This window comes from Methylococcus sp. S1M (assembly GCF_051295855.1).
GTDB classification, from domain to species: domain Bacteria; phylum Pseudomonadota; class Gammaproteobacteria; order Methylococcales; family Methylococcaceae; genus Methylococcus; species Methylococcus capsulatus.
In genome coordinates this window covers 171,623-227,649 of the sequence record NZ_JBPDXO010000004.1, presented here as the reverse complement: position 1 = coordinate 227,649, position 56,027 = coordinate 171,623, and the positions used below count along the sequence as shown (strand labels likewise).

Sequence of the window (56,027 nt, the reverse complement as noted above, 5' to 3'; positions counted from 1 at the left end):
CGGGACCAATACCTTCCTATATGGCTATGGCAAGCATGCGCACCCCTATGACTTCTACAGCATCCGCTACGTGTTCGCCGGGGCCGAAAAGGTACAGCCCGAAACCCGCAGACTCTGGGCCGACAAATTCGGCATCCGCATCATGGAAGGCTACGGAGTCACCGAAACCAGCCCGGTTCTGGCGGCCAACACGGCGATGCATTACCGGGAAGGCACGGTCGGCCGCCTCATGCCAGGCATCGAATATGCGCTGGAACCGGTGGAAGGTATCGCCGACGGTGGACGGTTGCATGTGAAAGGCCCCAATGTCATGCTCGGCTATCTCCATGCACATGCGCCGGGCCGGATCGAACCGCCGGCCTCGTGCTTCGGCCCCGGCTGGTACGACACCGGCGACATCGTCAGCGTGGACGAGCATGGTTATGTCACCATCAAGGGGCGGGCCAAACGCTTCGCCAAAATCGGCGGCGAAATGATATCGCTGGCAGTCATCGAGGAACTGGCGTCCAGGGTGTGGCCGGACGCCCGGCATGCCGCCGTCAGCCTCCCCGACCCCCGCAAAGGCGAGCAGATCGTACTGGCCACCGACCAGCCGCTGGCCGACCGAACCCTGCTTTTCGAGCGGGCACGGGCCGAAGGGCTGGGCGAACTGTACCTGCCCAAACGGATCCGGATGCTGCCCGCCCTGCCGCTGCTCGGCTCCGGCAAGATCGACTACCCGGCGCTCACCGCCCTGCTGGCGGCGGAGACCGGGGCATGATCAATGGACTCGCACCGCTGGTCATCGCCCAGTTTCTCTCCGCCTTCGCCGACAACGCGATCCTGTTCACCGTCATCGCCATCGTGCTGCAGAGCGGTACCCATGGAGACTGGTACGTCCCGGCCCTGCAGAGCGTGTTTCTGATCGCCTACGTGACGCTTGCCCCCTGGGTCGGCGTCTGGGCCGACCGGCTGCCCAAACCCCGGGTCCTGATCGTCGCCAATCTGATCAAAACGGCAGGGGGATGCCTGCTGCTGGCCGGGATCGAGCCACTGATCGCCTACTCGCTGGTCGGCGCCGGTGCAGCCCTGTACAGCCCCGCCAAATACGGCATCCTACCCGAAATCGCCGACGCGGATCATCTGGTCAAGGCCAACGGCTGGGTGGAGGGAGCCACCATCGCCGCCATCCTCCTCGGAACCGTCGGTGGCGCCAAGATAGCCGACCAGTCGATCCCGGCAGCCCTGGCAGTCATTTGCGGCTGCTTCCTGCTCTCGGTCCTGGCAGGGCTGCTGCTGCCCAGGCTGCCGGCGCGTCACACGGCCGAAGCGTCCGCCGTCCGCCAACTCATCCTCCAGAGCCGGTCCTTGCTGAAATCCCGGCGCGCACGGATGGTACTGTTGGGACTCGCCATGTTCTGGGCCGCCGCCGCGACGTTGCGGGTAGTCCTGGTCGCCTGGGCGCCCGCAGTACTGCACACCCGGACCGCCACGGACATCGCCGAGCTGACACTGTTCACCGCCATCGGCATCATCATCGGTGCCGCCCTCGCCCCGCGCTGGATTCCATTGGCGGAACTCCACCGCAGCCGCTATGCGGGCTATGCTTTGGCGCTCATGCTCGGCCTGCTCGCAGCCTCATCCGAACCCTGGCCGGCCCGTGGCGCCCTGCTCGGCATCGGCGTCGCCGGCGGCTTCTTCGTAGTGCCGCTCAACGCCGCCATCCAGGACATCGGCCACCGCGGCGTCGGCGCCGGCATCGCCGTGGCCATCCAGAATTTTTTCCTGAATGGCGCCATGCTCGTCGCCGTCGGCCTTTATACCGCGGCGGCCGCACGAGGCGCCGATCCCGTCCTGGTGCTGCTGACCATGGGCGTCATGGTGCTTTGCAGCGTCGTCCGGATAGCGGTCCGACTCCCTTCCCAGGCAGCGGACGACGGAAACCCCGGCGGCAAAGCAGCGACGGGACCGAATCTATACTATGATTAACACTCTGAAGACATCAGACCTTCAATCATCCATGCCCTTCCCGACCCGCCGACTGCCTGTACTGCTCCTGCTGCTTGCGCCGCTTGCGTGGGGTATCGATTCGCCCGAGGGCGGGGATCTCCAGCCGGTACCCGATCCGCCCGACATCCCGAGTCCGGTTCAAAGCGGAGAGGAGCTGGAACCGGACGTGACCATCATGCGCAAGGGCGAAGACCTCTACGAGGAATACCGGATCAATGGCAGACTCTACATGATCAAGGTCAAGCCCAAGATCGGTCCGCCCTATGTCATGATGGACAAGGACGGCGATGGCAACATGGATGTCCGGACGACCGACATGGCCCGCAGCATGGACATCCCGCAATGGGTCCTGTTCAGTTGGTGAACCGCCGCTGACGATCACTGCAACACGCCTTTTTTAGGATTTCCGCGCGTGAGAAAACTCATCGACTCGCGGCTCGAGCAGCTTGCCCGCGCCGGGCAGGTGCATTTGCTGCGAAAAGGATTGAAAGGGCTGGAGAAGGAAAGCCTGCGGATCACTACCGCCGGCGAAATCGCACGCACGCCCCACCCGAAGGCACTGGGCTCGGCTCTGACCCATCCCGCCATCACCACCGACTATTCCGAGGCACTGATCGAACTGATCACCCCGCCTTTCGAGGACAGCGCCGACACTCTGGCGGCAATGGAGGATCTCCATCGCTTCGTTCACGCCAATATCGGCGACGAACTGCTGCTGGCGACCTCGATGCCCTGCCGGATCGAAGGCGACGAGAGCATCCCGATCGCATGCTACGGCAACTCCAACATCGGCCGGATGAAACACGTCTACCGGCGCGGCTTGGGCTACCGCTACGGCCGGGCCATGCAGGCCATCGCCGGCGTCCACTTCAATTACTCGGTGAGTGAAGAACTCTGGCCGGTTCTACAGGCCATGGCCGCCGACCGCCGTTCCCTGGCCGAATTCGTCGCCGACCGCTATTTCGGCATGGTGCGCAACATCCAGCGCTTCGGCTGGCTGATCCTGTACCTGTTCGGTTCATCACCCGCCTTGTCCAAGTCCTTCCTCGCGGGGCGGGAGACGCCGCTCGCGTCGAGTTTCACTGAATTCGATCCCACGACCTGGCACCGTCCCTACGCCACTTCGCTGCGTATGAGCGACATCGGGTACCGCAATGACAACCAGGCAAGCCTCGACATTTCCTTCAACCGGCTCGAAGACTACGTCCGCGATCTCAGCCACGCCATATCGACGCCCTATGCGCCCTACCAAGCCATCGGTGTCGAGGTGGACGGCGAATACCGTCAGCTCAACGCCAACATTCTGCAAATAGAAAATGAGTATTACAGTACAGTACGACCGAAGCAGATCACCCGCTCCGGCGAAATGCCCACCCTGGCACTGAAGAAACGTGGCGTCCGTTATCTCGAACTGCGCTCCGTGGACCTGAACTGCTACCATCCGGCCGGCATCAGTCTCGAGCAGTTGCGGTTCCTGGAGATCTTCATGCTGCTGTCCCTGCTCGCCGCCAGCCCCCCGATGAGCACCGAGGAGAAGAAGACCTCGGCCAACAACATGCTGGCCACCGCTTGTTGCGGGCGCACCCCGGGCATGACGCTGATCCGGGACAATACCGCGGTGGATCTTCGAGCCTGGGCCAAGGAACTGTGCGAATCCATGGCACCGATCGCAGCGGCGCTGGATGGCGATTCGACCGGGGGGGTGTTTTCCGCCGCCCTGGAGCACCAGTACGTGGCGATCGCCAATCCCGAACAGTGTCTGCCTTCGGCCCGCATGCTGCGGGAGATGCGGGGCAATCACGAATCCTTCGCCGAATTCGCGCAGCGCCTGTCGCTGCAACACGCCGAAAGCTTGCGCAGCCCTCCTTCGCTGCCCGCCGAAAAGGCCGAGGCCATGCGACGCATGGCCGAAACGTCGCTGGCGGAACAGGAATCCGTCGAGGCGGGCGACTCGCTGGCCTTCGCCGACTATCTGAAGCACTATTTCGCCCAAACCTGACAAGCTCACAAGCGCCTCCGCGACCCTCATGACGCAGACCGAGATCGACACGCTCCAGGCCAAACTGGCCGGCCGCTCCCCCCGCACCATTCTGGAAACGGCATTGAGCCGCTTCCAGCGGATCGCGGTATCGTTCAGCGGAGCGGAAGACGTCGTTTTGGTGGAAATGGCAGCGCGGTTGCGACCGGGCATCGAGGTCTTCACCCTGGACACGGGACGCCTGCATCCGGAGACCTACCGCTTCATCGAAGAAGTACGCGAGCGCTTTGCCGTCCGCCTCGACGTGCTGTCACCGGACGCCGCGGAACTGGAAGCAATGGTGCGGGAAAAAGGACTGTTCAGCTTCTACCGCGACGGTCATCAGGAATGCTGCGGAATCCGCAAGGTCCGGCCCTTGCGCCGCAAGCTGGCGACGCTCGATGCATGGATCACCGGTCAGCGCCGGGACCAGAACCCGACCCGGCAGGCGGTCCCTGAAGTGGAAGCCGATCCAGCTTTTGCGACTGGACATCACCCCCTCGTGAAATTCAATCCGCTGGCCGCCTGGACTTCCGCCCAGGTATGGGATTACATCACGGCCTGCGAAATACCGTTCAACGCCCTGCATCTCAAAGGGTATGTGAGCATCGGCTGCGAACCCTGCACCCGCCCGGTCCGCCCGGGCCAACACGAACGCGAGGGCCGCTGGTGGTGGGAGGATGCACTCAAGAAGGAATGCGGCCTGCACATTGGCGACGCTTCCAGGGTTTGACCCCCCTACTACCGCACGGGCAGCGTCAGCCCGGCAAACAAAGCCTCCAGTTCCTTGGGTTCGCGCGTGCTCAGCGCCCGGTCCACCACCTCGCGGGTCAGATGCGGCGCGAACAGCTCGATAAAGTCGTAGAGGAAGCCGCGGACGAAAATGTCCCTCCGCAGGCCGATGTTGGTCACGCTGCTTTCGAACAGATGCGAAGCATCGAGCGCCACCAGATCCGCATCGGTCTCGGGGTTGTAGGCCATTCTGGCGATGATGCCGACCCCCAGTCCCAGCCGTACATAGGTCTTGATGACGTCGGCATCGACGGCGGTCAGGGCCAGCCGCGGCTTGATACCCGCCCTGTTGAACGCTTGATCCAGATGCGACCGACCGGTGAAGCCGAAGACATAAGTGACCAAAGGATGCTCGCCGAGGTCCTCCAGGGTCAGGCCCGGCTTTTCGGTCAGGGGGTGTCCCTTTGGAACCAGAGCGATCCGGTTCCATCGGTAGCAGGGCAGCATGACCAAGTTGCCGAACAGTTCGATCGCCTCGGTCGCGATGGCGATATCCACCAGACCGCGTGATGCCTCCTCGGCGATCTGCACAGGCGTGCCCTGATGCATGTTGAGCTTGATACCCGGATAACGCTGCATGAATTCACGCACCACCGGCGGCAAGGCATAGCGAGCCTGGGTATGGGTGGTGGCAATGGATAGCGAACCGACCCGGTTGTCACGGAATTCCTGGGCGACGCTGCGGATGTCCTGAACCTTGCTGAGAATCTGTCCAGCGAGTTCCACGACGTATTTGCCGGCTGGCGTGATCTCGGTCAAATGTTTGCCGCTGCGGGCGAAGATGGAGATTCCCAGCTCCTCCTCCAGCAGCTTGATCTGCTTGCTGATACCCGGCTGGGACGTAAACAAGGCGTCCGCCGTCGAGGAAACGTTGAGATCGTGCTGAGAGACCTCCCAGATGTAACGCAGTTGCTGTAGCTTCACCGCCGAACCCCGGAAATCAGGTCCGCCCGCGCCTCACGCCGGTTGAGCGAAGACGCGCGCGGGTGAGGCGAAGCTTGTACGGAAAGGTCAGCGCTCAAGATACTGCAGTTTGTCCGGCTTGCCATTCCACTCGTCGGCATCCGGCAGTGCCTCCTTCACCTCGGAAATGCTGGGCCAGATCTTGGAAAGCTCGGCGTTCAACTGGATGAACTGCTCCTGTCCTTCCGGCAGTTCGTCTTCCGAATAGATCGCATGGGCGGGACATTCGGGCTCGCACAGCGTGCAATCGATACATTCGTCGGGATCGATGACGAGAAAATTGGGGCCCTCGTGAAAACAATCCACCGGGCAGACATCAACGCAATCGGTGTATTTGCATTTGATGCAGTTTTCGGTCACAACAAAGGTCATGTGAGCAATCCTAAAGGTGAGGGTCGTTCGCTTGAGTGAAGCGTTGTCATTCCGGGAGCGGCCACATCCGGTCCCGCATCGTGGGCACGCATTTTACATGCCCGCCCCCTTTTTCCCAAAACCCGGGCTCACTCCTCCCCCGGCATTGCACCGAGCCACGCCACCCACTGGCCGAACAGATCGGGATCCAGAGCGGCCACGGCGGACCGCACCCCCATGTCCGCCGCGACGGACACCTCCCGGGCGAGACGTGTCGCCCGGCCGCCGGCCTCGGCCAGAATCAGCATGCCAGCCGCATAGTCCCACAGTTTCTGGCCACCGTGCAGGTAAAGATGGTAACGGCCCGCCGCCAGCCAACACCATTCGAGGGCCGTGGAACCGAAGTTGCGTTGCGAGCTGAATGGCGGCTCGTCCACCAGCCGGCGTCTCAAGGCACGATCAAGGCGCTTGAAATCGACCACGGCGATGCAGCGCCGCAGGGACAGGCCGACACGCCGCGGCAACAGGCGCTCGCCGTTCACCCAGGCCCCCTCGCCAGCGCTGGCGACGAAGCATTCGCCGCGCACCGGATCGTACACCAGACCGAGCACCGAACCCCCTTCCCGGATCAAGGCCAGTGATATGGAGAAGAACGGAATTCCAGCGGCGAAATTGCTGGTCCCGTCCAGGGGATCCAGACACCACAGGCCGGCGCCGGCACGCGCCACGAGGCTCTCTTGCTCATCCCGGCTCATTTCTTCCCCGAGCACCTCGACGTCGGGTGTCAGTTTGCGAAGCTCTCCGGCCAACCGCTCCTGTACCGCCAGATCGGCCTCCGTCACGATGCTGCCGTCGGGCTTGACCGACCGCTGGGCGCGGGCGAAACGGGGGAGCAGTTCCTCGCGGGCGACATCTCTCAGCAAGGTCTCCAGGGTTGCGATTTCGGGAAACATTTTCCGCTCAGTCCTCTCTAACGTTCAGGCAAGTTTATGCGAAAAATCGGGGGATAAAACGGCCGGTGGTGGATAACCACCCCTCATCGTGGGTGCTGCCAACCACTCGCGCCGGTGTAAACCGCCAAGCGCCCGTCATCAGTCCACCTTCCGCCGACTCAGAACATGGCGTGGTCTTTGCTTCACATGAAACCACAAACTCCGTACCTCAGACGAGACCGCCATGAACACATCGACGATCGCCGATAGCATGCCGCTGGGCGGTATCGCCGGCTTGCAAGCCCACTGGAGAAACGATCTGGTCTCCGGCTTTCTGGTCTTCCTGATCGCTCTGCCGCTGTGCCTCGGCATCGCCATGGCTTCCGGCTTTCCCCCGATGGCCGGGATCATTACCGCGGTGGTGGGCGGTCTGCTGGTATCCCGTATCAACGGTTCCCATGTGACCATCAACGGCCCCGCAGCCGGGCTCATCGTGGTGATCCTCGCCGCGACGCAGACGCTGGGCCAAGGGGATGCGATGCAGGGCTATCGCTGTACCCTGGCTGCCATCGTGGTGGCTTCGGTGCTACAGATCGTGCTGGGCCTGTTCAAAGCGGGACGCCTCAACGCCTATTTCCCCGCCTCGGTGGTCCACGGCATGCTCGCCGCCATCGGCATCATCATCATGGCCAAGCAGATCCACGTCATGGTTGGCGTCAAACCGGAAGCCGCCAGCGACGATCTCCTGGCGACGATCGCCGAGATCCCCCACAGCCTGCTCAATCCCAACCCGGAAATCACGCTGATCGGCTCTGTGGGTCTTTTGATCCTCATCGCCTGGTCGCTGATACGGAGCCGCCATCTGAAGATGGTGCCGGCGCCGCTGCTGGTCGTGATCGCCGGGATGGCCCTCGGCAAGTATTTCGACCTGGATCATGAACATATTTATATGTTCCATCCCGACAACCCCATTTTGCCGCACCATGAATATACCGTCGGCCCCAAGTTCCTGGTGACCATTCCGGAAGATTTCACTGCAGGCTTCTATTTCCCGGACTTTTCCAAAGTCTGGACGGCGGAGTTCTGGGGAGCCGTGATCAGCATCTGTCTGGTGGGCAGCCTGGAAACACTGCTCAGCGCGGTGGCGGTAGACAAGCTCGATCCCTATAAACGCTATTCCGACCTGAATCGTGATCTCACGGCCGTCGGGGTCGGGAATCTGCTTTGCGGCATGATCGGGGGACTGCCAATGATCGCGGAAATCGTCCGCAGTTCGGCCAACATCACCAATGAAGCCAAGACCGGCTGGGCCAATTTCTTCCACGGCGCTTTCCTGCTGCTGTTCGTCGCGCTGTTTCCGCACGTGATCCACGAGATTCCTCTGGCTTCGCTGGCGGCGCTGCTGGTTTACACCGGCTTCCGGCTGGCATCACCCCGGGAATTCGCCAAAACCATGGACATCGGCTGGGAGCAGCTGACACTGTTCGTGGTGACCATCTTCGGGGTGCTTGCCACGGATCTCCTGGTCGGCGTCGGCATCGGCATCTTCACCAAACTGGTCATCCACATGCTGCGGGGCGTTCACCCCAAGCATCTCCTCAAGATTTCCTACCGCGTCGAAGAGCATCCGGCCGGCACCTTCGTGATCCATATCGACGGCTCTGCGATCTTCTCCAATTTCATCGCGCTCAAGAGCGAAGTCGCGGATCTGCCCGTGGGGAAAACGGTCATCTTCGACCTGTCGAAGGCCGATTTCATCGACCACACCGTCATGGAGTTCATCGACCATTTCCGGCACGACTATGTGCAGCGACACGGCCGCTGCGAGATAAGGGGCCTCGAGTCCCACGTGCCGTATTCGAATCATCCGCTGGCCGCGAGAAAACGCAAACCGCAGGCCAAGGCCGCCGACAAAGTCAAACTCGGCGGGCAAACCGGCTGAACACGCGGGCTCCCGGAACCGACGCCGGCGGCCGTTGCAGGCGCTGGAGCGATAAAGGGTCTGGGCTATAATCCTCCCCAGCCCTCATTCCCCATGTCCGTCGTGAAACCTCTGGTTTACCGTGCAGCCCAGCTTCGCGGCTGGGCTCTCCTCGGCCTGCTCGTGCTGATCCTCGCCGTGCTGGTCGGCATGATCTGGCGCAACCTCGACCGGTTCGAGACCATCCGCGCCCATGTCAGTTACGCTCACCGCATCATGCAGACCGGCCTGGACCTCCAAAAGGCCCTGACCGATTCCCTGCAGGACAACGAAAGGGCAATCCAGCCTGGACGCTTCGACACCCTTGCCCGCGACCTCAATCAGCTCCGCCAGTCCGATCAGCATTTCGATCCCGACACACCGCGCAAGCTCCAAACCGTCGAAACCTATCTCGCCGATCCCCTGCTCGCCCAGTTGGGCCCGCGGCCCCGCCGAACCCGCTTGTTGCTCGCGCTCCAGGCGATCAGTGAGATGCTGGATGCGGAAACCGCCCGCCGGGAAGAATTGCTGGAAGACATCAGCGCGAATACCCGCAGCGAAGTCACCTTGGCCAGCCTGACGCTGGCCGCCATCCTGCTGGTGACCGTATTGTTCCTGACCCGCCGCATCCTCACCCCCTTGCGGAACTTGCGGGAACTGCTGTCTCGAATCGCATTGGAAGACTTCTCGCCGATCGCCACTCGCAATCTGGACCCGGTGCTTTTGCCGGTTTTCACCAGTTACAACGAAATGGTGAGCCAGCTCGCCGAACTTCAGGACACCAAGCGGCGCTATGCCGAATCCCTCGAAGCGGACGTACGCGCCGCCACCCAGGCCCTCCTTGAACAGCAGTACAGTCTCGCAAGGGCGGAACGCTTCGCCGCGCTGGGTGAACTCGCCGCCGGCATCGCACATGAACTGCGCAACCCTCTGGCAGGCATCCAGATGAGTTGCAGCAACCTCAAGAATGAAATGGGCAACCCGGAACATGTCGAGAGGCTGGAACTCATCATCGACGAACTCAAACGGATGGGCCGGCTGCTCAACGACCTGCTCGCTCAGGGCAAGCATACGCCGGCTCCAGCGCGGGATTTCAACTTGGCCCCAATGCTTCACGATCTGGTGGCTTTGACGCGCTACCAGGTTCCTTCCCATATCGCACTGAATTACGAAGTTCCGGACGGGCTGACCTGCCATCTGCCGGACAGCAGCTTGCGGCAGGCTCTGCTGAATCTGATCCTGAACGCTGCCTCGGCCATCGGGCCGGCACCCGGCGAGATCGGCATCAAAGTGCACACCGAAGGCGAACAACTGATCATCCAGGTCTGCGACAACGGTCCTGGCTTTTCGGAAGAAATCTTGAAACATGGCGTCCGCCCGTTCGGAACCGGCCGCCCCGGCGGCACCGGTCTGGGCCTTGCCATGGTGCAGCGCTTCATCCGCGAGGTGAACGGCCGGATGGATCTGGCCAACCGGCCCGAGGGAGGTGCCCGCTGCACACTCATCATCCCCCGCCACATCGTTTCCGCCGGAGAAAAACCCGCCCATGGCCTATAGCTTGTTGATCATCGAAGACGAGAAACTGCTCGGCTCGGAACTGGTCCGGCACTACGAAAGGGCCGGCTGGGACGTCGATTGGGCCAAGACGCTGGCCGAAGCGCGCAACCTGTTCACCAAGAAAGCGGTCGACCCGCTGCTGGTACTGTCCGACCGTAGCCTGCCGGACGGCAACGCACTGGACCTCATGGAGGAAATGCGCGGCCAGGGCAACACGTCGGAATGGCTGCTGCTGACCGGCTACGGCAGCGTGCCGGATTCGGTGCGCGCCCTCCGTCTGGGAGCCTACGACTTCCTGGAAAAGCCCTGCGAACTCGAACGTCTCGACCTGGTGGTCGCCAGCGCGACGCGCTCCGCCCAGGCGCAGCGCCGTCTGCTCGAACAGGCGCAGGAACGGCACCGCCGCTATTCGCCGGAAGCCTACGTGGGCCGCAGCGAAGCCGCGCAGCGGGTACGCGACATGCTGGAGCGTCTCACCCGGGTGCCGTTCAGCGCCCTGATCATCGGAGGCGAAAGCGGCACCGGCAAGGGACTGGTCGCCCGCATCCTGCATTATTCGGGCAAACGCGCCCAGCAACCGCTGATCGAACTCAACTGTGCCGCCCTCCCCCACGACCTGCTCGAATCCGAGCTTTTCGGTCACGAGGCCGGTGCTTTCACCGGCGCCATCGGCCGTCACCGCGGCCTCATCGAGCAGGCCGACGGCGGCACCCTGTTCTTGGACGAGATCGGGGAAATGCACCTCGACCTGCAGGCCAAGCTGCTCAAAGCCATCGAAGACCGCAAGATCCGCCGGCTGGGCTCGGAAAAGGAAATCAGCGTCGACGTCCAGATCCTGGCTGCCAGCAACCGCGATCTGGAAGAGATGGTGCGCAACGGGAGCTTCCGCAGCGATCTTTTTCACCGGCTGAGCGTCTTCCGGCTGCAACTGCCGCCCCTGCGTCAGGTCAAGCAGGATCTGGAAGAACTGGTGCCGCTGCTGATCGCTGAATTCAACGCCAAGGCTGGAAAGCAGGTGAAAGTCGTTTCCGACGAAGCATGGAACCTGCTCCGGAACTACGACTGGCCCGGCAACGTCCGCGAACTGCGCAACGTCATCGAGCGCTGCGTGCTGTTCGCCGACGGCCCCGTGTTCCCGGCGCAATGGCTGCAACTGCCGGGACACGGCAACGCGCCGCACCCTTCGCCGGTGGCGCCGGGAACCGAATGCATCGTGCTGCCCCTGGACGGCAGCATGGCACTGGACGACATGGACTGCTACATCATCCGCACCACGCTCGAACGCTATGGCGGCAACGTTACCGCCGCGGCGCGGGCGCTGGGTGCCACCCGCGAAACCCTGCGCTACCGCATCCGCAAGTACGGCCTCAAGGAAACCGCCTGAACCGCCCGCGGCCTTGTCGGACTCCCGACAACCGGCTGCACGGTTAAGGTGCACGAAACACGGAGAACCCCTCACAAAAGCTCGTCATCTTCGGATTCTCAAGGCTCGGTCCCGACGGCACGGGATATGCTTGATGTCGGACAAGGACCGCCGCGCCAGGGAACGGCCTCGCCTTCACCGACGACCGGAGGACATGCCGATGACCACGCCCACCGCAAGCCGCCTGCACAAGGCCATGACCTTCCTGATACTGTGGGGCAGCGGCTGGAAACGCCGCAAGCTGAGGTCCGCGACTTCGTACCGGATCGAATGGCAGGATCCTGCCTCCGGTACCTGGTACGGCGACCGGACGGCTTTGCGCCTGCTCAAGGTCCAGGCACTGGCACTCTATGATCGGCCGGAATCAGTCCGAGGGGAGTACGGCCGGCGTTTCTGACCGCTCGGAACGCAGGGAGCCGTAGACGACCAGATCACGCCCCAGCGTCTGGCAGCCGGAAGCGGCGATCCGGGAGGCACCGCGTCCAATGCCACCGCTCCCGCTGCCGCTGCCGCCTTGGAACTCGGGTACCACGGTGATGACGCAGTAATCCGCCAGCGCCTGGTCGAGGAAACGGCCAGACAAGCCGGCATCACCCTCGACCAGCAGCGTACGCACCCCGAGGCCGAGTATGGTCGCCAGCACCGCGGCAAGGTCGATGTCACCCCGGGCGTCCGCGGGTATCGCGACGACATCACCGACGGCAGACGGCGTGCCGGCCATGGCGAAATTTACGGGGGCTTTCCGACCGCCGCGCACGGTGAGCCGCAGTGCCGGACCGGACGCCGTCAGCGTTCCCTCGTGAACGGCCCGCAGAGCGCCGGCCAGCTCGCACGCCTCGGCCCCTGCCGTCGGCGCATCCCCGCCATCCAGACTCTGGACCCGGCTCAGCGTCACGAACGGCCGCCCTGGCGAAACCGGACCTTCGCTCTGGTGTTCGCACAGGGCATCGAGGAACGGAAAACGCGGCCGCTTCCGCTCGAACGACAGCATGTGCGACATTTTCTCGACTTTGGCCCGGAGATAGCGGACGTTCTCCGGATGGCTGGGCGCTTCGATCGGCACCCGGGCAGCGATGGGGATACCGTAGCGACGCAGTTCGTCGATCTTCTTGGGATTGTTGGTCATCAGCCGCACGCTCTTCACACCGAGGTCTTCCAGCATACGGGCCGCGACATGGTAGTCGCGCTCATCGGCCTGATGGCCCAGGCGCAGATTGGCCTCCACTGTATCCAGACCTTCGTCCTGCAGATTGTAGGCCCGTAGTTTCTGCACCAGGCCGATGCCCCTGCCTTCCTGGCGCAGATACAGCAGCACCCCACATTCCGCCTCGCCGATCGCACGGAGCGCCAGTTCGAGCTGCTCACCGCAGTCACAGCGGCGCGAACCGAACACATCGCCGGTCAGACATTCGGAGTGGACTCGGGCCAGCACGCCTTCTCGCCCCCGAACCTCGCCCTTCACTAGGGCCAGATGCTGCTTGCCATCCTGCGCCCCGCCGTAGCAATGGATGACGAAGTCACCGAATCGGTTGGGAAGGCGGGTGCTGACGAGTTCGTGAACGACGGGGAAAGTCCGGGTTTTCATGCAGGCGGTGGGTTACGGGTGCGGCCGAGCGGCACCGGAACCAGGATCCGGCAAGCGCGCTCAGGGTAGAAATCTACGCTTATACACAAGTTCGGCAATGCATGCCAAGGGCAGGACGGCGGGTCAGCCCGCCGAGAGGATCTCGTTCAACGTACCGAGCGAATCCGTCGGCGCCGCGCAGACTCGCCCGCGGCAGACATAGGCCACGGGCCCGCCCGGACCCGGCATCCGCGCCGCCAGTGCCGATGGCAACCCGACCGCATCGGAGGGGATGGCATAGACCAGCGCTTCGGGAGCCGCTTCCCGCGCCTTGGCGCACCATTGCTTCAGCGCTTCACGTCCGCCCCTCAGGATGACCAGCGGCGGCGGAGTGAGCCATTCCCGGACGGCGTTCATCAAGGCACAGTGGGCATGCGGATAACGGGCCATCGCGCCATGCGCCGCCCGCAGTCCCCGTTCGGCCGCATCGGCATACCTCGACTCGCCGGTCAGCCCGGCGAGCCGGATCAGCGCACGGATCGCGACGCCGTTGCCAGAAGGCATGGACTCATCCATCCAGGGTTTGGGCCGCTGGATGAGCGTTTCATGGTCGGCGGCAGTAAAGAAGAAGCCGCCGTGTTCGGCATCCTCGAAACGCTCCAACAAGCGGTCGGCCAGGCTGACCGCCCACTCCAGGTCGTCCGTAGACCAGCGCGTCTGCAAAATCTCCAGCACTGCATCCAGCAAGAAGGCGTGGTCGTCGAGATAGGCGTCAAACCGCGCCCGCCCGTCCCTGTAAACCGACATGAGCCTGCCACCGGCGTCCATGGTCCGGCGCACGAAGCCGAGAGCCCGGTCCGCAGACTCCATGAAATCCGCCCGTCCCAGCAGGCGCCCGGCCACGGTCATGCCCCGGACCATGAGGCCGTTCCACGCGGCGATGACCTTGTCGTCCCTGCCCGGCCGGACCCGTTGCTCCCTCACCCGGCGAAGGCGAGTCCTGGCCGATTCGAGCAGCCGCATCACCTCATCGCCGCCCTTCCCGGTTGCTGCCGCGACGGCTTCCAGGGACCGGGCGACGCGGAGATGCCAATGGCCCTCGAAATTCGGCGGCCCATCCAGCCCGTAACGAAGGGAAAACACGAGGTACTCATCCGCAGACAGCAGCCCCTGGACTTCCTGGCGATCCCAAAGGTAGAACCGGCCCTCCCCGCCCTCCGAATCCGCATCGAGCGCCGCGTAGTACCCCCCCTCCGGGGACTGCATCTCCCGGATCACCCATTCGGCGGTTCCGGTCGCAACGACGGCATAGGCCGGATCGCCGGTCTGCGCCGCCATTCGGGCGTACAGTTCGAGCAGGGGACCGTTGTCGTAGAGCATCTTCTCGAAATGGGGAATCTCCCAGCGTTCGTCGACCGAATAGCGGGCGAAGCCGCCGCCGAGGTGATCGTAGATGCCGCCCCGCGCCATTCCGTCGAGCGTCGTGCGAAGCATCTCGACACCCTCGCCATCCGAACGCAAAAGCAATTCGAGGTCTGCCGTGCGGGGGAACTTGGGCGCCCCGCCGAATCCGCCGTGGCTGGCATCGAAACTCGTCCGCAGTGCCTGCGTTGCACGCGCCAGCAGCCCCGCATCCGGCATCAGAGTACCATCGCCTTCACGACCCATGGCCTCCAGTGCCTCGCGCAACACCTGGCCGTTCCGGGCAAGATCGCCCCGGTGCTCGGCATAGAAGGCGGCCAGATGGTGCAGCACGGACACGAAGGCCGGCATGCCGTAGCGCGGTTCCTTGGGGAAATAGGTGCCGGTGAAGAACGGCACCAGATCGTGCGGATTCAGGCATACCGTCAGCGGCCAGCCCCCGCCCCGCCGTGAGAGCAGCTGGTGGACGGTCTGGTAGATACGGTCGAGATCGGGCCGCTCCTCCCGGTCCACCTTGATGTTGACGAACAGCCGGTTCATGACTTCCGCCGTCGCCTCGTCCTCGAACGATTCATGCGCCATGACGTGACACCAGTGGCAAGCGGAGTAACCGATGGACAGGAGGATCGGCCGGTCGGAACGGCGGGCTTCTTCCAGAGCCTCCGGTCCCCACGGATACCAATCCACCGGATTGTGAGCATGCTGCAGCAGGTAGGGACTGGTCTCTCCTGCCAGGCGGTTGGAACGCTGTGGGTCGGGCATGCTGAGGTGGCCTCTTCGGCGGGGGAAGTCCCAGTGTATCAGTTCCTCCGTATTCCTGAGTATCCTACTGGGATTCAAAGCTCTGTTTCCGGCCCTCGGCCCTGCAGCCGGGTGATACGAGCCCCGGCATCCGAAGATGCGCTTGCGGCAGGCCTCGTCCGGTTCGTCGCTTTTCGAAGCCGGACCGTCGATCCGGGTCACGCCGGCGGACTCCAGGTTGCCCTGGGGATTTCCCCTGCAATCCCCGCGGCGTGTCGTAAGCCGAGGGAGGCGAGTTCAACCAGCCCGGAACGCCCGTTCCCGCACCTGCTCCCAGCCCGGCAGAGATTCGCGCCTGAGCACGAAGTCACCGGCCGGCGCCACGGCGCCGCCATCCGGCGGATCCGTCCACGATCCCACCGGCGCGATGGGGCGGGATCGCCATTTCAGCAGCGAAAAACACGGAGTGGTAGAAGCTCGCGTAACCGCCATCGAAGGTCGGCACGACGGCTTCATCCGGCAATCCCGCCTTCTTGCCCGCTTTCGCGTCCGGCAACTCCCGGATGCCGCCTCCATGGGTGCCGTCGTCCTTCAGCCAATGGAAACAGGCATCGAAATGGACCGGCGTGACGACGGTGGAACTATTCGAGAACCGAGGCGCCACGAACGGCGCGCTGCATCAACGGCCTCCCGAAAGAGCGCAATTCGCGAGGATCACTGAACCAGCGCCAGCAGCACGCCCGCCGCCACGGCGGAGCCGATCACGCCGGCCACGTTCGGGCCCATGGCGTGCATCAGGAGGAAGTTGTGGGGATTGCTCTCCTGGCCCACCTTATTGGCCACCCGCGCCGACATCGGCACGGCGGAAACGCCTGCGGCGCCGATCAGGGGATTGATCTTGTGGAGAGTAAAGCGGTTCATCAGCTTCGCCATCAACACCCCGGAAGCCGTGCCGAAGCCGAAGGCAATCGCGCCGAGCACGAGAATCCCCAAGGTCTCCGGGCGGAGGAAGGCATTGGCACTCAGCTTGGAACCAACCGACAGCCCCAGGAAGATCGTAACGATGTTGATTAGTTCGTTCTGGGACGTTTTGCTCAGGCGTTCGACCACACCGCATTCGCGCATCAGGTTGCCCAGGCAGAACATGCCGATCAGAGGCGCGGCGGAGGGCAGCAGCAAAGCGGTCAGGATCAACAATACCACCGGGAAAATGATCTTCTCGGTTTTGCCCACCACGCGCAGCTGCGACATTTCGATCAGGCGCTCCTCCGGCGTGGTCAGGGCGCGCATGATGGGTGGCTGGATCAACGGCACGAGGGCCATGTAGGAATAGGCCGCGACGGCGATGGCGCCGAGCAGGTCCGGCGCGAGCCTGGAGGCGACGTAAATGGCAGTCGGGCCGTCGGCCCCGCCGATGATGGCTATGGCGGCCGCATCCCTGAAGCCGAACTGGAGGCCGGGCACCAGGTTCAGCGCCAGCGCACCGAACAATGTGCCGAAGATGCCGAACTGAGCGGCCGCTCCCAGCAGCAGGGTCTTGGGGTTGGCCAGCATGGGACCGAAGTCGGTCATGGCCCCCACTCCCATGAAGATCAGCAGCGGGAATATGCCGGACTTGATGCCGAAATACAGATACGAGAGCAGCCCGCCTTCTTCGGCGATGCCGGCCACCGGAATATTGCTGAGCACCGCACCGAAGCCGATGGGGAGCAGCAGCAAAGGCTCGAAGCCTTTGCGGATGGCGAGATAGATGAGCAGGAACCCCACCGTCATCATGATGACCTGCCCCCACTGGAAATTGGACAGGCCGGTGCTGCTCCACAATTCGACGAATCCGCTCATGGATCGGCCCGCCTCAGCCCAGCGTGACCAGCACGTCGCCGGTATTGACGGTATCGCCCGGCTTGACGGCGATGCCGACCACGATGCCGCCGCTGCGCGCCCTCACTTCGGTCTCCATTTTCATGGCCTCCATGACGACGACCACCTGGCCTTCGGCCACTTTTTGCCCTTCGGTGACGTTGATACGCAGCACGTGCCCCGCCACCGGCGCGCTGACCGACTCGCTGACGGCCCGCGCGGCGAGGATCTGCGCAGCTGCGGACGGCGACGCCGTACCAGAGGCCGAATGGATCGCCCCGATGGCGCCGCCCGGCGCCACCTCGACCTGATAACTGCGGCCGTTGACCGTGACGGTGTAGAGACGGGCGCCATCCGGCGCCACGGCCTCGCTGGTGACCTCGGCTGCCGGGACGGCGGGCTCGGCACCTGGCGGCGGCTCGAAAGCCGCCGGGTTGTCCCGGTTCTGGAGGAACCGCCAGCCGACCTGGGGGAACAGCGCATAGGTCAGCACATCCTCGACCTGCGGGGAGGACAGCTTTACCCCATGCTCCTTGGCCAGGCGCTTCAATTCGTCCGTCAGCTTCTTCATCTCGGGTGCCAGGAGATCGGCGGGACGGCAGGTGATCGGCTCGTCGCCTTTCAACACGCGGGACTGCAGCTCGGCATTGACCGGCGCCGGGGTGGCGCCGTACTCGCCCCGCAGGACACCCGCGGTCTCCTTGGTGATGGTCTTGTAACGTTCGCCGGCGAGCACGTTGAAGACCGCCTGGGTACCGACGATCTGCGAGGTCGGCGTGACCAGCGGGATGAAGCCCAGATCTTCGCGGACCCTGGGTATCTCCTGCATTACCTCGTCGAAACGGTCCAGCGCCCCCTGTTCCTTGAGCTGGCTCTCCATGTTGGTGAGCATGCCGCCCGGTACCTGGGCCACCAGAATGCGGCTGTCGACGCCTTTCAGGCTGCCCTCGAACCTGGCGTACTTTTTCCGTACCTCGCGGAAATAGGCCGCGATTTCCTCCAGCAGATGGATGTCCAGCCCAGTATCGCGTTCGTGTCCCTGGAAGATCGCCACGACCGCCTCGGTGGGACTGTGGCCGTAGGTCATACTCATGGACGATATCGCCGTGTCGACGTTGTCGATACCGGCCTCGACCGCTTTCACGATGGCGGCCGTGCTCAGACCCGTGGTCGCATGGCATTGCATGTGGATCGGCACGCCAACCTCCTGCTTGAGGCGGCCGACCAGTTCCTCGGCGACATACGGTTTGAGCAGGCCTGCCATGTCCTTGATGCAGATCGAATGAGCGCCCATGTCCTCCAGACGCTTGGACAGATCGACCCACATATCGATCGTATGCACGGGGCTCACCGTATACGAAATGGCGCCCTGGGCATGTTTGCCCATGGCGATGGCCGCGCGGATGGCCTTTTCGAAGTTACGGAGGTCGTTGAGGGCGTCGAAGATGCGGAACACATCGACGCCATTTTCGGCCGAGCGTTCCACGAATTTCTCCACCACATCGTCCGCGTAGTGGCGATAGCCCAGCAGATTCTGCCCCCGCAGCAGCATCTGCAGCCGGGTGTTTGGCAAGGCCTTCTTCAGTGCTCTCAGGCGCACCCACGGATCTTCGCCCAGATAGCGGATGCATGCATCGAAGGTCGCGCCGCCCCATGCCTCCAGGGACCAGAATCCGACCTTGTCCAGCTTGGGACAAATCGGCAGCATGTCCTCGAGACGAAGCCGGGTGGCCAACAGGGACTGATGCGCATCGCGCAGGACCACGTCGGTGATGCCCAAAGGGGTTGCCATGCAAAAACTCCTCAGATTGTGCCTTACTTGTTCTGGTAACGGTGGACCGCCGCCGTGATCGCGGCGACGATCTCCGCTTCATCCTCCCCGCCGGTACTCCTGGCGACCACGGCACTCACGGGCTTGAGTGCGACCGGCTCCTCCGGCGAATACCGGCCGATCAGGCGCGAAGTCACGTGGATGACCCCTACCAGCAGCGCCAGAAACAGGAATACGATGGTCATACCTATGAGCATGAGCCTGCCACCGGCCAGCAAGAGCTCTGGGATCGACGATTCCATGCGGGAAGTTTCAGGTTAGCGACAAAACGCCGGAATGATAAAGCGCTCCGGCGGGAAAGTCGATCTGCGCCGCCCGGGGTGGGCTTGCGGCGGCAGACGTCTTCGAGCGCTATCGGTTGAGCTGGAGCATGTTCTGCTCATCCCTGGAACGGCGATCCTCTTCGTGACGCTGCTGCGGCTCCTTCGGCTTGAGCGTCAGCTTGGCGATACCGGTCCAGCCGGCCATGAACAGCAGCATCGCGATCGCCGACACCACCATGGCCGCCGTCAGCCGATCCGGATTTTTCGCCCAGAACAGCACCCACTTGGGTTTGATCAAACCGACGATCACGCCGATCAGGAAAAGAGCCGCGGCGAACACCACCACAATTCTCAGAATCATCACCTTGGTCGCCAGGTCCATACGTTCGTCCTCGAAACGGGGAAAAGCGCGATTAAACCGGATTCGACGAATCCACGCCACTCGCCCACGGTGACGAGCCGGTCGGGCGCTCGGCCGTGAAACACGACACGCCCGCCTGCTTCGCCGCGCCGCACCGGCCATGGTCTTTTCGACACCCGCAGGCGACGACGAGCGGGGATTGACACCCGAGTATGGAACTAGGAAATTAGCCGTAAACGCGTCAACTGGTAGAATTGCCCGGTTGACTTCCCTTCTCGCAGGTAACGCATGATGAATCGCAAACAGACTGTCGGCGTGCGCGTCGGTTCGGTACAGATCGGGGGCGGCGCGCCCATCGTGGTCCAGTCCATGACCAACACCGACACCGCCGACGTGGCGGGAACCGTCCGCCAGGTCATCGACCTGGCCCGGGCCGGTTCGGAACTGGTGCGCATCACCGTCAACAATGAAGAAGCCGCGGAAGCCGTCCCGCGCATCCGGGAAGAACTCGACCGTCAGGGTTGCAACGTGCCGCTGGTGGGCGACTTCCACTTCAACGGCCACAAGCTGCTCGACAAATACCCCGCCTGCGCCGAGGCACTGGGCAAATTCCGCATCAATCCGGGCAACGTCGGCCGCGGCTCCAAGCGCGATCCGCAGTTCGCCCAGATGATCGAGTTCGCCTGCCGCTACGACAAGCCGGTCCGCATCGGCGTCAACTGGGGCAGCCTGGACCAGTCGGTACTGGCCCGTCTGCTCGATGAAAATGCCCGGCTCGCCGAGCCGCGCCCCCTGCCGGAAGTCATGCGCGAGGCCGTCATCACCTCGGCGCTGGAAAGCGCGGAGAAGGCCCAGGGACTGGGGCTGCCCAAGGATCGCATCGTGCTGTCGTGCAAGATGAGCGGGGTGCAGGAGCTGATTTCGGTCTACGAAGCCCTGTCCAGCCGCTGCGACTATGCCTTGCACCTGGGGTTGACCGAAGCCGGCATGGGTTCCAAGGGCATCGTCGCCTCCACCGCCGCGTTGTCCGTGCTGCTGCAGCAGGGTATCGGCGACACCATCCGCATTTCGCTGACCCCGGAGCCCGGCGCCGACCGCAGTCTAGAGGTCATCGTCGCCCAGGAAATCCTGCAGACCATGGGATTGCGCTCGTTCACCCCCATGGTCATCTCCTGCCCCGGCTGCGGCCGAACCACCAGCGACTATTTCCAGAAGCTGGCCCAGCAGATCCAGACGCACCTGCGCCACAAGATGCCGGAATGGCGCAGGCGCTACCGGGGTGTGGAAGACATGCATGTGGCCGTGATGGGCTGCGTGGTGAACGGCCCGGGCGAAAGCAAGAACGCCAACATCGGCATCAGCCTGCCGGGTACGGGCGAACAGCCGGTCGCCCCGGTGTTTGAGGACGGCGTGAAGACGGTGACACTGAAGGGCGACCGCATCGCCGAGGAATTCCAGGAACTGGTCGAGCGCTATATCGAGACCCATTACGGCAGCCGGGCAGAGGCCTGAACGCCGGGGCATCAGCGGGGAACGTCGGAAGACTCCAGCAGTTCGAGCTCCCTGTCACTGAAGCCGGCGCGCCGGCGCAGTTCAAGATTGAATGGCCCACGCGCCCGGCCGCCCAGATGACGGTCCACCAGAGCGAAATACTCGATTTCCGGATCGATCCCGCACTGATCGCAGACCCACCGGAACCAGCGCGACCCCAGGGCCACGTGCCCGACCTCGTCATGCAGGATGCGTTCGAGCACTTCGACGCTGCGCGCATCCCCTGCCCGCCGCAGCCGCTCGATCATGCCCGGCGTCACGTCCAGCCCCCGCGCCTCCATGAAGCGCGGCACCAGGGCCATACGGGCGGCGACGTCGTAAGCCGTTTCCTCCGCCATGCTCCACAACCCGCCGTGCACCGGGAGATCGCCGTAATCGGCGCCGAGTTCGCGGAGCCGCTGCCGCACCAGGGTGAAGTGTTCCGCCTCCTCCGCCGCCACCCGCAGCCAATCACGGTAATAATCTTGCGGCAGGCCGCGGAAGCGGTAGAGGTGGTCCCAGGCTAGCTGGATCGCGCTGAATTCGATGTGGGCCACAGCATGCAAAAGGGCCACCCGCCCGTCCACGGTATTGATGCCGCGACGCGGCAGTCCGCGCGGATCGACCCGCCGCGGGCGCTCGGGGAAACGGGCGAAGCCGATCGGCCGCGGCTCGCCTTCGATTCCGAAATCGAGCTCGCCGGCGAGGCAGGCCCGCCAAGCCTCGTGGGATACCGCCAGTTTGGTTTCGACCTCGGGCGAGCCGAGGCAATGTTCGGCATAAGCCTGGAGGTTCCCGGCCCCAGCCGGCCCGCTGCCGGCCTCCTTCATGCCAGCTCCAGATCCTTCACCTTCGCCGCCCGCTCGGCATAGGCCGGTGTGCGGTCGAAGTTCAGGTAGCGGTAAGTGTCGGCCGCTTTCTCCTCGATCTTGCCGGCATAGGCCATGTACTCCTCCAGGCTGGGAATCCGGCCCAGGATGGAGCAGACCGCCGCCAGCTCGGCCGAGGCCAGGAACACCCGGGCGCCGGCCCCGAGGCGGTTGGGGAAGTTGCGGGTGGAGGTCGATACCACCGTGGCATTGTCGGCCACCCGCGCCTGGTTGCCCATGCACAAGGAACAGCCGGGCATCTCGGTGCGGGCGCCGGCCTTGCCATAGGTGGCGTAGTAGCCTTCCTCGGTGAGCTGGGCCTGATCCATGCGGGTGGGCGGGGCGATCCACAACCGGGTCGGCGTGGGCTTGCCGAAGGCTTCCAGCAACCTCCCGGCGGCGCGGAAATGGCCGATGTTGGTCATGCAGGAGCCGAGGAATACCTCGTCGATGCGAGTCCCGGCGACCTGCGACAGCGGCTTGACGTCGTCCGGATCGTTCGGACAGCACAACAGCGGTTCGGTGATCTGGTCGAGGTCGATCTCGATCACTTCGGCGTACTCGGCGTCCGGGTCCGCTTCCAGCAGTTGCGGATCGGCCAGCCAGGCTTCCATTGCCGCTATGCGCCGCCGCAGGGTGCGCGCGTCGCCATAGCCCTCGGCGATCATCCAGCGCAGCAGGGTGATGTTGGAATGGAGGTATTCCTCGATGGGCGCGCGGTCAAGCTTGATGGTGCAGGCCGCGGCCGAACGTTCGGCGGAGGCATCCGCCAACTCGAAGGCCTGTTCGACTTTGAGATCCGGCAGTCCCTCGATCTCCAGGATGCGACCGGAGAAGACATTCTTCTTGCCCTGCTTCTCGACCGTCAACAGCCCCCGCTGCAGTGCGACGTAGGGAATCGCATGCACCAGATCGCGTAAAGTGATTCCCGGCTGCATCTCGCCCTTGAAGCGCACCAGCACCGATTCCGGCATGTCCAGCGGCATCACGCCGGTGGCGGCGGCGAAGGCCACCAGACCCGAGCCCGCGGGAAAGGAAATGCCGATCGGGAAGCGGGTGTGGGAATCACCGCCAGTGCCGACCGTATCCGGCAGCAGCATGCGGTTGAGCCAGGAATGGATGATGCCATCACCCGGCCGCAGCGACACGCCGCCGCGGTTCATGATGAAATCCGGCAGGGTGTGGTGGGTCTCGACGTCGACCGGCTTGGGATAGGCCGCGGTGTGGCAGAACGACTGCAGCACCAGGTCGGCCGAAAAGCCGAGGCAGGCCAGATCCTTCAGCTCGTCCCGCGTCATCGGGCCGGTCGTGTCCTGCGACCCCACCGTGGTCATCGCCGGCTCGCAGTAGGTGCCGGGCCGGATTCCGGCCACCCCGCAGGCCTTGCCCACGATCTTCTGCGCCAGGGTGTAGCCTTTTCCGGTCTCGGTCGGCGCCCTGGGACGGCGGAAGACCTCGGAAGGCGGCAGCCCCAGCACCTTGCGCGCCCGGTCGGTCAGACCGCGGCCGATGATCAGGTTGATGCGCCCACCGGCCCGCACCTCATCCAGCAGGATCTCGGTCTTGAGCGTGAACCGGCACAGTTCGACCCCGCTCTCATGGTTCCGCACCACCCCTTCGTAGGGGTGGATGTCGATCACATCGCCCGTCCGCATGGCGGTGACGTCGCATTCGATCGGCAGGGCTCCCGAGTCTTCCAGGGTGTTGAAGAAGATCGGCGCGATCTTGCCGCCGATACAGACCCCGCCCTGGCGTTTGTTGGGAACGTGGGGAATGTCCTCGCCGATATACCAGAGTAAGGAGTTGGTGGCCGACTTGCGCGACGAGCCGGTGCCGACCACATCGCCCACATAGGCCACCGGGAAACCCTTGGTTTTGAGTTCGGCGATCTGCGCTTCGGCATCGTGAATCCCCTCGCGCGGCACCTTCAGCATGGATTTGGCATGCAGCGGGATGTCCGGCCGTGACCAGGCGTCCTGGGCCGGCGAGAGGTCGTCGGTATTGGTCTCGCCGGGCACCTTGAACACGGTCACGGTCAACTTTCCGGGCACTTCCGGACGGGAAGTGAACCACTCGGCGTCCGCCCAGGCGCACAATACGGCCTGGGCATGAACGTTGCCCGCTTCCGCCTTGACCTGTACGTCGTGGAAGGCGTCGAACATGAGCAGCGTACGGGACAGGCCGTGCGCCGCAACCGGGGCCAGCTCGGAATGATCCAGCAGCTCGATCAGCGGCGCGACATTGTAACCGCCCAGCATGGTGCCGAGCAGTTCGGCGGCCCGTCGGGGCGATACGATCGGGGAAACCGCCTCCCCCCGGGCGACGGCCGCAAGAAAACCCGCCTTCACGTAAGCCGCTTCGTCCACGCCGGCCGGCACGCGGTTGCTCAGGAGATCGAGCAGAAACGCTTCTTCGCCGGCGGGCGGCGACTTCAGCAATTCCACCAGGGCGGCGGTCTGTTCGGCAGTCAGCGGCTTGGGCACGAGGCCTTGGGCGGCACGTTCGGCTACGTGCTCTCGGTATTGGGTCAACATGTTCGAACCTTAAGAGATTGTGATAGAAAACGAGCCCGCCCTTCCCGCGGCCTGCCACGGGGAGAATACGAGTTCTTGCGGGAAACATGGGAGGCTATTATATGGAATAACCCGCTCCGAAACGGCATGCGCAGACCATGACGACGCTCTATATCAGCCATCCGGTGTTTCTCCGCCACGACACCGGTCCCGGCCATCCGGAAGGTTCGGTGCGCCTTGCCGCCATCGAAAGCGCTCTCGCCGCTCCGGAATTCCGGAGCCTGCGGCGTCTCGAGGCCCCCCGCGCCGACATCTCCCGGCTCGAACTGGTCCATTCGCGGGGGCACATCGAACGGGTGTTCGCCTCCCTCCCCCAGACCGGCCATCACTTCGTCGATGCCGACACGGTAGTCTCGCCGGAATCGGGGGAAGCCGCACTGCATGCAGTCGGCGCGGTATGCCTGGCGGTGGACGAGGTGATCGGGAAACGGGCGCGCAACGCCTTCTGCGCGGTGCGTCCGCCGGGGCATCACGCCGAACCGGATGCGGCCATGGGCTTCTGCCTGTTCAACAACATCGCCATTGCCGCCGCCCATGCCCTCGCCAGCCACGGACTGCAGCGTATCGCCATCGTGGATTTCGACGTGCACCACGGCAACGGGACCCAGGCCGCGTTCAGACGCAATCCGCAGGCGCTGTACGTTTCGACCCACCAGTATCCCTGGTATCCGGGGACGGGCAGCGCCGAGGAAACGGGCGTCGGCAACCTGGTCAACATCCCCCTTCCGGCGGGCACGGACTCCGCAGCCTACCGCGAAGCCGTCACAGCCACCGCCTTGCCCGCCATCGACCGTTTCCGCCCCGAGCTAGTGCTCATCTCCGCCGGATTCGACGCCCACCGCGACGATCCGCTGGCCGACCTCGCGCTCACCGAGGACGACTACGGCTGGATCACGGCGGAACTCATGAAGCTGGCGGATCGCCATGCCGGCGGCCGTATCGTATCCGCCCTCGAAGGCGGTTACGCCCTGGAGGCTCTGGGCCGGAGCGCCGCGGCCCATGTCCGGACGCTGCTCCTCCCATCATCCTGAAATCCCGGCTGCAGCGGCCGATCAGACTGAGCCTCGCCCGATGGCGAAATAATCGAAACCCTTGGCCTTCATGTGTGCTGGATCGTAGATGTTGCGGCCGTCGAACACCGCGGGACGGGTGAGGGACTGCTTGATTTCGTCGAAATCGGGACTGCGGAACACGTTCCATTCGGTAACCACCGCCAGCACATCGGCGCCTCGCAGGGCCGATTCCGGCGAATCGCACAGGATCAGGTCCGCCCGGTCGCCATAGATGCGATGGGCTTCCTCCTGCGCCACGGGATCGAACGCCCGTACTTTCGCCCCCGCCCGCCACAGCGCTTCCATCAGGGTGCGGCTGGGTGCTTCGCGCATGTCGTCGGTGTTCGGCTTGAAGGCCAGTCCCCAGACCGCTATGGTCTTGCCGGCCAGATCGCCCCCGAAATAGGCGCTGATTTTCTCGAACAGCTTTTCCTTCTGGCGGTCGTTCACGGCCTCCACCGCCTGCAGCAACTGGGCGGGATAACCGGCATCGCGGGCGGTACGCTCCAGTGCCTTGACGTCCTTGGGGAAACAGGAGCCGCCGTAACCGCAGCCGGGATAGATGAAATGGTAGCCGATGCGCGGATCGGAACCGATACCGACCCGGACCTTCTCGATATCTGCGCCCAGCCGCTCGGCGAGGTTGGCCAGCTCGTTCATGAAGCTGATCTTGGTGGCCAGCATGGCATTGGCGGCATACTTGGTCAGCTCGGCGGAGCGGATGTCCATGCACACCATGCGGTCGTGGCTACGGTTGAAAGGGGCATAGAGGGCGCGCAGCAGTTCCGTGGTGCGCGGGTTATCGGTGCCGACCACGATCCGGTCCGGCTTCATGAAGTCCTCGATGGCCGCGCCTTCCTTCAGGAATTCCGGATTGGAGACCACGTCGAACTCGATGGCCACACCACGCCGGGCCAGCACCTCACTCACCGCGCCACGCACCTTGTCCGCCGTTCCCACCGGTACGGTGGACTTGTTGACGACCACCCGGTATTCCTGCATCCGCTCGCCGATGCTGCGCGCCACGGCCAGCACGTATTGCAGATCGGCCGAGCCGTCCTCGTCGGGCGGCGTGCCGACGGCGATGAACTGGAACAGGCCGTGGCTCACGCCCAGGTCGATATCGGTGGTGAACTGCAAGCGGCCGGCCACCATGTTGCGTTTGATGATGGTATCGAGGCCGGGCTCGTAGATCGGCACCTCGCCCCGCTCGAGGCGTTCGATCTTGCCAGCGTCGATGTCGATGCAGACGACGTCGTTGCCGACTTCGGCCAGACAAGCGCCGGTAACCAATCCCACATAGCCGGAACCAAAGATGGTGACTTTCATGCAGTTTCCTTAGGAAATGAGAAAAAAGGACCTCAGGCGAAGCGAGCCAGATCGGCCTGAATATCGGCGAGGTTCTCCAGTCCAACCGCGATGCGGATCAGCCCGTCGGCGATACCGGCCGCTGCCCGGGCTTCCGGACTCAGACGGCCGTGAGTGGTAGTCGCCGGATGGGTGATGGTGGTTTTGGCATCGCCCAGATTGCCGGTGATCGACAGCAGCCGGGTGCTGTCGATCAGACGCCAGGCAGCCTCCTGTCCGCCCTTGACCTCGAAGCTGACGATGCCGCCGAAACCCGATTGCTGGCGGGCGGCGAGTTCATGCTGGGGATGGCTGGCGAGTCCCGGATAATGCACCCGCTCGACCCAGGGCTGCGCCTCCAACCAGCGGGCCAGGCCGAGTGCGTTCTCACAATGGGCTTTCATCCTGAGATTCAGCGTTTCCAGGCCCTTGAGGAACACCCAGGCGTTGAACGGACTCATGCTGGGGCCGCCGGTGCGCAGGAATGGGTAGATTTCGGCGTCGAGCAGTTCGCGCCCGCCGACGATGGCCCCGCCTACGCAGCGGCCCTGGCCGTCGAGGTACTTGGTGGCCGAATGGATCACGATGTCCGCGCCCAGCGCCAGCGGCCGCTGCAAGGCCGGGGTGCAGAAACAATTGTCCACCACCAGCAGGCAGCCGCGGGCGTGGGCGATTTCCGCGAGCCTTGGGATGTCGGCGATTTCGGTCAGCGGATTGGAAGGCGTCTCGATGAACAGAAACCGGGTCTCGGGCCGGATGGCCGCGGCCCAGCCATCGTAATCGGTGAGACCGACGAAGGTCGTCGGGACCCCGAACTTGGCCAGGTAATTCTGGAACAGCAGGGTGGTATTGCCGAACACGCTGCGCGAACACACCACGTGATCGCCTGCCTTCAGCAACCCGAACGCGGTACTGGCAATGGCCGCCATGCCGGAGCCGACCGCGACGCAGCGCTCCCCGCCCTCCAGCGCCGCCAGCCTCTCCTCGAAGGTCCGCACTGTGGGATTCGTGAAGCGCGAGTAGATGTTGCCCGCCGCCTTGCCGGCGAAGCGCTCGGCCGCCTCGGCGGCGCTGGCGAACACGTAGCTGGAAGTGGCGAAGATCGGCTCCGCATGCTCCTGCTCCATCGTCCGCCGCTGCCCGGCGCGCACGGCCCGGGTCTCCATGGCGAATTCGTTCCAATCCAGGTCGTCCACAGCTCCTGCTCCTTTAGACGGTGTTGTAAAGATCGATGGCGGTCGCGGCCGCATCCCGTCTGGCCTTGGCATGATCCGAGCGATGCTCGCTCAGGCGGTCGAGATAGGCCTGATCGATGTCGCCGGTGACGTAGTCCTTGTCGAAGCAGGAGGTGTCGAAACGGGGGATCGACGGGTTGCCCTTCTGTACCGACTCGACCAGATCGGCCAGATCCTGATAGACCAGCCAGTCCGCGCCCAGCGCTTCCCGTACCTGTTCGTCGGTCCGGCCGTGGGCGATCAGCTCCTCGACCGCCGGCATGTCGATGCCGTAAACATTAGGGTAGCGCACCGGCGGCGAGGCCGAGGCGAAGTAGACCTTGCGGGCGCCGGCGTCGCGCGCCATCTGGATGATCTGGGTCGAGGTGGTGCCACGCACGATGGAGTCGTCCACCAGCAGCACGTTCTTGCCCTTGAACTCCAGGTCGATGGCGTTGAGCTTCTGCCGAACGGACTTCTTGCGCAGGGTCTGCCCCGGCATGATGAAGGTACGGCCGATGTAACGGTTCTTGATGAAGCCTTCGCTGTATTTCACGCCCAGCCGGTTGGCGAGCTGCAGCGCCGAAGTGCGGCTGGTGTCCGGGATGGGGATGACCACGTCGATGTCGTGCTCGGGGCGCTCCCGCAGAATCTTGTCGGCCAGCTTGTCCCCCATGCGCAGCCGGGCCTTGTAGACGGAGATGTCGTCGATGATGGAATCCGGCCGGGCGAAATAGACGAACTCGAAGATGCATGGGGAATGGACGACGTGTTCGGCGCACTGGCGGATATGCAGGGTACCGTCCTTCTCGATCAGGACCGCCTCGCCGGGCGCCACATCCCGAACCAGCTCGAAGCCGAGCACGTCCAGAGCCACGCTCTCGGAAGCGATCATGTAGTCCTTGCCGAACCGCCCCTCCCGCTCGCCGAAAACCAGAGGGCGGATGCCATGCGGATCGCGGAAGCCGACGACGCCGAAACCGGTGACCATCGCCACCACGGCATAGGCACCGCGGCAGCGCCTATGCACCGCGGAAACGGCCCGGAACACGTCGTCCGGCGATACCCGCAGCTTACCGATGCCCTGCATTTCATGGGCGAAGACGTTGAGTAGAACCTCCGAATCCGAATCGGTGTTGATATGGCGCTGATCCTGTCGGAACAGTTCGCGTTTGAGCCGGGCCGCATTGGTCAGATTGCCATTGTGGGCGAGCGAGATGCCGTACGGGGAATTGACATAGAACGGCTGCGCTTCGGCGGTGCTGGAACAGCCGGCAGTGGGATAACGCACGTGGCCGATGCCCATCGTGCCTTTCAGCTCCACCATGTGGCGGGTGTGGAACACATCCCGCACCAGACCGCTCTCCTTGCGCAGATGCAGCCGCTCCCTCTCGCAGGTCACGATACCGGCGGCATCCTGGCCGCGATGCTGAAGCACGGTGAGCGCCTCGTACAGTTCCTGATTGACCTCATCGTTGGAAACGATACCGGCAATTCCGCACATAGCCTGAACCTGTAAAGCGATTGAACGAAAGGGGACTCAAGGATAGGCCACCTGGCCGGCGATTTCAGCCGGCAGCAGCGTCTTGATCCACAGCGCCATGGATTGAAACGGCGGAATGAGGCGCGACTCCTGCCACCATGGGTCCCGGGGCAACGGAGTAAACCCGGCCAGGAGCACCATGACCGATACGAGCAGCACGCCACGCGTCAGCCCGAACACCATCCCGGCCAGCCGGTCGGTCCCCCCCAGACCGGTGCCCGTCACCAGCCGACCGAGCAGAAAACCGCTGAGACCGCCCGCCATCAGACTGACCAGGAAGATGGCGACGAAGGCGACGCCGAGCCGCAGCGAGGGCAGCGGAATCAGGGTTTCGAGAGGGACCGCCAGATCATGGCTGAAACGCAGCCCCAGCCACACCGCCGCGGCCCAGGTCGCCAGCGAGAATACTTCCCGCACCAGCCCTCGGGTCAACCCCACCAGGGCGGACAAGCCCATCACCGCGATGATGAGATAATCGACCCAGCTCAACGCACCCGCGACCGCCGTGCCCGGCGCGACCTGCGGCAACATCGACTAGCGGGGGCGGGACGGCACCAGATAGCCACGGATGCCGGCGACCGACTCGAGCTGACGCAGCACCTGCTCGGCCCGGGCCTTGTCGGGCTCGGGCCCGATCCGGACACGGTAGGTCACCTTGCCAGTGCTGCCGTGGACGGTTTCTGCGTAGGCGGACAAATTGTTCTGGCGCAACTTCTCGACCAGCGCCTTGGCATTGGCCTCCTCGACGAAGCTCCCGGCCTGCACCAGCCAGGCCGAAACACCGGCGGCGGGCGCTGCGGCGGGTGGAACTTCCGGCTTGCGGAGCGCCGGCTCAGCCGACCCCGCCTTTGCCGGCGGCTTGCCTCCCGTGACGGCCGGCACGGCGGTCGCCGCGGGCATCTTCTTCGGTACCGACGGCCTGACCGTGGGTTTCACCGTCGGTGCCGCCTCCATGGGCGCCATGTCTTCCTCGACGAACCCGTCGGCCGGCGCCTGTTCTGCTTCAACCGTCTGACCGGGTTTCTCCTTTTGCGGGACAGCTCCGCGCTTCGGCGAAGGTGGAACCGTCCCCGCTCCGGCGACACCGTCTTCACCACCCGTGATCGGAATGATGCGATCCGCCCCTTCGGCCTCCACCGGCTCGGCCGTCGCGACCTCCTCCACCGAGCGCGGCAGTTCGACCGGCTGCTCCTCCATGTCCTTGGGCATCGGCGGAATCTCGGCCACTTCCGGGCGGGACGGCCCCGGCTTCTCGTCGAACAGCATCGGCACGAAAATCACGGCCAGGGCGACGATGACCGTTGCGCCGATCAGCCGTTGTTTCAACTGTTCATCCATACGTTTCCTCGAACTTTGGAGGGATGGGCTCGATTCGGGCCAGATACTCGGCGACCAGGAAAAACGAGCCGAACACCAAAATGATCGAATCATTCTCGGCGTTTCGACGGACCCTTGCAAACACCTCGGCGGCATCCGCGAAACCCTGCTGCACTTGGCTTATGCCGAGCGCCGAGAACACCGGCAGCAGGATTTCCGGCGTCGCGGCCCGCGGCAGTTGCAACGGCGCGAGATACCAGTCATCCACCAGATCGCGGATGCACTCGACCACGCCGCGGATGTCCTTGTCGCGCATCATGGCGAACACCGCGTGCACCGGGCGTCCCCGCTTGAACTGCCGCAGGAACTCCGCGAGCACGCGCACTGCATGGGGATTGTGCGCGACGTCCAGCAGCACCGTCGGCTCGCCTTCCTGTATCTGGAACCGGCCCGGCAGATGGACGCTGGCCAGACCCGCCCGGACAGCGGCTTCCGGCACCGGAAGGCGGGGCCGGATGGCCTCGATCACCTGCAGCACGGCGGCCATGTTGAAATACTGATGGTCGCCCCGCAGGCACGGCTCGGGCAGCGCCGCATGGGTTTCCCCGCGCCCGTACCAGGTCCAGCCGTCCTTTTCCCTCCGGAACGAGAAATCGCGGCCCTGCATCAGCAAATCCGCTCCGATCGCCTCCGCGTGCCGCAATACCGTGGCCGGGGCGTCGGGATCGCCCAGGATGCAGGGCCGCGCCGGCCGGAAGATGCCGGCCTTCTCCAAGCCGATGGCCTCGCGGGTCAACCCCAGCCATTCCTCGTGGTCGATGCCGATGCTGGCGACCAGCGCAGCATCGGCATCGACGATGTTCACGGCATCGAGCCGCCCGCCGAGACCGACCTCGAGGATCTGCACGTCGAGTTCGGCGCGCCGGAAGATGTCCATCGCCGCCAGCGTACCGAACTCGAAGAAACTCAGCGTGGTGTCGCCGCGCACCGCTTCGATCCGTTCGAACGACGCGCAGATGGCCGCGTCGTCGACCGGCGTCCCATCGATGCAGATGCGCTCGTTGTAGCGCAGGATATGGGGCGAGGTATAGGCGCCGACGCGGTAACCGGCCCGACGCAGGATGGTATCCAGCGCCGCGACGCAGGAGCCTTTGCCGTTGGTGCCGCCGACGGTGATGGTAAAAGGCCGGTCCTGAGCCGGATTGAGTGCCCGGTAGACCCTGCGAACCCGTTCCAGCCCCAAATCGATGGCCTGGGGGTGCAAGGTCTCCTGCCAAGACAGCCACTCCCCGAGAGTCGAGAAGCGCATCGGCTATTCGGCTTCCGGGTCGTCCATCGGCAACGCGGAAAGACAACGGGCCAGATCGGCCTCTCCGGCGCCCTCCCCGATCGCCGGCGGCGCCTTCGCCGCGGCGGGTGCGACAGCCCGGCCGTCGCGGGTCATGAGAGCCAGGAGCGCGGCGATGCGCTCACGCAGATCACGGCGGTCGACGATCATGTCGACGGCGCCGTGTTCGAGCAGGAATTCACTGCGCTGGAATCCTTCCGGAAGTTTCTCCCGCACCGTCTGCTCGATCACTCGGGGGCCGGCGAAACCGATCAGGGCGCCCGGTTCGGCGATGTTGATATCGCCCAGCATGGCGAAGCTGGCCGAGACCCCGCCCATGGTCGGATCGGTCAGGACGGAAATGAACGGAATCCTCGCCTTGGACAGCCGCCCCAGCGCGGCGCTGGTCTTGGCCATCTGGAACAGCGACAGCAACGATTCCTGCATGCGGGCGCCCCCGCTGGCGCTGAAAACGACGAAAGGAGCACCGTGTTCGAGACTGTGGTTGACGCCGCGTACGAAACGCTCGCCGACCACCGAGCCCATGGAGCCCCCCATGAACTCGAAATTGAAAGCTCCCGCCACGACCGGCAGGCCGAGCAGCTGCCCGGCCACGACGATCAGCGCATCTTTTTCGCCGGTTGCCTTCTGGGCCTGCTGCAAGCGGTCCTTGTACTTCTTGCTGTCCTTGAATTTCAGCGGATCCAGGGGGGCCAGCCCCTCACCGATCTCCAGCCGGTTGCCCGGGTCGAGAAATAGATGGAGGCGCTTGCGCGCGGAAATGCGCATGTGATGCGAGCATTTCGGACAGACCTCGAGATTGCGCTCGACCTCCGACTTGTACAGGATCGCATTGCAGCTCGGGCACTTGCACCACAGCCCCTCGGGCACCGTGCTCTTGGTCGAGGCCTCGGTGCGGATCTTGGAGGGAACGAGTTTATGGAACCAGCTCAAAGTCATGACTTCTCTCGGCTTCAGGCATCCAGCGCACGCCGCAGGACGGCGAGCAAGTCGACGATGTCCTTGCGCGCTTGTTCGGGCCGGTCCTGAGCCGCCGCGATCTTCTCCACCAGAGCACTGCCCACCACCACGGCATCGGCGAACCGCCCTATGGCCGCCGCGGTCTCGGCATTCTTGACGCCGAAACCGACCCCGATCGGCAGGTCGGTCAACGACCTGATGTGGGCGATCCGGCTTTCCACTTCGGCGAGGTCGAGGTGTGACGCTCCGGTCACCCCCTTGAGGGACACATAGTACAGATAGCCGCGACCGAGCGCCGCCATCCGCTGAACTCGAGCGTCCGAGCTGTTGGGTGCCAGCAGGAAAATCGGGTCGAGCCCGGCCCTGTGCAGCATCGGTACGAACTCCCCCGCCTCTTCCGGCGGCATGTCGACGGTAAGCACGCCGTCGACGCCGGCATCCTTGGCACGATCGACGAAACGCTGGTACCCCATGCACTCGACGGGGTTGAGATAGCCCATCAGCACGATGGGCGTCGTCCGATCGGCACGGCGGAACTCGGCCACGAGATCCAGGGTCTTGCCAAGGCTCATATGGTGAACCAGCGCGCGCTCGCTGGCTTTCTGGATCACGGGACCGTCGGCCATGGGGTCGGAAAACGGCACGCCCAGCTCGATGACGTCGGCACCGGCCTCGACCATGGCATGCATGACCGGCACGGTGAAACCGGGCTCCGGATCGCCGGCGGTGATGAACGGGATCAGGGCCTTGCGGTTGGCATGACGCAGGACCTGGAAAGTTGAGGTCAGACGGCTCACAGAACGATGCCCTCCCGGGTGGCGATGGTGTGGATATCCTTGTCGCCACGGCCAGACAGGTTGACCAGGACGATCTTGTCGGAACTGAGAGTCGGCGCCAGCTTGAGGGCGTAGGCCACGGCATGGCTGGATTCCAGTGCCGGGATGATCCCCTCGGACCGGGTCAGGATGTGGAACGCCTCGAGCGCTTCGGCATCGGTGGCACTGACATAGCTCGCCCGGCCGCAGTCCTTGAGCCAGGCGTGTTCCGGCCCGACGCCCGGATAGTCCAGCCCGGCGGAAATGGAATGGGTCTCGATGATCTCGCCGTCTTCGTCTTCCATCAGGTAGGTACGGTTGCCGTGCAGCACGCCGGGGCGGCCGGCGCTCAGCGGAGCCGAGTGGCGACCGGTTTCTATACCATCCCCGGCGGCCTCGACCCCGTACATGGCGACCTCGCGGTCATCGACGAACGGATGAAACAGGCCGATGGCATTCGAGCCGCCGCCCACGCAGGCGACCAAGGCATCGGGCAGACGCCCCGTCATCTCCAGCATCTGCCGGCGCGCCTCGCGGCCGATCACGGCCTGGAAATCGCGCACCATGGCGGGATAGGGATGGGGACCCGCCACCGTACCGATGATGTAGAAGGTATCGTCGACGTTGGTCACCCAGTCGCGCATGGCTTCGTTCAGCGCGTCCTTGAGCGTCCGGGAACCCGAGTCGACCGCTATCACGGTAGCGCCGAGCAGCTTCATGCGGAATACGTTGAGCGCCTGGCGCTGGACGTCGACCGCCCCCATGTAGACCACGCACTCCATCCCCAGCCGGGCCGCCACGGTGGCCGTGGCCACGCCGTGCTGGCCCGCACCGGTCTCGGCGATCACCCGCCGCTTGCCCATGCGCTTGGCCAGCAGTGCCTGGCCGACGGTGTTGTTGACCTTGTGTGCACCGGTATGATTGAGATCTTCGCGCTTGAAGAAGATCTGTGCGCCGCCGAGCTCCCGGCTCAGGCGTTCGGCATGGTAGATAGGTGAGGGACGGCCGACGTAGTGGTTCAGATCGTGATCCAGCTCGGCGAGGAATTCCGGGTCCTTCAGGTAGCGATGGTAGGCGGCTTTCAGCTCTTCCAGCGGCTCCATCAAGGTCTCGGCGACGAAAATGCCGCCGTAAGGTCCAAAGTGGCCGCGCTCATCGGGCAGGTCATAGGGCTGAATCTCGTCTTGCATGATCAAAATCGTATACCTCGCGTAAAAACGCCGCCATTTTGTCGTGGTCCTTGATTCCCTTCCGCGCCCCCTCCACGCCGCTCGATACATCCACCGCGTAAGGCTTTGCCGTTTCCAGTGCCTCTCTCACATTGGTCGGCGCGAGCCCGCCCGCCAGGATCAACGGCAGGCAGCATCCGGCTTCGGCCCTGCGCCAGTCGAACGTCATGCCGGTCCCGCCCTGCTCGCCCGGCTGGTAGGCGTCGAGCAGCAAACCGGCGGCGCCAGCGTACCGGCGAGCCTCGGCCCCGACGTCGACACCGGGCATCATCCGCAAGGCCTTGATGTAGGGCCGCCCGAAGCCAGCACAGTATTCGGGGGATTCATCGCCATGAAACTGCAGCAGATCGATCCGCACGGCACTGCAGACCTCCCGCACTCGTTCCGGCTCGGCATCCACGAACAGTCCCACCACCGTGACCAGCGCCGGGACGGCCGCGGCGATGGCCTGCGCCTGACCAAGGCCCACGTTGCGCGGGCTGGGACCGTAGAACACCAGACCCAACGCATCGACGCCCAGAGCCACCGCGCAGGCCGCGTCCTCGGCCTGCGTGAAACCGCAAATTTTAACCCGAGTTCGCCCGGAGGGGTATGCCGGCATCATGATTCGTCATCGGGCTGGTAGCGGCGGGCGTCCGCCGGCAGGTGTTCGAAAACGGCGTCGCGCGCCAGCCCGAATTCTTCCGGATAACACACGCCTCCCAGGTAAAGCCCGTCCGGCGGCGCCGTGACACCACCCTTGGCGCGGTCCCGCATGGCCAGCAGTTCGCCGACCCAGGCCGGATCGTGCTTGCCCGCCCCCACCGCCATCAGTACCCCAGCGATGTTGCGCACCATGTGATGGACGAAGGCGTTGGCGGCGATTTCCATGATCACCCTTTCACCCTCCCGGCGCACGTGCAGGAAATGCACGCGCCGGAAAGGGCTGCGGGACTGGCATTGCTGCGCCCGAAAAGACGAGAAATCGTGTTCGCCGACCAGATAGGCCGCACCTTCCCGCATCCGCTCGACGTCCAGGGGCGCGTGGCACCAGGTGAACTGGCGGGGCCGCAAGGCGGAACGCATGGGCCGGTTCAATATCTCATAGCGGTAGTAGCGAGCGATCGCGCTCAACCGGGCGTGGAAATGAGGTTCGGTTTCCCGCACCCAGAGGATCCGCACGTCCTCCGGCAGCGCGGTATTGGCCCCCAGCAGCCAAGAGCGCTCACTGCGCCGGCTCTCGGTGTCGAAATGCGCCACCTGCTCGATGGCATGGACTCCCGCATCGGTGCGCCCTGCGCATGTGACTCGCACGGGAGCGTCGGCGACCCGGCTCAAGGCCCGCTCGACCTCGGCCTGAATGGTGCGCTTACCGTTCTGCCACTGCCAGCCGGCGAAACCGCTGCCGTCATATTCTATGCCTAAGGCGATCCTCATGTTTCAGGCCCGATTCGAGGCGCGCTATCGTACCAGAAACGCCCCGCCGGTTTATCCACAGATTCTGTGGATAATTCTGTGAACCCCCTGCAGACCGCCTTGTCAACTCATTGATTTGATGGGACACGATCCACCCCTGACAAAATCGAGACACCACCGGGTCGGGTCTTGGGGACCCTGTATCGGCGAAGAGGGGGCGGCTGCGCCGACACGGACGGCATCGAGCTCCTTATTTGACTTTGTTCAAGCCCGTATCCTGGATCGCCTGCTCACAGCGCGAGCTGACCTTGGCCTCATTCTTTTCCAGGCAGGCCAACAGCCGCCCTTCGCCGGGATCGACATTGGCACAGTATTTGTCGAGATCGTCGTCACATTCTGCGGCCACATAGCTCAGAGCGTTGACTTCACGCTGAAGCTGGGCCGCGGCATCGTAAATGGCGTATTCGCAGCGCGTGGATAGCTTGTCCTGGTAGGCGTAGAGACAGGCCAACTGACGTCCGTCACCGGGCATCACGTCCTTGCAGAACTTGTCGAGTTCGGCCTTGCAGCCGGTTTTGAAAGTCGACACCGGGTCGTCGACCTGAGCCTGCTCCAGGGGCGCAGAAGCCTTGGTCTCGGCCTTCTTCGCCGCACAAGCGGGTTGTGTCATGAACGCCGCCAGCAGCAGGCCGGCGAACAGATATCGTGCACTGTACATGAGATGTTCCTTGTTGATTGGGTGATGAGACGAATCGCGCACCTCCATGCCCGCAAGTTCCGGCCCGAGCCGGCCCTTCCGCTGGCGGCGCACATCCGGCATTGTAGCCAGACGCCCCGGGAAAACCTATCCGGCTCGAAACCGGGTTCGTCCTAACGGCCTGGGACAGCCGTTTTGCAAAATGAAGAAGGCGGGTGGAAAATAACCAAGTGACATACTCAACCATGCCAGGTCATCCTCCACCACCGCCGCTCATCGATCACACGAGGAGTCAACCCAGGTTTATCCCCCCATGAAGCCTCCGTCCGAAGCCACCATCCGGCTGCTCAACCGAGGACTGTTCGTCGCCGGTACGGTTCCTTTTCTCTTCCTGGCAACGGGCGGTTTGACTCACGGCCTGGGCGCCAATCCCGTCGAGACCATTTCCCACGGCAGCGGCCTGTGGACACTGCGATTCCTGCTGGGCACCCTCGCCATCACACCGTTGGCCAGATTCCCCGGCGGGCACTGGCTCATTCACCTCCGCCGCACGACCGCTCTGCTGGCTTTCTTCTACGCCTGCCTTCATGTCTCGAGCTATCTGATATTCGATCAGTTATTCGATGCCCGCGAAATTTGGCGGGACATCGTCAGGCGCCCCTTTATCTCCGCCGGGATGACGAGTTTCCTGATCATGGTTCCATTGGCTGCCACCTCCAACCAGGCCATGGCCCGGCGCCTTGGCCACAGAAACTGGCGCCTGCTGCACCGGTGGGTATATGTGTCCGCGGCGGCCGGCGTATTCCATTATTTCTGGCTGGTCAAACGGGATACCTCGGGTCCGGCCTTGTACGCGGCGATCCTGGCGATCGTCCTGTGCCTGCGACTGGACGAAGCCACCCGACGGCGGGCTGGCCGCCCTTCCGCCACTGCGCCACGACCATCGATTGCTGATCCCTCGGCGCCTCAGCCGACGGATTAGCGCCGGCACCTGGCAACGAGACTCCGAATTCCCACCCGTGGATGTACCAACCGGGAAGCCACCATTGTCACTGCGCGCAAATCAAAAATTGGCGGTTTCGAGTACCGAGGGCAACGGATGTTGCACTCGGTTGTCGAGTCCGCCCACCATGAAAAGCGGGCGCCAACAACCGGCGCCCCCTTATCAAACGCCGGCTGCGGCTTGAAAAGCCGTGCGCTGCCGCGACCGCCGGCCTTCAATGCTCCGGAACGCCCTTGACCTCCTCGTTCCAGATCGGATTATCCCGGTCCTCCGGGTCGAGCTTGACCACGTCCTCCGGGAAAATATGCCAGAACGAACGATCGATCGCGCCCTCCTGGTAATGGCCTTCTTTCCGTCCGTGAAAAAAGGGACACCACCAGTTCTCCACCAACTTGACCAGATAAGCGTGCCACTCGAACAGCCCCACACTGAAAGGACAATACCAAGTACAATTAAGCACCCAAAACAGCCTGGACTGGGTGGGACTGAGCCTGTAGCCGGGCCGCATGACGATCTGGTTTGATAGCTTATATCGGAAACTGGCCCGATCCGGCAAAAAGTCTTTCAACGTCTTTATGTTTTCTGCGCCCATCAGCTTGAGATGGAAATAACTGACATAGGCGCTGATCATCACGAAAGGCAGAGTCAGGATAGGCAGATAAATCAAGAATACCCCTAGAATGCGCGTTGCATACGGGATTTGACCATGATTCTTCCCGATCACGACGCGGTTCTCGCCAATCCCTGATGGATCACAAGTTTCGCACTTTTTCATTTCGAGCCTCAGCCAAAGCGTTCTAGTTCTTATCGGTGCGGTCCAGACAGTCCCGGGACGGCACCACATACCCTCTGTTTCCGACTCCGGCAAAGATCGCCCGCCGGTCGCGGCAGAGAAACTATGAGGTCGAAAGCTCCGCGTCAAGCGGCATAGCGCAGGAACGGCCCGAATCGTGGCACCGTGAGAGGCTCACCGGCGGCGAGCGCCAGGGCGGCGCCGGAGCCGACGAGCTGCGGACGGGTTTTTGCGCCGAACGAGGCGAAACCGCTTTTTCCTCGGCCGCCTCCTGCGTTTCGGGCCAGGAGGGAGGTCACCCGGACATCGAGGTGGATTACTGCATGCCCTTCTTCAGAGCATCAAGCAATTTGCTGCCGGCGACCGCATCATCGCTGCCTACCAGCACCATCACGGTCATGTGGTCACCCATTCGAATGCACTCGACCACTGCCAGAGTCTTGTCGGTCCAGGAACGGACGGAATCAACGTCCTTACTGACCCTACCCGTCGTCAGCGACGACATGAGCGACTCGCCCCGGCTCACGCAGTCGGCCTGGCTCAGGCTCGACCGTAAATGATCCCAGTACATGTTGGGGGCGGCCAAGGCGGCTTCAGACGCGCCCAGCAGGGCGGCCGACATCAGAAAAGATTTCGCAAACACGGTCGGTCCTCCTCGTCTTTACATTCAAGAAACGGGATCCGCTTCGGGAGAGCTTGCCGGCAGAAGCGGAGGCTCGCCTTGTGATCTGCATCTTACGTCGACCCTGATGAACCTGCCCAGCGGAAAAATGGGCGCCGCCGGCATCGGCCTGTTACTCGCGATCCCGGCCGACTTTCATGTCAGGCTTCGAAAGAAGTATGAGTATGCAAAGCATCGGGCCTGTGGCTCGGCGAGTTGCCGCCGGCATGCCGTTCCTTGTAAAGGAGATAGATGAAAACCGCCATCAGCCCGATCAGAATCCAATATTTCAACCAAAACAGGAACTTCAGTTTAGCCAGAAACGCCGGATGGCCGAGGAGATAAGCGTTGAATTCAGCGAAGAAATTTTCGATCACGGTACACGACCTCGCAGCTCTGCCGGCCGGTCGTCCGGCTTCATTTTAGCGTTTTGGTGCATTGCGCGCCGCCTCAAGGAACGAGGCGGCCGGGACCCTTGGTGACGCCCAACGCCCCTTTTTACTTCGAGCGCACACATAAATTTAGACCACGGCCGGGCACATCCAGTTCCAGGCAGGACCATGGACACAAAAAGCTCATGCGGCAAATGGTCCGCTGGTTTGGATGAGGCAGAGCGAAGACCGACAGGAAGATCGCCAAGGCACTCTCGACCCGCTCTGGACTCAAAGCGATTGGTCGGATCCGGCCAGAGGAAATGGCCGTGCAGAAACGAAAAAAGGCTTGCGATGGCACGCAAGCCTTTGAATTTTGGTAGCGGGGGCAGGATTTGAACCTACGACCTTCGGGTTATGAGCCCGACGAGCTACCGGACTGCTCCACCCCGCGTTTGGTGAAGGAGAATTATACCCGTGTGTTCCCGAGACTTGCAAGCCCTATGAGTCACATCCTAGCCCCCCTCGGTGCCGGGGACTCGCCTTCCGATCCCGAGCCCATGCGGGCTGCATCGGCCAGCGTGTGGCGTTCGAGCGCGGCCAGGAAATCTTTCCGCGCTTCATAGAGGATGGCCTTGAGGAAACAGCCCCGGTCGATCCGGCAGTGACTGGCCTTCGGATCGAAACATTCGACCAGATTCATGTTCGGCTCGGTCAGGCGTACCACCTCGGCGATGGTGATGGTATCGGCCGGACGCGCCAGCCTCAGCCCGCCACCCTTGCCGCGCATCGTCACGAGCAGGCCGGCATTGGCCAGAGTGTTCACCACTTTCACCAGATGATTCCGCGAAATCCGGTAGTACTCGGCGATTTCCGGGATGGTCGCCATGCCGGGTTCCGGCAGGCGAACCAGATAAATCAAGACCCGCAGCGAGAAATCCGTGAACTGGGTCAGTTGCATGGCTGATACCTGTTTGGACAGCTGACGATAGCATAACACGCGCTCACAGAAGGGCTTGACACGAGCTCGTGTCGATCCTAAATTTATATTTGCGATGCATCTTATAACAGCATTCGACTCCAGTGCGTCGCATTCGCATAAATCGACTAGGAGAAGCTCATGACCGAAAAGAAACTCGCCGACTGGTGGAACGAATCCCATGGCTCACTCTATGAAAAACTGGGAGGAGAAGCCGCGGTGAACGCAGCCGTGGACATCTTCTACCGCAAGGTACTGGCCGATCCCCGCATCAACCGGTTTTTCGAGGGGGTCGACATGGAGAAACAGGCTGCCAAGCAGAAGGCATTCCTGACCATGGCGTTCGGCGGGCCGCACAATTACACCGGCATGGACATGCGGCGCGGACACGCGCACCTGGTAAAGCAGGGCCTGAATGACGTCCACTTCGATGCCGTCATGGAACACCTCGGCGCCACCATGAAAGAGCTGAACGTACCCGATGAGCTGATCGCACAGGCGGCGGCGATCGCCGAGAGTACGCGCAACGACGTGCTCGGCCGCTGAGTCGAGGAATCGACAGGAGCGCCACCATGACGAGCATCACCTACGGCGGAAACACTTATCCCCTCGACAAAGACCAGTCTGTCCTGGATTGTCTCGTCGGCCACGGCGCGCCTGTCCCCTTCTCCTGTCGTAGCGGGGTCTGCCAGACCTGCCTGATGCGGGCCGTCCGCGGCGTGCCGCCCGAGGACTCGCAGCGGGGACTGAAAGACTCGCTGAAGCTTCAGAACTATTTCCTCGCCTGCGTCTGCCATCCGACCAACGATCTCGAAGCGGCGCTTCCCCAAGAGGTCGTGAAATCACTACCGGCGACCGTCACGGCGCTGGAACCGCTCAACAGCGAGATCATGCACGTGTCGCTCGAATGCCACGCCCCGTTGGAATACCGGGCCGGGCAATTCATCAATCTGTTCCGCGAACCCACGCTCGGGCGAAGCTACTCCCTGGCCAGCGTGCCGCAGCACGATGAGCATTTACACCTGCACGTGCGACGACTGCCACAAGGCAAAGTCAGCGGCTGGATACACGAACACCTGCGCATCGGCCAGACGGTGGAAATTCGGGGGCCGAGCGGCGACTGTTTTTACGTGCCCGGCCGGCCGGAGCAGGAGCTGATACTGATAGGCACGGGGTCCGGCCTGGCCCCCCTCTACGGCATCCTGCGCGACGCCCTGCAGCGAGGACACAGCGGACCGATCCGTCTGTTCCACGGCAGTAGAAACCGGGCGGGCCTTTATCTGACCGACAGGTTGAGGGAACTGGCGAGGGAATATCCGAATTTCGACTACGTTCCCTGCGTTTCCGGCGAAGAACCGGCGCCTGGCTTGGCGGCAGGCCGCGCCCACGAGATTGCTTTCATGGAGATCCCGGACTTCAAGGACAAGCGTCTGTTCCTCTGCGGCCATCCGGAGATGGTGAGCGCGGCGAAAAGACGCGCCTTCCTGGCGGGTGCTGCGATGAAGGACATCTATGCCGATCCGTTCAACGTGAACGCCGCCCCCTAGATTCCCTCAGCTCCCGCTCCAGCAGCGCTTCGTAGATCGGCAGATCGTGGAGACGGGCGGCGACCGCCTGCGCCGCGAAGCAGGCCGCCAAAAGCGGCAGGATGAGCGCATAGTTGCCGGTCATTTCGATCATCAGCACCACGCCGGTGAGCGGCGCCTGGACGACGCCGGTGAACAGAGCCGCCATCCCGGCCACTGCGAAAACCTTGGGCTCCACAGGCAGCACCGGCGCCATCTGCTGGATGAGCATTCCGGAATCGAGCCCGAGCAGAGCGCCCAGCAGTAGTATCGGCGCGAAGATGCCGCCAGCCGCCCCGGTGGCGTAACTGCCGATGGTCAGAGCAAACCGGGCAGCGAAGTAGAGCGCGACCAGACTCGGCGCCAGGCTGGCTTCACCGTCCAATATCCGGCCGACCAGCCCCTGACCGCCGCCCAACAGATCCGGCGCCAGCCAGCCGACCAGCCCGATCGAGCCGCCCCAGCCCAGCCAGAACGCTTTGCGCGACCCCGGACGGCCCGGGCACAGCCGCTGGACCGCCAGCAAAGTGCGATTGAAAGCGACACCAAGCAAACCGCACGACACACCCAGCCCGACGAACACCGGCAGCGTCGTCAGTGAGGGAGCGCCGGAAATCCCGACCCGGAATGCCGGCAACTCCCCCAAAGCCAGACGACAGACCGTGTCCGCGGCGAGACAAGCGACCGCCGCGGCGAAAAACTCCGGGGACGAACATCGTTCACGCAACTCCTCGAGCACGAATATCAGCCCCGAAAGCGGCGCATTGAAAGCCGCCGCCAGACCGGCCCCGGCCCCCGCCGCGATCAACGCGCGACGTTCGTCGGGGGATGACGAACACGCCGTAGCCACGCCCTCCGCAACCGCCCCACCCATCTGCACGGTCGGCCCTTCCCGTCCCAGAGTGAGTCCTCCACCCATGCCGATCAGCCCGCTCAGGAACTTGACCGCCAGCACCCGGGCCCAGCGGAACCCGCGCAATCCCATCAGCACCGCCTTCACGTGCGGGATGCCGCTGCCGGCCGCTTCCGGCGCGAACCGCTCGACCAGCCAGGCCGCCAGGAATACGCACAGGGCCGATGCCGCTGCAGCGATGGCCAGCCCCGGTGCGCCGTAGCCGTGGGCGAAGTCCTGCAGTCGGGCGCGCCATGCTTCGCCGGCATCCATCCCGAGATGGAAACCGACCGCGGCACACCCGGCCAGCAGTCCCGCCAGCAAGGCGCGCGGAAACAGACGCCGCCGCTCCCGATTCAGGCGGACGAACCGCTCCGCCTCAGTCGTCCAGGAAGACATAGTGAAGATCGAACTGGATGTTGTGTGTCCAGACATCGGCGGTGCCCGGCGTACCCGCCATGTATTGGCCCAGATACCCGAAATCCACGCCCAGATTCCGGCTCAAGCGATAGGAAATACCGGAGAGGATCCGGTTCTGGCAGAAGCCGGCCGGCCCGAACAGACTGTAGTTCGGACACACCATGAGTTCGTCCCCCATGTAAAACTCCGCCCCCTCGGCCACGAAGCGCATGGGATGGCTCCAGGTCACCGCCTCGCGGAAACGGATGCCGACTTCACCACCCTGTTGCAGCACCCGCTCCTCGAGCCGGGTCCTGCTGACCAGTTTCCCCCCAACCGCTTCATGGGTGAGCACCGCCTCGAGATACGGGCGATTTTCCTGATAAGCCGGCTGGTCCACCGGATGCAGCCAGGTGTGAGCGTAACCGATGCCGAGATAGAACCGGGGGTCGACCTGATAGCCCACCCCCACCCAGAGCAAGTCCTCGTACATGCGCCAGGCATTCGGCGGATTGTCGTCGCGCAGGCGGACCTGATCCCGCACATACCACTTGAATTTGCGCCAGTCCGGAGACACGCTACCCAGACTGCCCAGTAGGCTCAGCGAAGTCCAAGCACCGGCCATGCCTTCGATTCCGCCGGCACCGGCCGCTTGACACGCTGCCATCAGCAGCGACGCTCCAAGCGGAAAACCGGCCGTCGAACGCATCCAACCCGCTCCTCTATTCGAACCGCTGAATCCGGTGCATGCCCGTTCGCCGGGCCGTGTTTGAATTTGAAATGGAACGGCCTAAGGACTTTACTTGGAGACTCACCCCGCCGCCTTCGAAAATACGCGCAAAGGATAACCCATATGTCCCGTTCCCCCTTCAGACACTGGCCCCTCGCCGGCCTCACCGGCATCCTGCTGAGCTGTGGCGGCTGCAGTCCCGGAGCCCAACAGGCCAGGCCGGCATCCGGCGCGGACGAAGCGCTGAACCGAATCGAGCACATCGTCGTGATCTACGCCGAGAACCGCAGCTTCGACAACCTTTATGGCCTCTTCCCCGGCGCCAACGGTATCGCCAACGCCAGCGAGGAAGCCAAGCGTCAGATCGATCACGACGGCACGCCCCTGCCCTATCTGCCGCCGGTCTGGCTGGTCGGCGATGCCCGACCCGACCCGGCCTTCCCGGCCCGACTGCCGAACGGCCCGTTCCGGCTCGACGCGCCCCCCGTCGGCATGGCACTGTCGCAGAAAACGCGCGACCTGGTCCACGCGTTCTACCAGAATCAAGAACAGATCAACGGCGGCCGGATGAACCGCTTCGCCGCCGTCTCGGACGCCGGCGGCCTCGTCATGGGCTATTACGACGGATCGAAGCTCCCGATGTGGGACATTGCCCGGGAATTCACCCTGGCCGACAATTTCTTCATGGGCGCTTTTGGCGGCTCGTTCCTCAACCATTTCTGGCTGGTCTGCGCATGCACTCCGGTGTTTCCGGATGCACCGCCGGAGCGGGTCGCCCGGCTCGACGCTTCCGGTCGCCTGCTCCGCGCGCCCGACTCTCCGCCCAGCGCCCTGCAGGGACCCGCCAGATACACCGTCTCGCGCGTCACACCGGATGGCTACGCGGTGCTCAATGAACAGCCGCCTTACCAGCCCAGCGGCATCCCACCCGCTGCCGGCGGCGACCGCCGTCTGGCCGATCCGTCCAAACACCCCTTGCCACCGCAGTCGTTCAAAACCATCGGCGACACCCTGAGTGCGAAGGGCGTGACCTGGGCCTGGTATGCCGGCGCCTGGAACGCCGCCGTCGAAGAAGGTATGCGGGATATGCAGCCGCGCCAAGTGATCTATGGCAAAGGGGAGAACTCGCCGAACTTCCAGGCCCACCACCAGCCTTTCAATTATTTCGCCCGCTATGCCCCGGGCACACCAGAGCGGGCCGAGCACCTGAAGGATGGCGCGGATTTTCTGTCCGCGATCGAAGCCGGTACCCTCCCCCAGGTCAGTTTCTACAAGCCGCAGGGCAGATTGAACGAACATCCGGGCTACGCCGACGTCCTCGCCGGGGATGCCCATATCGCCGGCCTGGTCCGCAAGATCCAGGCAAGTCCGCTCTGGCCGACCACGGCGATCATCGTGACCTATGACGAAAACGGCGGCTTCTGGGACCACGTTGCCCCGCCCAAGGGCGACCGTTGGGGCCCCGGTGTCCGCATCCCGGCGATCGTCGTGTCCCCCTTTGCCCGGCGAGGGTATGTCGACCATACGCCGTATGACACGACCTCGATCATCAAATTCATCACCCGCCGCTTCGGTCTGGAACCGTTGCCAGGCGTGCGCCCGAATGCCGGGGATTTGACCCACGCCTTCGATCTCGGCTCGTGATTCCGCGCAGAGCATCACACCGCCAGGCAGATCGGCCGAAGACCGGCACCGGCGGGCGAAACCGACCGGATGGCTTTGCACGATACCCCGGCCGCGGGTCCTGATACCTTCAACTCCAAGCGCCTCACCGGCCGTCTGATCTCCGGCCTTCTCCATCATGGGATTGCGATGCCCCCACCACCGGCGCCCGTGACGCGCCCCCATGGCTTTGGTTAGAATACCAAGATTGTCCGTGCCGTCCTGCCCATGGTCGTGGGCGCGCCCCGAGCCCTCCCGGACATCTCCTCATCGCACAGATTCGAGCTTTCATGACGAAATACATCTTCATCACCGGCGGAGTCGTTTCGTCGCTGGGTAAAGGCATTGCCGCATCCTCCCTCGCCGCGATCCTCGAGGCGCGCGGCTTGAAAGTCACGCTGACGAAGCTCGATCCCTACATCAACGTCGATCCGGGCACCATGAGCCCGTTCCAACATGGCGAGGTGTTCGTGACCGAGGACGGCGCCGAAACCGACCTCGATCTGGGCCATTACGAGCGCTTCGTCCGCACCACCATGGGCAGGGCGAACAGCTTCACCACCGGCCAGATCTACGAGAACGTGATCCGCAAGGAACGCCGCGGCGAATATCTGGGCGCCACCGTGCAGGTCATCCCCCACATCACCGACGAGATCAAACGCGGCATCCGCCTCAGCGCGGAAGGCTACGACGTGGCGCTGATCGAAATCGGCGGCACCGTCGGCGACATCGAATCCCTGCCCTTTCTGGAGGCGATCCGCCAAATGCGGGTCGATCTGGGCGAAGAACGCTCGCTGTTCATCCATCTGACCCTGGTGCCTTACATCTCCAGCGCCGGCGAGCTGAAGACCAAGCCGACCCAGCATTCGGTCAAGGAACTCCGCACCATCGGTATCCAGCCGGACATCCTGATCTGCCGCTCGGACCGGCCGATCCCGAAGAGCGAATGCCGTAAGATCGCTCTGTTCACCAACGTTCAGGAAGATGCGGTCATCGCTTCAGTGGATGCCGACACCATCTACCGGATTCCCGCCCTGCTGCACGAGCAGCAGCTCGACGAGATCGTGGTGCGCAAGCTGCGGCTCGACGCCGGCCCCGCCGACCTGAGCGAATGGCATCGTGTGGTCGATGCGCTCAAGAATCCGGAGCGCTCGGTCACCGTCGCCATGGTCGGCAAGTACGTCAACCATTCCGACGCCTACAAATCGCTGAGCGAGGCGTTGGTCCACGCGGGCATCCACACCCGCACCCGGGTCGACATCCGCTTCATCGAGTCCGAGGAAATCGAGGACCACGGCACCGGCGCGCTGGAAGGGGTCGACGCCATCCTGGTTCCCGGCGGCTTCGGTGAACGCGGTATCGAAGGCAAGATCGCCGCCGTGAAATACGCCCGCGAGCACCGCGTGCCCTACCTCGGCATCTGCCTGGGGATGCAGGTCGCCGTGATCGAATTCGCCCGCAACGTGGCCGGACTGGAAGGCGCGCACAGCACCGAGTTCCTGCCATCGTCGCCGCATCCGGTCATCGCCCTCATCACCGAGTGGAAGACCGAGGCCGGCGGCATCGAATACCGCAGCGGCGATTCGGACCTGGGCGGCACGATGCGGCTGGGCGGACAGAAATGCCGGCTGGTACCCAACACGCTGGCCCATGCCACCTATGGCAAGGACGTCATCACCGAACGGCACCGCCACCGCTACGAATTCAACAATCACTACCTCAAGACGCTGGAAGCGGCAGGCCTGCGGGTGTCCGGCAAATCGCTGGACGGCCGCCTGGTCGAGATGGTGGAAATTCCCGAGCACCCCTGGTTCCTGGCCTGCCAGTTCCATCCCGAGTTCACCTCCACGCCGCGCGGCGGCCATCCGCTGTTCAGCGGCTTCGTCCGCGCCGCCCGTGCGCGCAGCGAAGGCACGTCCCCCCCCGAGAGCGGTGGAGCCCAACCATGAGCAACGTCGAGACATCGGCCCGGCCGTTCGAACTCTGCGGCTTTCCGGTCGGTCTGGAACACCCGCTGTTCCTGATCGCCGGCCCCTGCGTGATCGAAACCGAGCAGCTGGCGCTGGACACCGCCGGCGCTCTCAAGGAAATCACCGACGGTCTGGGCATCCCATTCATCTACAAGTCCTCCTTCGACAAGGCCAACCGATCCTCCCACGCAAGCTACCGGGGGCCTGGCATGGAAGAGGGACTGCGCATCCTGGCCGAGGTCAAACGCCAGATCGGGGTGCCCGTGCTGACCGACGTGCACGAGGACACCCCGTTGCAGGAAGTCGCCTCGGTGGTGGACGTGCTGCAGACCCCGGCCTTCCTGTGCCGCCAGACCAATTTCATCCAGAACGTCGCCAACACCGGCAAGCCGGTCAACCTCAAGAAAGGCCAATTCCTGGCACCTTGGGACATGAAGCACGTCGCCGCCAAGGCGCTGGCCACCGGCAACCGGCATATCATGGTGTGCGAACGCGGGGTCTCCTTCGGTTACAACAATCTGGTGTCGGACATGCGGTCGCTGAGCATCATGCGCGAGACCGGCTGCCCGGTGGTCTATGATGCCACCCACTCGGTGCAATTGCCGGGCGGCCAGGGCACCGCTTCCGGCGGCCAGCGCGAATTCGTGCCGGCACTGGCGCGGGCGGCGGTGGCGGTGGGCATCTCGGGCCTGTTCATGGAAACCCACCCCGACCCCGACCGCGCCCTGAGCGACGGTCCCAATTCCTGGCCGCTGGACCGTATGAAGGCTTTGCTGGAGCTGCTGTCGACCCTCGACCGCACAGTCAAGGCGAGTCCCCTGCTGTAATCGGGACCGCATGACATCGGCGTCCGGAATGCGCCTTCTCGTGCCGTCGTCCCGAACGCCCCAACACATACCCACTGGTGATCCCATGAGCAAGATCGTCGACATCCTGGCCCGGGAGATTCTGGACTCCCGCGGCAATCCGACCGTCCAGGCGGAAGTGATCCTGGATTCGGGCGCGGAAGGTAGCGCCATGGTTCCCTCCGGCGCCTCCACCGGCGCCCGCGAAGCCATCGAACTGCGCGACGGCGACGCCTCACGCTATGGCGGCAAAGGCGTACTCAAAGCCGTGGAGAACGTCCGCGGTCCGATCAAGGCCGCACTGACCGGCATGGACGCCGCCGACCAGGCGGCCATCGACCGCCGCCTGATCGAGCTGGATGGCAGCGACAACAAGGGCGTGCTCGGCGCCAACGCCATCCTGGCAGTGTCGCTGGCGACCGCCCACGCTGCCGCGGCCGACGCGAAAAAGCCGCTGTACGCCTACCTCAACCGCAGCGGCGAGTTCCTGCTGCCGGTGCCGATGATGAACATCATCAACGGTGGCGCCCACGCCGACAACAGTATCGACATGCAGGAGTTCATGATCCTGCCGGTGGGCGCGCCGAGCTTCCGCGAAGCCCTGCGTTACGGCGCCGAGGTGTTCCACGCCCTGAAGAAAGTACTGTCGGAACGGGGACTCGCCACCGGCGTGGGTGACGAAGGCGGCTTCGCGCCGAACCTGCCGTCCAACGAAGCAGCCATCGGCATCATCCTGGAAGCCATCGAAAAGGCCGGCTACCGGCCCGGCGAGGACATCTGCCTGGGTCTGGACGTCGCCAGCTCGGAGTTCTATTCGGACGGCATCTACACTCTAGCTTCGGAAGGCAGGCGGTTCACCTCGGAAGAGTTCTCGGACCATCTGGCCGCCTGGGTCGACAAGTACCCCATCGTCAGCATCGAGGACGGCATGGCGGAGAACGACTGGCACGGCTGGGGCATCCATACCGACAGGCTGGGCCGACGCATCCAGTTGGTGGGCGACGACCTGTTCGTGACCAACCCGGCCATCCTCAAACAGGGCATCGAAGCCCGGATCGCCAATTCGATCCTGATCAAGGTCAACCAGATCGGCACCCTGACTGAAACCCTGGAAGCCATCCATATCGCCAGGAAGGCCGGCTACACGTCCGTCGTGTCCCATCGCTCGGGCGAAACGGAGGGCACCACCATCGCCGACATCGCCGTCGCCACCTGCGCCGGCCAGATCAAGACCGGCTCGCTCAGCCGCTCCGATCGCATCGCCAAATACAACCGGCTGCTCAAGATCGAGGAAGAGCTGGGTGACAAAGCGCGCTACGGCGGCCGCGGCGCCGTCAAAAACCTGGCCTGAGCCGCGGCCGACCGCCCGGAGCCGGGGTGAATAAACTGACCGCGTTCCTGCTGGCGCTGATCGCCCTGCTCCAGTACCGGCTGTGGTTCGGCGACGGCAACCTGCGGGAAATGCAAAGGCTGCAGGAACGCATCATGGAACTCACCGAAGAAGGTGAGAAACGGCGGCAACGCAACGCGGCCCTGGAGGCCGAGATCCGTGACCTCAGGGAAGGTACCGATGCCATCGAAGAACATGCGCGCCGGGACCTGGGCATGATCAAGGAAGGCGAAACCCTGGTACAAATCATCGACGCGGCGCATCCCTCGCCCAGCCCCGAACCGGCACCGCCGCCCCGTAGGGTGCACAGGTCCACGGCTCCGGCTGCCAACGAAGCACCGACACATGAGCACTGACGCGCGTTTCTGGATCGTCGTCCCCGCCGCCGGCGTAGGCAAACGGATGGGGGCCGACATCCCCAAACAGTACCTGGACGTGGCGGGCAAACCAGTCCTGCAGCACACGCTCGAACGCCTGCTCTCGGTCCGCCGCGTCACCGCGGTCATGGTCGCGCTGGGCGCGAACGACGAGTTCTGGCCGGAGCTGCCCTGCTCACGCGAGCCGCGGGTGCTCGCCACGACGGGCGGCAGGGAACGCGCAGACTCCGTGCTGAGCGCCCTGACCGCCCTGGCCGGCCGGGCCGCGGACGGCGACTGGGTGCTGGTCCACGACGCAGCCCGCCTCTGCGTCACCCGTGACGACGTCGAGCGCCTCATGGAAACCCTGGAAGACGACCCCGTGGGCGGCATCCTGGCTCTGCCGGTCACCGACACCCTCAAGACGGTCGAGAACGGCACCATCCAGGGCTCCGCAGACCGCAGCCGCGTCTGGCGCGCCCTCACCCCCCAGATGTTCCGCTACCGAGCGCTCAAAGAGGCGCTGGAAGCAGCGGCACGACGGGGACTGACGGTGACGGACGAAGCCAGCGCCCTGGAGCTGGCCGGCCTGTCGCCGCGGGTAGTGGAGGGGCGCCCCGACAACATCAAGATCACCCGGCCGGAGGACCTCCCTTTGGCCGCCTTCTATCTGGAGCGACAATGTTTCGAATAGGCCAAGGTTATGATGCCCACCGTTTCAAAGAGGGCGACCACATCGTGCTGTGCGGCGTGAAGATTCCGTTCGGCCGGGGATTCGCCGCCCACTCCGACGGCGACGTGGCTCTGCACGCGCTGTGCGACGCCCTGCTGGGCGCGGCCGCCCTCGGCGACATCGGCCGCCATTTCCCGGATACCGACGCCCGCTACAAGGGCATCGACAGCCGCGTATTGCTGCGCGAGGTACGACAGAGAATCGCCAGCCTGGGCTACACCGTCGGCAACGTGGACGTGACCGTCGTGGCCCAGGCGCCACGGTTGGCCGCCCACATCCAGGCGATGCGGGAAAACCTCGCTCAGGACCTGGAAATCCCCCCTGACTGCGTCAACGTCAAGGCGACGACCACCGAAGGCATGGGATTCGAGGGCCGCGGCGAAGGCATCTCGGCGCACGCCGTCGCCCTCCTCGCCCGCAGATGACCGGACATCCCGACTGCCCCGGATTCGACGATCTGCCGCGGGCACACGGCGAAGTGACCTGCCGCGGCCGCATCCGGGTCTCTCCGGAAGACTTCCGGGTCGACGAAATCCTCGGCTTCGAACCCACCGGCCAGGGGGAACACGCCTTCCTGCACATCCGTAAGACCGGGGAGAACACCGACCACGTGGCACAGCGGATCGCCAGGCTGGCCGGCGTCAAGCCGATGGACGTGGGCTATGCCGGCCTCAAGGACCGCCACGCCGTCACCACCCAGTGGTTCAGCGTGAGACTGGCCGGCAAGGCCGATCCCGACTGGAGGGCGCTGGAAAGCGAGAGCATCGCCGTCCTGCGCCATACCCGGCACGACCGCAAACTCAAGCGCGGCGCCCTGGCAGGAAACCGCTTCCGCATCATCCTACGGGGACTCGAAGGTGTGTGCGACGGTCTGGAAGCCCGCTGCGCGGCGATCCGCGCGGCCGGCGTGCCGAACTATTTCGGCCCGCAGCGCTTCGGCCACGGAGGCCGCAATCTGCAGGAAGCACTGCGGCTGTTCGCCGACCCGCGCCGCCGTATCGACCGCAACAAGCGCTCGCTGTACCTGTCGGCGGCACGCTCCTATCTGTTCAACCGTGTCCTCGCCGGTCGGGTGGAGCACGGCAGCTGGAACCGGGCAGTCGAGGGCGACGCCTTCATGTTCACCGGCTCCAACGCCTTCTTCAAGACCGACAAGTTGGATGAAGACATCCAGCGACGCATCGAAGCGCTGACGATCCACCCCAGCGGAACCCTTTGGGGAACGGGCGACCCGGTGATTTCCGGCACGGCCCTCGCAATGGAGCGGGCGGCGCTGGCACAATGCGCGGAATTCCGCGAGGGCCTGGAACGCTGCGGGCTCGAAGTCGGCCGGCGGGCGCTGCGACTGCCGGTGCCGGATCTCGAATTCGCGGGAGTCGAGGATTCGGCCTGCGAACTGACGTTTTCCCTCCCTGCCGGCACCTACGCGACCACGGTCTTGCGGGAACTCGTCGAATTCGACCCGCAAGACTGGCCGGACACCTGATTTTTCGAAAACCCCCCTCGGAGGACCTGAGCCATGTCCGTCACCATTTACCACAATCCGCGCTGCAGCAAGTCGCGGGAAACCTTGAAACTGCTTCAACAGCGGGGCATCGAACCGGTCATTGTCGAATATCTGAAAACCCCGCCCGACGCGGCGAGCCTGCGTGAACTGGTAAGGCTCCTGGGAATCTCGCCACGCCAGTTGCTGCGCAAAGGCGAGGCCCCGTACAAGGAGCTGGGGCTGGCGAATCCGGAGCTCGACGACGAAACACTGCTCGAAGCCATGGCCAGCCATCCGGTACTGATCGAGCGCCCGATCGTCGTGGCCAACGGCAAGGCAGCGTTGGGCCGGCCACCCGAGAACGTACTGGCCATCCTCGGCTGACCCCTTTCCCAACTCCCGACCGACATGACCGAGTCCAAACGCAGCAGCACCGAAATCCTGATCCTCTATTACAGCCGCCACGGCGCCACCGCCGACATGGCGCGCATGATCGCCCGAGGCGTGGAAGAAGTGCCGGGCGCCATCGCCAAGCTGCGCACCGTGCCGGAGGTCTCACCCGCCACCGAAGCGACGGCGCCGGCCGTTCCATCCGAAGGGCCGCCCTATGCCACGCTGGACGACCTCAAGCATTGCGATGGCCTGGCCCTGGGCAGCCCGACCCATTTCGGCAACATGGCCGCGCCGCTCAAGCATTTCCTGGACAGCACCAGCGCCCTGTGGTTTTCCGGCGCACTGTCAGGCAAGCCAGCCGGCGTGTTCACTTCGACCGCTTCCATGCACGGTGGCCAGGAAGCGACTCTGCTGACCATGCTGCCGCCGCTCCTCCACCACGGCATGATCCTGGTTGGCATTCCCAGCAGCGAAGCCGCCCTGCACAAGACCCGCAGCGGCGGCACGCCCTACGGCCCCAGCCGCCACACCGGCGACGCCTCGCCGCTGAGCGACGAAGAACGGGCACTGTGCCGTGCCTTCGGTGCCCGGCTGGCGCGGGTCGCCAAGGCACTGAAGAATACCGGGGATTAAGTCCGCAAGGACATTCGCAGCTACCGCCATGGCCCAGCAGATACCGCTGCATTTCGCCGTCGACCCGCTGCAGACCTTCGAAGCGTACTGGGCGGGACCCAACGCCGAAGCGGCGGAGGCTGCGCGGCGCAGCGCCCGGGGCGAAGGCGATAAGCTGCTCTATCTGTGGGGAGACACCGGCCTGGGCAAGACCCATCTCGTCAACGCCGCCTGCCGCGAGGCTTTCCACAACGGTCGCAGCGCCGCCTGCCTGCCGCTGGCGCTGATCGGCGAGTGTGGTCCGGCCGTGCTCGAGGGCATGGAAAACCAGAACCTGGTCTGTCTGGACGACATCGACACGATCGCCGGTCGCGACGACTGGGAACGGCAGTTGTTCGGCCTGTTCAACGCCATGCGCGATGCCGGAAACACCCTGCTGATCACCGCCACGGCGCCGCCTGGGGAATTACCCGTCGCCCTGCCCGATCTCAAGACCCGCCTGGCCTGGGGACTCGTCCTTCGGCTCCATCCGCTGACGGACGAACACAAGCTGGCCGCACTGGAACGGCGGGCCGGCATGCTGGGGCTCGACCTGAGCCCCCGGGTCGGACGGTTCCTGCTGTCCCACTGCCGCCGCGACATGGCTTCGCTGCAGGCACTGCTGGAAGAGCTGGACCATGCCTCCCTGGCCGCCAAGCGCCGGCTCACCGTCCCTTTCATCAAAGGCTACCTGGAAGACATCGCATGAATATACTCGTGATCGGCACCGGCGCCATCGGCAGCTTCTACGGTGCCCTGCTCGCCAAGACCGGCCACTGCGTGTCGGTGGTCGCCCGCTCCGACTACGAGACCGTGAAGGCCAAGGGCATCCGCATCCGCAGCGCGACACTGGGGGACTACACCTTCCGGCCGGCGGCGGTCGTCCGCTCCGCCGCCGAACTCGAAACCAAGCCCGATTGCACGCTGCTGTGCATCAAGGTGGTGGAAGGTGCCGACCGGGTCGGATTACTGCGCGATGCCGTGGCCCCCGACACCGGCATCGTCCTGATTTCCAACGGCATCGACATCGAGCCGGAAGTCGCCGCCGCCTTCCCCGACAACGAAGTCATCAGCGGCCTGGCTTTCATCGGCGTCACCCGTACCGCGCCCGGCGAAATCTGGCACCAGGCCTACGGACGGCTGATGCTGGGCAACTATCCCGGCGGAGTCTCGGAACGCGTCAAGACCCTGGCCGCCGCTTTCGAAGAAGCCGGCATCGACGGCATCGCCACT

The 56,027-nt window shown here is 64.1% G+C and carries 56 protein-coding genes and 1 tRNA gene (2 of these 57 running past the window's edge); 26 read left to right on the top strand and 31 right to left on the bottom strand.

The window, feature by feature from the left end; all coding sequences use genetic code 11:
• The 5 genes in view from ACSHWJ_RS09485 to ACSHWJ_RS09465 are tightly spaced (at most 48 nt apart) and all read left to right on the top strand, a layout consistent with a single transcriptional unit that may run on beyond the window.
• Positions 1-760: the 3' end of an AMP-binding protein gene (locus ACSHWJ_RS09485; RefSeq protein ID WP_218798202.1), read on the top strand. Its footprint begins 1,391 nt before the window's first position; only the last 760 of its 2,151 coding nucleotides appear in the window; its start codon lies beyond the left edge, outside the window; its stop codon occupies positions 758-760.
• A complete protein-coding gene (lplT, locus tag ACSHWJ_RS09480) occupies positions 757-1,968 on the top strand; it encodes a lysophospholipid transporter LplT (protein ID WP_017366143.1) in 1,212 nt (403 codons plus the stop codon). Before ACSHWJ_RS09485 ends, lplT begins: the two co-directional genes overlap by 4 nt.
• Before the next feature lie 31 nt (positions 1,969-1,999).
• Complete coding sequence (locus ACSHWJ_RS09475; protein WP_010961690.1) at positions 2,000-2,353, top strand: DUF2782 domain-containing protein; 354 nt, start codon at positions 2,000-2,002, stop codon at positions 2,351-2,353.
• A gap of 48 nt (positions 2,354-2,401) precedes the next feature.
• A complete protein-coding gene (gene gshA / locus ACSHWJ_RS09470; RefSeq protein ID WP_017366145.1) occupies positions 2,402-3,988 on the top strand; it encodes a glutamate--cysteine ligase in 1,587 nt (528 codons plus the stop codon).
• A gap of 28 nt (positions 3,989-4,016) precedes the next feature.
• Positions 4,017-4,739, top strand: a complete 723-nt coding sequence (locus tag ACSHWJ_RS09465; RefSeq protein ID WP_218798203.1) for a phosphoadenylyl-sulfate reductase — start codon at positions 4,017-4,019, stop codon at positions 4,737-4,739.
• An 8-nt stretch (positions 4,740-4,747) separates the two neighbouring features.
• On the opposite strand, the gene cysB is transcribed toward ACSHWJ_RS09465, so the two are convergent.
• From cysB to ACSHWJ_RS09450, 3 genes are all read right to left on the bottom strand, one after another.
• Positions 4,748-5,722, bottom strand: a complete 975-nt coding sequence (gene cysB, locus ACSHWJ_RS09460) for an HTH-type transcriptional regulator CysB (RefSeq protein ID WP_010961693.1) — start codon at positions 5,720-5,722, stop codon at positions 4,748-4,750.
• Positions 5,723-5,809: 87 nt separating this feature from the next.
• Entirely contained in the window at positions 5,810-6,133 is a 324-nt protein-coding gene (gene fdxA / locus ACSHWJ_RS09455) for a ferredoxin FdxA (RefSeq protein WP_010961694.1), read from the bottom strand.
• Positions 6,134-6,261: 128 nt separating this feature from the next.
• A complete protein-coding gene (locus ACSHWJ_RS09450; protein ID WP_218798204.1) occupies positions 6,262-7,065 on the bottom strand; it encodes an inositol monophosphatase family protein in 804 nt (267 codons plus the stop codon).
• 223 nt (positions 7,066-7,288) lie between these two features.
• Between ACSHWJ_RS09450 and ACSHWJ_RS09445 the strand changes: the two genes are divergently transcribed.
• The 4 genes from ACSHWJ_RS09445 (at position 7,289) to ACSHWJ_RS09430 (ending at position 12,381) form a co-directional block, all read left to right on the top strand.
• Positions 7,289-8,986, top strand: a complete 1,698-nt coding sequence (locus ACSHWJ_RS09445; protein WP_432539676.1) for a SulP family inorganic anion transporter — start codon at positions 7,289-7,291, stop codon at positions 8,984-8,986.
• Between the two features lie 93 nt (positions 8,987-9,079).
• Positions 9,080-10,561 carry a sensor histidine kinase gene (locus tag ACSHWJ_RS09440; RefSeq protein ID WP_017366150.1) on the top strand — a complete coding sequence of 494 codons (1,482 nt, stop codon included), beginning with the start codon at positions 9,080-9,082 and terminating at the stop codon, positions 10,559-10,561.
• Positions 10,551-11,945 (top strand): sigma-54-dependent transcriptional regulator, encoded by a 1,395-nt coding sequence (locus ACSHWJ_RS09435; RefSeq protein ID WP_218798206.1) that lies wholly within the window; start codon positions 10,551-10,553, stop codon positions 11,943-11,945. The genes ACSHWJ_RS09440 and ACSHWJ_RS09435 overlap by 11 nt, the downstream gene beginning before the upstream one ends.
• 199 nt (positions 11,946-12,144) lie before the next feature.
• Entirely contained in the window at positions 12,145-12,381 is a 237-nt protein-coding gene (locus ACSHWJ_RS09430) for a hypothetical protein (protein ID WP_017366152.1), read from the top strand.
• Here ACSHWJ_RS09430 and ribA read toward each other — a convergent pair.
• The 7 genes from ribA to ACSHWJ_RS09395 all read right to left on the bottom strand — a co-directional run bounded on the left by ribA (position 12,349) and on the right by ACSHWJ_RS09395 (position 20,047).
• Entirely contained in the window at positions 12,349-13,569 is a 1,221-nt protein-coding gene (ribA, locus tag ACSHWJ_RS09425) for a GTP cyclohydrolase II (RefSeq protein WP_218798207.1), read from the bottom strand. The genes ACSHWJ_RS09430 and ribA overlap by 33 nt on opposite strands.
• A gap of 123 nt (positions 13,570-13,692) precedes the next feature.
• A complete protein-coding gene (locus ACSHWJ_RS09420; RefSeq protein WP_218798208.1) occupies positions 13,693-15,732 on the bottom strand; it encodes a thioredoxin domain-containing protein in 2,040 nt (679 codons plus the stop codon).
• A 346-nt stretch (positions 15,733-16,078) separates the two neighbouring features.
• Positions 16,079-16,375 (bottom strand): hypothetical protein, encoded by a 297-nt coding sequence (locus tag ACSHWJ_RS09415; protein WP_218798209.1) that lies wholly within the window; start codon positions 16,373-16,375, stop codon positions 16,079-16,081.
• A 50-nt stretch (positions 16,376-16,425) separates the two neighbouring features.
• Positions 16,426-17,553, bottom strand: a complete 1,128-nt coding sequence (locus ACSHWJ_RS09410; RefSeq protein WP_017366157.1) for a sodium ion-translocating decarboxylase subunit beta — start codon at positions 17,551-17,553, stop codon at positions 16,426-16,428.
• A 13-nt stretch (positions 17,554-17,566) separates the two neighbouring features.
• Entirely contained in the window at positions 17,567-19,363 is a 1,797-nt protein-coding gene (gene oadA / locus ACSHWJ_RS09405; protein ID WP_010961703.1) for a sodium-extruding oxaloacetate decarboxylase subunit alpha, read from the bottom strand.
• Between the two features lie 23 nt (positions 19,364-19,386).
• Positions 19,387-19,644 (bottom strand): OadG family protein, encoded by a 258-nt coding sequence (locus ACSHWJ_RS09400; RefSeq protein WP_218798210.1) that lies wholly within the window; start codon positions 19,642-19,644, stop codon positions 19,387-19,389.
• Between the two features lie 109 nt (positions 19,645-19,753).
• Positions 19,754-20,047: a hypothetical protein gene (locus ACSHWJ_RS09395; RefSeq protein WP_010961705.1), complete on the bottom strand. Its 294-nt coding sequence runs from the start codon at positions 20,045-20,047 to the stop codon at positions 19,754-19,756.
• Between the two features lie 267 nt (positions 20,048-20,314).
• On the opposite strand from ACSHWJ_RS09395, the gene ispG reads away from it, so the two are divergent.
• The gene (gene ispG, locus ACSHWJ_RS09390; protein ID WP_218798211.1) at positions 20,315-21,538 is read left to right on the top strand and encodes a flavodoxin-dependent (E)-4-hydroxy-3-methylbut-2-enyl-diphosphate synthase; all 1,224 of its coding nucleotides are present in this window, start codon (positions 20,315-20,317) and stop codon (positions 21,536-21,538) included.
• 11 nt (positions 21,539-21,549) lie between these two features.
• Here ispG and ACSHWJ_RS09385 read toward each other — a convergent pair whose 3' ends face one another.
• Entirely contained in the window at positions 21,550-22,386 is an 837-nt protein-coding gene (locus ACSHWJ_RS09385) for a ferritin-like domain-containing protein (RefSeq protein ID WP_218798212.1), read from the bottom strand.
• A complete protein-coding gene (gene acnB, locus ACSHWJ_RS09380) occupies positions 22,383-24,959 on the bottom strand; it encodes a bifunctional aconitate hydratase 2/2-methylisocitrate dehydratase (RefSeq protein ID WP_432539677.1) in 2,577 nt (858 codons plus the stop codon). Before acnB ends, ACSHWJ_RS09385 begins: the two co-directional genes overlap by 4 nt.
• A 137-nt stretch (positions 24,960-25,096) precedes the next feature.
• On the opposite strand from acnB, the gene ACSHWJ_RS09375 reads away from it, so the two are divergent.
• On the top strand, positions 25,097-26,029 hold the full coding sequence (locus ACSHWJ_RS09375; RefSeq protein ID WP_218798214.1) for a histone deacetylase family protein: 933 nt from the start codon (positions 25,097-25,099) through the stop codon (positions 26,027-26,029).
• 21 nt (positions 26,030-26,050) lie between these two features.
• On the opposite strand, the gene ACSHWJ_RS09370 is transcribed toward ACSHWJ_RS09375, so the two are convergent.
• From ACSHWJ_RS09370 to ACSHWJ_RS09315, 12 genes are all read right to left on the bottom strand, one after another.
• Complete coding sequence (locus ACSHWJ_RS09370; protein ID WP_218798215.1) at positions 26,051-27,379, bottom strand: UDP-glucose dehydrogenase family protein; 1,329 nt, start codon at positions 27,377-27,379, stop codon at positions 26,051-26,053.
• A gap of 32 nt (positions 27,380-27,411) precedes the next feature.
• The gene (locus ACSHWJ_RS09365; RefSeq protein WP_017366164.1) at positions 27,412-28,593 is read right to left on the bottom strand and encodes an O-succinylhomoserine sulfhydrylase; all 1,182 of its coding nucleotides are present in this window, start codon (positions 28,591-28,593) and stop codon (positions 27,412-27,414) included.
• Positions 28,594-28,606: 13 nt separating this feature from the next.
• Complete coding sequence (gene purF, locus ACSHWJ_RS09360; RefSeq protein WP_218798217.1) at positions 28,607-30,115, bottom strand: amidophosphoribosyltransferase; 1,509 nt, start codon at positions 30,113-30,115, stop codon at positions 28,607-28,609.
• A 36-nt stretch (positions 30,116-30,151) separates the two neighbouring features.
• Positions 30,152-30,685, bottom strand: a complete 534-nt coding sequence (locus tag ACSHWJ_RS09355; RefSeq protein ID WP_218798218.1) for a CvpA family protein — start codon at positions 30,683-30,685, stop codon at positions 30,152-30,154.
• A gap of 3 nt (positions 30,686-30,688) precedes the next feature.
• Positions 30,689-31,492: an SPOR domain-containing protein gene (locus ACSHWJ_RS09350; RefSeq protein ID WP_218798219.1), complete on the bottom strand. Its 804-nt coding sequence runs from the start codon at positions 31,490-31,492 to the stop codon at positions 30,689-30,691.
• Complete coding sequence (gene folC, locus ACSHWJ_RS09345; RefSeq protein ID WP_218798220.1) at positions 31,485-32,780, bottom strand: bifunctional tetrahydrofolate synthase/dihydrofolate synthase; 1,296 nt, start codon at positions 32,778-32,780, stop codon at positions 31,485-31,487. Before folC ends, ACSHWJ_RS09350 begins: the two co-directional genes overlap by 8 nt.
• 3 nt (positions 32,781-32,783) lie before the next feature.
• Positions 32,784-33,758, bottom strand: coding sequence for an acetyl-CoA carboxylase, carboxyltransferase subunit beta (accD, locus tag ACSHWJ_RS09340; RefSeq protein ID WP_010961716.1), 975 nt, complete (start codon positions 33,756-33,758; stop codon positions 32,784-32,786).
• Positions 33,759-33,772: 14 nt separating this feature from the next.
• On the bottom strand, positions 33,773-34,576 hold the full coding sequence (gene trpA, locus ACSHWJ_RS09335) for a tryptophan synthase subunit alpha (RefSeq protein ID WP_218798221.1): 804 nt from the start codon (positions 34,574-34,576) through the stop codon (positions 33,773-33,775).
• Entirely contained in the window at positions 34,573-35,784 is a 1,212-nt protein-coding gene (trpB, locus tag ACSHWJ_RS09330) for a tryptophan synthase subunit beta (protein ID WP_218798222.1), read from the bottom strand. Before trpB ends, trpA begins: the two co-directional genes overlap by 4 nt.
• Positions 35,759-36,427 (bottom strand): phosphoribosylanthranilate isomerase, encoded by a 669-nt coding sequence (locus tag ACSHWJ_RS09325; protein ID WP_010961719.1) that lies wholly within the window; start codon positions 36,425-36,427, stop codon positions 35,759-35,761. The genes trpB and ACSHWJ_RS09325 overlap by 26 nt, the downstream gene beginning before the upstream one ends.
• Positions 36,424-37,239, bottom strand: coding sequence for a tRNA pseudouridine(38-40) synthase TruA (truA, locus tag ACSHWJ_RS09320; RefSeq protein ID WP_218798223.1), 816 nt, complete (start codon positions 37,237-37,239; stop codon positions 36,424-36,426). Before truA ends, ACSHWJ_RS09325 begins: the two co-directional genes overlap by 4 nt.
• Before the next feature lie 229 nt (positions 37,240-37,468).
• The gene (locus ACSHWJ_RS09315) at positions 37,469-37,936 is read right to left on the bottom strand and encodes a cysteine rich repeat-containing protein (protein WP_017366171.1); all 468 of its coding nucleotides are present in this window, start codon (positions 37,934-37,936) and stop codon (positions 37,469-37,471) included.
• 292 nt (positions 37,937-38,228) lie between these two features.
• On the opposite strand from ACSHWJ_RS09315, the gene ACSHWJ_RS09310 reads away from it, so the two are divergent.
• Complete coding sequence (locus ACSHWJ_RS09310) at positions 38,229-38,897, top strand: protein-methionine-sulfoxide reductase heme-binding subunit MsrQ (RefSeq protein WP_010961723.1); 669 nt, start codon at positions 38,229-38,231, stop codon at positions 38,895-38,897.
• Between the two features lie 235 nt (positions 38,898-39,132).
• Here the strand turns inward: ACSHWJ_RS09310 and ACSHWJ_RS09305 are convergent, their stop codons facing one another.
• The 5 genes from ACSHWJ_RS09305 to ACSHWJ_RS09285 form a co-directional block, all read right to left on the bottom strand.
• Positions 39,133-39,693, bottom strand: a complete 561-nt coding sequence (locus ACSHWJ_RS09305; protein ID WP_371129646.1) for a hypothetical protein — start codon at positions 39,691-39,693, stop codon at positions 39,133-39,135.
• A gap of 334 nt (positions 39,694-40,027) precedes the next feature.
• Positions 40,028-40,354 carry a hypothetical protein gene (locus ACSHWJ_RS09300; protein ID WP_249385239.1) on the bottom strand — a complete coding sequence of 109 codons (327 nt, stop codon included), beginning with the start codon at positions 40,352-40,354 and terminating at the stop codon, positions 40,028-40,030.
• Between the two features lie 179 nt (positions 40,355-40,533).
• On the bottom strand, positions 40,534-40,749 hold the full coding sequence (locus ACSHWJ_RS09295) for a hypothetical protein (protein WP_218798225.1): 216 nt from the start codon (positions 40,747-40,749) through the stop codon (positions 40,534-40,536).
• A 371-nt stretch (positions 40,750-41,120) separates the two neighbouring features.
• Positions 41,121-41,197: transfer RNA gene (locus tag ACSHWJ_RS09290), tRNA-Met, on the bottom strand.
• A gap of 54 nt (positions 41,198-41,251) precedes the next feature.
• Complete coding sequence (locus tag ACSHWJ_RS09285; protein ID WP_010961728.1) at positions 41,252-41,704, bottom strand: Rrf2 family transcriptional regulator; 453 nt, start codon at positions 41,702-41,704, stop codon at positions 41,252-41,254.
• Between the two features lie 159 nt (positions 41,705-41,863).
• Between ACSHWJ_RS09285 and ACSHWJ_RS09280 the strand changes: the two genes are divergently transcribed.
• Both ACSHWJ_RS09280 and ACSHWJ_RS09275 read left to right on the top strand, forming a co-directional pair.
• Positions 41,864-42,268, top strand: coding sequence for a group I truncated hemoglobin (locus ACSHWJ_RS09280; RefSeq protein WP_017366176.1), 405 nt, complete (start codon positions 41,864-41,866; stop codon positions 42,266-42,268).
• Positions 42,269-42,294: 26 nt separating this feature from the next.
• Positions 42,295-43,269, top strand: coding sequence for an FAD-binding oxidoreductase (locus ACSHWJ_RS09275; RefSeq protein WP_218798226.1), 975 nt, complete (start codon positions 42,295-42,297; stop codon positions 43,267-43,269).
• Here the strand turns inward: ACSHWJ_RS09275 and clcA are convergent.
• Together clcA and ACSHWJ_RS09265 are read right to left on the bottom strand one after the other, a co-directional pair.
• Entirely contained in the window at positions 43,247-44,578 is a 1,332-nt protein-coding gene (gene clcA / locus ACSHWJ_RS09270; RefSeq protein ID WP_256996533.1) for a H(+)/Cl(-) exchange transporter ClcA, read from the bottom strand. The two genes, ACSHWJ_RS09275 and clcA, sit on opposite strands and share 23 nt — an antisense overlap.
• The gene (locus tag ACSHWJ_RS09265; protein ID WP_432539678.1) at positions 44,559-45,287 is read right to left on the bottom strand and encodes a DUF2490 domain-containing protein; all 729 of its coding nucleotides are present in this window, start codon (positions 45,285-45,287) and stop codon (positions 44,559-44,561) included. Before ACSHWJ_RS09265 ends, clcA begins: the two co-directional genes overlap by 20 nt.
• A 144-nt stretch (positions 45,288-45,431) precedes the next feature.
• On the opposite strand from ACSHWJ_RS09265, the gene acpA reads away from it, so the two are divergent.
• The 12 genes from acpA to ACSHWJ_RS09205 form a co-directional block, all read left to right on the top strand.
• Positions 45,432-46,952, top strand: a complete 1,521-nt coding sequence (acpA, locus tag ACSHWJ_RS09260) for an acid phosphatase (RefSeq protein WP_432539679.1) — start codon at positions 45,432-45,434, stop codon at positions 46,950-46,952.
• Between the two features lie 308 nt (positions 46,953-47,260).
• Entirely contained in the window at positions 47,261-48,919 is a 1,659-nt protein-coding gene (locus ACSHWJ_RS09255; RefSeq protein ID WP_432539680.1) for a CTP synthase, read from the top strand.
• Positions 48,916-49,767: a 3-deoxy-8-phosphooctulonate synthase gene (gene kdsA, locus ACSHWJ_RS09250; protein ID WP_010961735.1), complete on the top strand. Its 852-nt coding sequence runs from the start codon at positions 48,916-48,918 to the stop codon at positions 49,765-49,767. The genes ACSHWJ_RS09255 and kdsA overlap by 4 nt, the downstream gene beginning before the upstream one ends.
• Before the next feature lie 85 nt (positions 49,768-49,852).
• Positions 49,853-51,136 (top strand): phosphopyruvate hydratase, encoded by a 1,284-nt coding sequence (gene eno / locus ACSHWJ_RS09245; RefSeq protein ID WP_218798231.1) that lies wholly within the window; start codon positions 49,853-49,855, stop codon positions 51,134-51,136.
• Positions 51,137-51,162: 26 nt separating this feature from the next.
• Positions 51,163-51,531, top strand: a complete 369-nt coding sequence (gene ftsB / locus ACSHWJ_RS09240; RefSeq protein WP_432539681.1) for a cell division protein FtsB — start codon at positions 51,163-51,165, stop codon at positions 51,529-51,531.
• Positions 51,521-52,225, top strand: a complete 705-nt coding sequence (gene ispD / locus ACSHWJ_RS09235; RefSeq protein WP_010961738.1) for a 2-C-methyl-D-erythritol 4-phosphate cytidylyltransferase — start codon at positions 51,521-51,523, stop codon at positions 52,223-52,225. Before ftsB ends, ispD begins: the two co-directional genes overlap by 11 nt.
• Positions 52,213-52,689, top strand: coding sequence for a 2-C-methyl-D-erythritol 2,4-cyclodiphosphate synthase (ispF, locus tag ACSHWJ_RS09230; protein ID WP_010961739.1), 477 nt, complete (start codon positions 52,213-52,215; stop codon positions 52,687-52,689). Before ispD ends, ispF begins: the two co-directional genes overlap by 13 nt.
• A complete protein-coding gene (gene truD, locus ACSHWJ_RS09225) occupies positions 52,686-53,750 on the top strand; it encodes a tRNA pseudouridine(13) synthase TruD (RefSeq protein ID WP_432539682.1) in 1,065 nt (354 codons plus the stop codon). Before ispF ends, truD begins: the two co-directional genes overlap by 4 nt.
• A 33-nt stretch (positions 53,751-53,783) precedes the next feature.
• The gene (gene arsC / locus ACSHWJ_RS09220) at positions 53,784-54,134 is read left to right on the top strand and encodes an arsenate reductase (glutaredoxin) (protein ID WP_432539683.1); all 351 of its coding nucleotides are present in this window, start codon (positions 53,784-53,786) and stop codon (positions 54,132-54,134) included.
• A 24-nt stretch (positions 54,135-54,158) separates the two neighbouring features.
• The gene (wrbA, locus tag ACSHWJ_RS09215; RefSeq protein ID WP_432539684.1) at positions 54,159-54,776 is read left to right on the top strand and encodes an NAD(P)H:quinone oxidoreductase; all 618 of its coding nucleotides are present in this window, start codon (positions 54,159-54,161) and stop codon (positions 54,774-54,776) included.
• Between the two features lie 28 nt (positions 54,777-54,804).
• A complete protein-coding gene (gene hda, locus ACSHWJ_RS09210) occupies positions 54,805-55,503 on the top strand; it encodes a DnaA regulatory inactivator Hda (protein WP_432539685.1) in 699 nt (232 codons plus the stop codon).
• A protein-coding gene (locus tag ACSHWJ_RS09205) for a ketopantoate reductase family protein (protein WP_432539686.1) crosses the window boundary here: on the top strand, positions 55,500-56,027 show its 5' portion. The gene runs 411 nt beyond the window's last position; the window shows 528 of its 939 coding nt (coding positions 1-528); it begins with the start codon at positions 55,500-55,502; its stop codon lies beyond the right edge, outside the window. The genes hda and ACSHWJ_RS09205 overlap by 4 nt, the downstream gene beginning before the upstream one ends.

What these genes read in the sequence shown, in the direction of transcription:
- lplT (WP_017366143.1), top strand. Translation starts at nt 757, where the DNA reads ATGATCAATGGACTCGCACCGCTGGTCATCGCCCAGTTTCTCTCCGCC.
- ACSHWJ_RS09475 (WP_010961690.1), top strand. Translation starts at nt 2,000, where the DNA reads ATGCCCTTCCCGACCCGCCGACTGCCTGTACTGCTCCTGCTGCTTGCG.
- ACSHWJ_RS09465 (WP_218798203.1), top strand. Translation starts at nt 4,017, where the DNA reads ATGACGCAGACCGAGATCGACACGCTCCAGGCCAAACTGGCCGGCCGC.
- fdxA (WP_010961694.1), bottom strand. Translation starts at nt 6,133, where the DNA reads ATGACCTTTGTTGTGACCGAAAACTGCATCAAATGCAAATACACCGAT.
- ACSHWJ_RS09450 (WP_218798204.1), bottom strand. Translation starts at nt 7,065, where the DNA reads ATGTTTCCCGAAATCGCAACCCTGGAGACCTTGCTGAGAGATGTCGCC.
- ACSHWJ_RS09445 (WP_432539676.1), top strand. Translation starts at nt 7,289, where the DNA reads ATGAACACATCGACGATCGCCGATAGCATGCCGCTGGGCGGTATCGCC.
- ACSHWJ_RS09440 (WP_017366150.1), top strand. Translation starts at nt 9,080, where the DNA reads ATGTCCGTCGTGAAACCTCTGGTTTACCGTGCAGCCCAGCTTCGCGGC.
- ACSHWJ_RS09435 (WP_218798206.1), top strand. Translation starts at nt 10,551, where the DNA reads ATGGCCTATAGCTTGTTGATCATCGAAGACGAGAAACTGCTCGGCTCG.
- ACSHWJ_RS09430 (WP_017366152.1), top strand. Translation starts at nt 12,145, where the DNA reads ATGACCACGCCCACCGCAAGCCGCCTGCACAAGGCCATGACCTTCCTG.
- ribA (WP_218798207.1), bottom strand. Translation starts at nt 13,569, where the DNA reads ATGAAAACCCGGACTTTCCCCGTCGTTCACGAACTCGTCAGCACCCGC.
- ACSHWJ_RS09420 (WP_218798208.1), bottom strand. Translation starts at nt 15,732, where the DNA reads ATGCCCGACCCACAGCGTTCCAACCGCCTGGCAGGAGAGACCAGTCCC.
- ACSHWJ_RS09410 (WP_017366157.1), bottom strand. Translation starts at nt 17,553, where the DNA reads ATGAGCGGATTCGTCGAATTGTGGAGCAGCACCGGCCTGTCCAATTTC.
- oadA (WP_010961703.1), bottom strand. Translation starts at nt 19,363, where the DNA reads ATGGCAACCCCTTTGGGCATCACCGACGTGGTCCTGCGCGATGCGCAT.
- ACSHWJ_RS09400 (WP_218798210.1), bottom strand. Translation starts at nt 19,644, where the DNA reads ATGGAATCGTCGATCCCAGAGCTCTTGCTGGCCGGTGGCAGGCTCATG.
- ACSHWJ_RS09395 (WP_010961705.1), bottom strand. Translation starts at nt 20,047, where the DNA reads ATGGACCTGGCGACCAAGGTGATGATTCTGAGAATTGTGGTGGTGTTC.
- ispG (WP_218798211.1), top strand. Translation starts at nt 20,315, where the DNA reads ATGATGAATCGCAAACAGACTGTCGGCGTGCGCGTCGGTTCGGTACAG.
- ACSHWJ_RS09385 (WP_218798212.1), bottom strand. Translation starts at nt 22,386, where the DNA reads ATGAAGGAGGCCGGCAGCGGGCCGGCTGGGGCCGGGAACCTCCAGGCT.
- acnB (WP_432539677.1), bottom strand. Translation starts at nt 24,959, where the DNA reads ATGTTGACCCAATACCGAGAGCACGTAGCCGAACGTGCCGCCCAAGGC.
- ACSHWJ_RS09375 (WP_218798214.1), top strand. Translation starts at nt 25,097, where the DNA reads ATGACGACGCTCTATATCAGCCATCCGGTGTTTCTCCGCCACGACACC.
- ACSHWJ_RS09370 (WP_218798215.1), bottom strand. Translation starts at nt 27,379, where the DNA reads ATGAAAGTCACCATCTTTGGTTCCGGCTATGTGGGATTGGTTACCGGC.
- purF (WP_218798217.1), bottom strand. Translation starts at nt 30,115, where the DNA reads ATGTGCGGAATTGCCGGTATCGTTTCCAACGATGAGGTCAATCAGGAA.
- ACSHWJ_RS09355 (WP_218798218.1), bottom strand. Translation starts at nt 30,685, where the DNA reads ATGTTGCCGCAGGTCGCGCCGGGCACGGCGGTCGCGGGTGCGTTGAGC.
- ACSHWJ_RS09350 (WP_218798219.1), bottom strand. Translation starts at nt 31,492, where the DNA reads ATGGATGAACAGTTGAAACAACGGCTGATCGGCGCAACGGTCATCGTC.
- folC (WP_218798220.1), bottom strand. Translation starts at nt 32,780, where the DNA reads ATGCGCTTCTCGACTCTCGGGGAGTGGCTGTCTTGGCAGGAGACCTTG.
- accD (WP_010961716.1), bottom strand. Translation starts at nt 33,758, where the DNA reads ATGACTTTGAGCTGGTTCCATAAACTCGTTCCCTCCAAGATCCGCACC.
- trpB (WP_218798222.1), bottom strand. Translation starts at nt 35,784, where the DNA reads ATGCAAGACGAGATTCAGCCCTATGACCTGCCCGATGAGCGCGGCCAC.
- ACSHWJ_RS09325 (WP_010961719.1), bottom strand. Translation starts at nt 36,427, where the DNA reads ATGATGCCGGCATACCCCTCCGGGCGAACTCGGGTTAAAATTTGCGGT.
- truA (WP_218798223.1), bottom strand. Translation starts at nt 37,239, where the DNA reads ATGAGGATCGCCTTAGGCATAGAATATGACGGCAGCGGTTTCGCCGGC.
- ACSHWJ_RS09315 (WP_017366171.1), bottom strand. Translation starts at nt 37,936, where the DNA reads ATGTACAGTGCACGATATCTGTTCGCCGGCCTGCTGCTGGCGGCGTTC.
- ACSHWJ_RS09310 (WP_010961723.1), top strand. Translation starts at nt 38,229, where the DNA reads ATGAAGCCTCCGTCCGAAGCCACCATCCGGCTGCTCAACCGAGGACTG.
- ACSHWJ_RS09305 (WP_371129646.1), bottom strand. Translation starts at nt 39,693, where the DNA reads ATGAAAAAGTGCGAAACTTGTGATCCATCAGGGATTGGCGAGAACCGC.
- ACSHWJ_RS09285 (WP_010961728.1), bottom strand. Translation starts at nt 41,704, where the DNA reads ATGCAACTGACCCAGTTCACGGATTTCTCGCTGCGGGTCTTGATTTAT.
- ACSHWJ_RS09280 (WP_017366176.1), top strand. Translation starts at nt 41,864, where the DNA reads ATGACCGAAAAGAAACTCGCCGACTGGTGGAACGAATCCCATGGCTCA.
- ACSHWJ_RS09275 (WP_218798226.1), top strand. Translation starts at nt 42,295, where the DNA reads ATGACGAGCATCACCTACGGCGGAAACACTTATCCCCTCGACAAAGAC.
- clcA (WP_256996533.1), bottom strand. Translation starts at nt 44,578, where the DNA reads ATGTCTTCCTGGACGACTGAGGCGGAGCGGTTCGTCCGCCTGAATCGG.
- ACSHWJ_RS09265 (WP_432539678.1), bottom strand. Translation starts at nt 45,287, where the DNA reads ATGCGTTCGACGGCCGGTTTTCCGCTTGGAGCGTCGCTGCTGATGGCA.
- acpA (WP_432539679.1), top strand. Translation starts at nt 45,432, where the DNA reads ATGTCCCGTTCCCCCTTCAGACACTGGCCCCTCGCCGGCCTCACCGGC.
- ACSHWJ_RS09255 (WP_432539680.1), top strand. Translation starts at nt 47,261, where the DNA reads ATGACGAAATACATCTTCATCACCGGCGGAGTCGTTTCGTCGCTGGGT.
- kdsA (WP_010961735.1), top strand. Translation starts at nt 48,916, where the DNA reads ATGAGCAACGTCGAGACATCGGCCCGGCCGTTCGAACTCTGCGGCTTT.
- eno (WP_218798231.1), top strand. Translation starts at nt 49,853, where the DNA reads ATGAGCAAGATCGTCGACATCCTGGCCCGGGAGATTCTGGACTCCCGC.
- ispD (WP_010961738.1), top strand. Translation starts at nt 51,521, where the DNA reads ATGAGCACTGACGCGCGTTTCTGGATCGTCGTCCCCGCCGCCGGCGTA.
- ispF (WP_010961739.1), top strand. Translation starts at nt 52,213, where the DNA reads ATGTTTCGAATAGGCCAAGGTTATGATGCCCACCGTTTCAAAGAGGGC.
- truD (WP_432539682.1), top strand. Translation starts at nt 52,686, where the DNA reads ATGACCGGACATCCCGACTGCCCCGGATTCGACGATCTGCCGCGGGCA.
- arsC (WP_432539683.1), top strand. Translation starts at nt 53,784, where the DNA reads ATGTCCGTCACCATTTACCACAATCCGCGCTGCAGCAAGTCGCGGGAA.
- wrbA (WP_432539684.1), top strand. Translation starts at nt 54,159, where the DNA reads ATGACCGAGTCCAAACGCAGCAGCACCGAAATCCTGATCCTCTATTAC.
- hda (WP_432539685.1), top strand. Translation starts at nt 54,805, where the DNA reads ATGGCCCAGCAGATACCGCTGCATTTCGCCGTCGACCCGCTGCAGACC.